General features: G+C 63.7%; 54 protein-coding genes, 1 tRNA gene and 1 other RNA gene (2 of these 56 cut by a window edge). 16 read left to right on the top strand and 40 right to left on the bottom strand.

Going from position 1 to position 56,973, the window contains the following annotated elements:
• The 3 genes from KRZ98_RS03080 to ssrA all read right to left on the bottom strand — a co-directional run.
• A protein-coding gene (locus tag KRZ98_RS03080; RefSeq protein WP_217672176.1) for a hypothetical protein crosses the window boundary here: on the bottom strand, positions 1-1,422 show its 5' portion. 165 nt of this gene lie to the left of the window's left edge; the window shows 1,422 of its 1,587 coding nt (coding positions 1-1,422); the start codon lies at positions 1,420-1,422; its stop codon lies beyond the left edge, outside the window.
• 243 nt (positions 1,423-1,665) lie between these two features.
• Positions 1,666-2,052 (bottom strand): tetratricopeptide repeat protein, encoded by a 387-nt coding sequence (locus KRZ98_RS03075; RefSeq protein WP_217672175.1) that lies wholly within the window; start codon positions 2,050-2,052, stop codon positions 1,666-1,668.
• 368 nt (positions 2,053-2,420) lie between these two features.
• Positions 2,421-2,776, bottom strand: a transfer-messenger RNA (tmRNA) gene (gene ssrA / locus KRZ98_RS03070).
• Between the two features lie 18 nt (positions 2,777-2,794).
• Here ssrA and KRZ98_RS03065 point away from each other — a divergent pair.
• Positions 2,795-3,529 (top strand): NRDE family protein, encoded by a 735-nt coding sequence (locus tag KRZ98_RS03065; protein ID WP_217672174.1) that lies wholly within the window; start codon positions 2,795-2,797, stop codon positions 3,527-3,529.
• On the opposite strand, the gene KRZ98_RS03060 is transcribed toward KRZ98_RS03065, so the two are convergent.
• Positions 3,526-3,762, bottom strand: a complete 237-nt coding sequence (locus KRZ98_RS03060) for a hypothetical protein (RefSeq protein ID WP_217672173.1) — start codon at positions 3,760-3,762, stop codon at positions 3,526-3,528. The genes KRZ98_RS03065 and KRZ98_RS03060 overlap by 4 nt on opposite strands.
• Positions 3,763-3,977: 215 nt before the next feature.
• Between KRZ98_RS03060 and KRZ98_RS03055 the strand changes: the two genes are divergently transcribed.
• The 6 genes from KRZ98_RS03055 to lexA all read left to right on the top strand — a co-directional run bounded on the left by KRZ98_RS03055 (position 3,978) and on the right by lexA (position 8,957).
• Positions 3,978-4,568, top strand: coding sequence for an aminodeoxychorismate/anthranilate synthase component II (locus KRZ98_RS03055; protein ID WP_217672172.1), 591 nt, complete (start codon positions 3,978-3,980; stop codon positions 4,566-4,568).
• A 166-nt stretch (positions 4,569-4,734) separates the two neighbouring features.
• A complete protein-coding gene (gene trpD, locus KRZ98_RS03050) occupies positions 4,735-5,727 on the top strand; it encodes an anthranilate phosphoribosyltransferase (protein WP_217672171.1) in 993 nt (330 codons plus the stop codon).
• On the top strand, positions 5,724-6,515 hold the full coding sequence (gene trpC, locus KRZ98_RS03045) for an indole-3-glycerol phosphate synthase TrpC (protein ID WP_217672170.1): 792 nt from the start codon (positions 5,724-5,726) through the stop codon (positions 6,513-6,515). Before trpD ends, trpC begins: the two co-directional genes overlap by 4 nt.
• Positions 6,512-6,982 (top strand): cyclic pyranopterin monophosphate synthase MoaC, encoded by a 471-nt coding sequence (gene moaC / locus KRZ98_RS03040; protein WP_217672169.1) that lies wholly within the window; start codon positions 6,512-6,514, stop codon positions 6,980-6,982. The genes trpC and moaC overlap by 4 nt, the downstream gene beginning before the upstream one ends.
• Complete coding sequence (locus KRZ98_RS03035; RefSeq protein WP_217672168.1) at positions 6,979-8,163, top strand: molybdopterin molybdotransferase MoeA; 1,185 nt, start codon at positions 6,979-6,981, stop codon at positions 8,161-8,163. The genes moaC and KRZ98_RS03035 overlap by 4 nt, the downstream gene beginning before the upstream one ends.
• A 122-nt stretch (positions 8,164-8,285) precedes the next feature.
• A complete protein-coding gene (gene lexA, locus KRZ98_RS03030; RefSeq protein ID WP_217672167.1) occupies positions 8,286-8,957 on the top strand; it encodes a transcriptional repressor LexA in 672 nt (223 codons plus the stop codon).
• Here the strand turns inward: lexA and KRZ98_RS03025 are convergent.
• Entirely contained in the window at positions 8,948-11,083 is a 2,136-nt protein-coding gene (locus tag KRZ98_RS03025; protein ID WP_254798037.1) for a ComEC/Rec2 family competence protein, read from the bottom strand. The two genes, lexA and KRZ98_RS03025, sit on opposite strands and share 10 nt — an antisense overlap.
• Before the next feature lie 70 nt (positions 11,084-11,153).
• Between KRZ98_RS03025 and gltX the strand changes: the two genes are divergently transcribed.
• Together gltX and KRZ98_RS03015 are read left to right on the top strand one after the other, a co-directional pair.
• Positions 11,154-12,575, top strand: coding sequence for a glutamate--tRNA ligase (gene gltX, locus KRZ98_RS03020; protein WP_217672415.1), 1,422 nt, complete (start codon positions 11,154-11,156; stop codon positions 12,573-12,575).
• Between the two features lie 20 nt (positions 12,576-12,595).
• The gene (locus KRZ98_RS03015) at positions 12,596-13,882 is read left to right on the top strand and encodes a citrate synthase (protein ID WP_217672165.1); all 1,287 of its coding nucleotides are present in this window, start codon (positions 12,596-12,598) and stop codon (positions 13,880-13,882) included.
• Positions 13,883-13,946: 64 nt separating this feature from the next.
• Here the strand turns inward: KRZ98_RS03015 and KRZ98_RS03010 are convergent, their stop codons facing one another.
• The 4 genes from KRZ98_RS03010 to KRZ98_RS02995 all read right to left on the bottom strand — a co-directional run bounded on the left by KRZ98_RS03010 (position 13,947) and on the right by KRZ98_RS02995 (position 18,043).
• Complete coding sequence (locus KRZ98_RS03010; protein ID WP_217672164.1) at positions 13,947-15,326, bottom strand: HAMP domain-containing sensor histidine kinase; 1,380 nt, start codon at positions 15,324-15,326, stop codon at positions 13,947-13,949.
• A complete protein-coding gene (locus KRZ98_RS03005; RefSeq protein ID WP_217672163.1) occupies positions 15,323-16,411 on the bottom strand; it encodes a DUF2336 domain-containing protein in 1,089 nt (362 codons plus the stop codon). Before KRZ98_RS03005 ends, KRZ98_RS03010 begins: the two co-directional genes overlap by 4 nt.
• Positions 16,412-16,468: 57 nt before the next feature.
• Entirely contained in the window at positions 16,469-17,650 is a 1,182-nt protein-coding gene (locus KRZ98_RS03000) for a hypothetical protein (RefSeq protein ID WP_217672162.1), read from the bottom strand.
• Between the two features lie 90 nt (positions 17,651-17,740).
• Entirely contained in the window at positions 17,741-18,043 is a 303-nt protein-coding gene (locus KRZ98_RS02995) for a hypothetical protein (RefSeq protein WP_017184587.1), read from the bottom strand.
• 81 nt (positions 18,044-18,124) lie between these two features.
• Here KRZ98_RS02995 and KRZ98_RS02990 point away from each other — a divergent pair, with 81 nt between their 5' ends.
• Entirely contained in the window at positions 18,125-20,797 is a 2,673-nt protein-coding gene (locus KRZ98_RS02990; protein ID WP_217672161.1) for a hypothetical protein, read from the top strand.
• Between the two features lie 109 nt (positions 20,798-20,906).
• On the opposite strand, the gene KRZ98_RS02985 is transcribed toward KRZ98_RS02990, so the two are convergent.
• The 25 genes from KRZ98_RS02985 to KRZ98_RS02865 form a co-directional block, all read right to left on the bottom strand.
• Positions 20,907-21,170, bottom strand: coding sequence for a DUF1467 family protein (locus KRZ98_RS02985; protein ID WP_217672160.1), 264 nt, complete (start codon positions 21,168-21,170; stop codon positions 20,907-20,909).
• A 9-nt stretch (positions 21,171-21,179) separates the two neighbouring features.
• On the bottom strand, positions 21,180-22,817 hold the full coding sequence (locus KRZ98_RS02980) for a ribonuclease J (protein WP_217672159.1): 1,638 nt from the start codon (positions 22,815-22,817) through the stop codon (positions 21,180-21,182).
• Entirely contained in the window at positions 22,817-23,596 is a 780-nt protein-coding gene (locus tag KRZ98_RS02975; RefSeq protein ID WP_217672158.1) for a type III pantothenate kinase, read from the bottom strand. Before KRZ98_RS02975 ends, KRZ98_RS02980 begins: the two co-directional genes overlap by 1 nt.
• Positions 23,597-23,610: 14 nt before the next feature.
• Entirely contained in the window at positions 23,611-24,315 is a 705-nt protein-coding gene (locus KRZ98_RS02970) for a biotin--[acetyl-CoA-carboxylase] ligase (RefSeq protein ID WP_217672414.1), read from the bottom strand.
• Positions 24,312-25,748 (bottom strand): NADH-quinone oxidoreductase subunit NuoN, encoded by a 1,437-nt coding sequence (gene nuoN, locus KRZ98_RS02965; RefSeq protein ID WP_217672157.1) that lies wholly within the window; start codon positions 25,746-25,748, stop codon positions 24,312-24,314. The genes KRZ98_RS02970 and nuoN overlap by 4 nt, the downstream gene beginning before the upstream one ends.
• Complete coding sequence (locus KRZ98_RS02960) at positions 25,748-27,313, bottom strand: NADH-quinone oxidoreductase subunit M (RefSeq protein WP_217672156.1); 1,566 nt, start codon at positions 27,311-27,313, stop codon at positions 25,748-25,750. Before KRZ98_RS02960 ends, nuoN begins: the two co-directional genes overlap by 1 nt.
• Positions 27,313-29,349, bottom strand: a complete 2,037-nt coding sequence (nuoL, locus tag KRZ98_RS02955) for an NADH-quinone oxidoreductase subunit L (protein WP_217672155.1) — start codon at positions 29,347-29,349, stop codon at positions 27,313-27,315. Before nuoL ends, KRZ98_RS02960 begins: the two co-directional genes overlap by 1 nt.
• A 10-nt stretch (positions 29,350-29,359) precedes the next feature.
• The gene (nuoK, locus tag KRZ98_RS02950) at positions 29,360-29,665 is read right to left on the bottom strand and encodes an NADH-quinone oxidoreductase subunit NuoK (RefSeq protein WP_004211745.1); all 306 of its coding nucleotides are present in this window, start codon (positions 29,663-29,665) and stop codon (positions 29,360-29,362) included.
• A complete protein-coding gene (locus KRZ98_RS02945; protein WP_217672154.1) occupies positions 29,662-30,273 on the bottom strand; it encodes an NADH-quinone oxidoreductase subunit J in 612 nt (203 codons plus the stop codon). Before KRZ98_RS02945 ends, nuoK begins: the two co-directional genes overlap by 4 nt.
• A gap of 124 nt (positions 30,274-30,397) precedes the next feature.
• The gene (gene nuoI, locus KRZ98_RS02940) at positions 30,398-30,883 is read right to left on the bottom strand and encodes an NADH-quinone oxidoreductase subunit NuoI (protein WP_017184597.1); all 486 of its coding nucleotides are present in this window, start codon (positions 30,881-30,883) and stop codon (positions 30,398-30,400) included.
• Positions 30,880-31,929 (bottom strand): NADH-quinone oxidoreductase subunit NuoH, encoded by a 1,050-nt coding sequence (nuoH, locus tag KRZ98_RS02935; protein WP_217672153.1) that lies wholly within the window; start codon positions 31,927-31,929, stop codon positions 30,880-30,882. Before nuoH ends, nuoI begins: the two co-directional genes overlap by 4 nt.
• Positions 31,930-32,047: 118 nt before the next feature.
• Positions 32,048-34,054 (bottom strand): NADH-quinone oxidoreductase subunit NuoG, encoded by a 2,007-nt coding sequence (nuoG, locus tag KRZ98_RS02930; RefSeq protein ID WP_217672152.1) that lies wholly within the window; start codon positions 34,052-34,054, stop codon positions 32,048-32,050.
• 2 nt (positions 34,055-34,056) lie between these two features.
• Positions 34,057-35,403, bottom strand: coding sequence for an NADH-quinone oxidoreductase subunit NuoF (gene nuoF, locus KRZ98_RS02925; protein ID WP_217672151.1), 1,347 nt, complete (start codon positions 35,401-35,403; stop codon positions 34,057-34,059).
• The gene (locus tag KRZ98_RS02920; RefSeq protein ID WP_217672150.1) at positions 35,403-35,552 is read right to left on the bottom strand and encodes a hypothetical protein; all 150 of its coding nucleotides are present in this window, start codon (positions 35,550-35,552) and stop codon (positions 35,403-35,405) included. The genes nuoF and KRZ98_RS02920 overlap by 1 nt, the downstream gene beginning before the upstream one ends.
• A 106-nt stretch (positions 35,553-35,658) precedes the next feature.
• Complete coding sequence (locus KRZ98_RS02915) at positions 35,659-36,327, bottom strand: NAD(P)H-dependent oxidoreductase subunit E (protein WP_217672149.1); 669 nt, start codon at positions 36,325-36,327, stop codon at positions 35,659-35,661.
• Positions 36,320-36,604 (bottom strand): hypothetical protein, encoded by a 285-nt coding sequence (locus KRZ98_RS02910; RefSeq protein ID WP_217672148.1) that lies wholly within the window; start codon positions 36,602-36,604, stop codon positions 36,320-36,322. The genes KRZ98_RS02915 and KRZ98_RS02910 overlap by 8 nt, the downstream gene beginning before the upstream one ends.
• On the bottom strand, positions 36,601-37,836 hold the full coding sequence (locus KRZ98_RS02905; protein WP_217672147.1) for an NADH-quinone oxidoreductase subunit D: 1,236 nt from the start codon (positions 37,834-37,836) through the stop codon (positions 36,601-36,603). Before KRZ98_RS02905 ends, KRZ98_RS02910 begins: the two co-directional genes overlap by 4 nt.
• Positions 37,836-38,639, bottom strand: a complete 804-nt coding sequence (locus KRZ98_RS02900; protein WP_217672413.1) for an NADH-quinone oxidoreductase subunit C — start codon at positions 38,637-38,639, stop codon at positions 37,836-37,838. The genes KRZ98_RS02905 and KRZ98_RS02900 overlap by 1 nt, the downstream gene beginning before the upstream one ends.
• A 1-nt stretch (position 38,640) precedes the next feature.
• Complete coding sequence (locus KRZ98_RS02895; protein WP_217672146.1) at positions 38,641-39,195, bottom strand: NADH-quinone oxidoreductase subunit B family protein; 555 nt, start codon at positions 39,193-39,195, stop codon at positions 38,641-38,643.
• On the bottom strand, positions 39,186-39,560 hold the full coding sequence (locus KRZ98_RS02890; protein ID WP_006959701.1) for an NADH-quinone oxidoreductase subunit A: 375 nt from the start codon (positions 39,558-39,560) through the stop codon (positions 39,186-39,188). Before KRZ98_RS02890 ends, KRZ98_RS02895 begins: the two co-directional genes overlap by 10 nt.
• Positions 39,561-39,688: 128 nt before the next feature.
• Positions 39,689-40,501: an inositol monophosphatase family protein gene (locus KRZ98_RS02885; protein WP_217672145.1), complete on the bottom strand. Its 813-nt coding sequence runs from the start codon at positions 40,499-40,501 to the stop codon at positions 39,689-39,691.
• A gap of 96 nt (positions 40,502-40,597) precedes the next feature.
• Positions 40,598-41,161, bottom strand: coding sequence for an elongation factor P (gene efp, locus KRZ98_RS02880; RefSeq protein ID WP_119743854.1), 564 nt, complete (start codon positions 41,159-41,161; stop codon positions 40,598-40,600).
• A 102-nt stretch (positions 41,162-41,263) separates the two neighbouring features.
• Complete coding sequence (locus tag KRZ98_RS02875) at positions 41,264-41,818, bottom strand: M23 family metallopeptidase (RefSeq protein WP_217672412.1); 555 nt, start codon at positions 41,816-41,818, stop codon at positions 41,264-41,266.
• Between the two features lie 2 nt (positions 41,819-41,820).
• Positions 41,821-42,903: a L,D-transpeptidase family protein gene (locus tag KRZ98_RS02870; RefSeq protein ID WP_217672144.1), complete on the bottom strand. Its 1,083-nt coding sequence runs from the start codon at positions 42,901-42,903 to the stop codon at positions 41,821-41,823.
• Between the two features lie 67 nt (positions 42,904-42,970).
• Entirely contained in the window at positions 42,971-45,085 is a 2,115-nt protein-coding gene (locus KRZ98_RS02865; RefSeq protein ID WP_217672411.1) for a malate synthase G, read from the bottom strand.
• A 95-nt stretch (positions 45,086-45,180) separates the two neighbouring features.
• Here KRZ98_RS02865 and KRZ98_RS02860 point away from each other — a divergent pair, with 95 nt between their 5' ends.
• The 6 genes from KRZ98_RS02860 to KRZ98_RS02835 all read left to right on the top strand — a co-directional run bounded on the left by KRZ98_RS02860 (position 45,181) and on the right by KRZ98_RS02835 (position 52,627).
• Positions 45,181-46,104: a LysR family transcriptional regulator gene (locus KRZ98_RS02860; protein WP_217672143.1), complete on the top strand. Its 924-nt coding sequence runs from the start codon at positions 45,181-45,183 to the stop codon at positions 46,102-46,104.
• 9 nt (positions 46,105-46,113) lie between these two features.
• On the top strand, positions 46,114-48,381 hold the full coding sequence (locus tag KRZ98_RS02855; protein WP_217672142.1) for an NADP-dependent malic enzyme: 2,268 nt from the start codon (positions 46,114-46,116) through the stop codon (positions 48,379-48,381).
• Positions 48,382-48,434: 53 nt separating this feature from the next.
• Positions 48,435-49,118, top strand: coding sequence for a L,D-transpeptidase family protein (locus KRZ98_RS02850; RefSeq protein WP_217672141.1), 684 nt, complete (start codon positions 48,435-48,437; stop codon positions 49,116-49,118).
• A gap of 177 nt (positions 49,119-49,295) precedes the next feature.
• A complete protein-coding gene (locus KRZ98_RS02845) occupies positions 49,296-50,504 on the top strand; it encodes an MFS transporter (protein WP_217672140.1) in 1,209 nt (402 codons plus the stop codon).
• A 40-nt stretch (positions 50,505-50,544) separates the two neighbouring features.
• Entirely contained in the window at positions 50,545-51,684 is a 1,140-nt protein-coding gene (locus tag KRZ98_RS02840) for an aspartyl/asparaginyl beta-hydroxylase domain-containing protein (RefSeq protein ID WP_217672139.1), read from the top strand.
• A gap of 322 nt (positions 51,685-52,006) precedes the next feature.
• Positions 52,007-52,627, top strand: a complete 621-nt coding sequence (locus KRZ98_RS02835) for a YitT family protein (RefSeq protein ID WP_217672138.1) — start codon at positions 52,007-52,009, stop codon at positions 52,625-52,627.
• Here KRZ98_RS02835 and KRZ98_RS02830 read toward each other — a convergent pair.
• The 6 genes from KRZ98_RS02830 to lon form a co-directional block, all read right to left on the bottom strand.
• Positions 52,621-53,151 (bottom strand): hypothetical protein, encoded by a 531-nt coding sequence (locus KRZ98_RS02830; RefSeq protein ID WP_217672137.1) that lies wholly within the window; start codon positions 53,149-53,151, stop codon positions 52,621-52,623. The two genes, KRZ98_RS02835 and KRZ98_RS02830, sit on opposite strands and share 7 nt — an antisense overlap.
• Positions 53,138-53,509, bottom strand: a complete 372-nt coding sequence (gene hisI, locus KRZ98_RS02825; protein ID WP_217672136.1) for a phosphoribosyl-AMP cyclohydrolase — start codon at positions 53,507-53,509, stop codon at positions 53,138-53,140. Before hisI ends, KRZ98_RS02830 begins: the two co-directional genes overlap by 14 nt.
• Positions 53,510-53,599: 90 nt before the next feature.
• Positions 53,600-53,676: transfer RNA gene (locus tag KRZ98_RS02820), tRNA-His, on the bottom strand.
• A 106-nt stretch (positions 53,677-53,782) separates the two neighbouring features.
• Positions 53,783-54,346: a septal ring lytic transglycosylase RlpA family protein gene (locus tag KRZ98_RS02815; protein WP_217672135.1), complete on the bottom strand. Its 564-nt coding sequence runs from the start codon at positions 54,344-54,346 to the stop codon at positions 53,783-53,785.
• 195 nt (positions 54,347-54,541) lie between these two features.
• Entirely contained in the window at positions 54,542-54,814 is a 273-nt protein-coding gene (locus tag KRZ98_RS02810; protein ID WP_006959670.1) for an HU family DNA-binding protein, read from the bottom strand.
• A gap of 182 nt (positions 54,815-54,996) precedes the next feature.
• Positions 54,997-56,973, bottom strand: partial view of an endopeptidase La gene (lon, locus tag KRZ98_RS02805; protein WP_217672134.1) — the 3' portion only. The gene runs 420 nt beyond the window's last position; only the last 1,977 of its 2,397 coding nucleotides appear in the window; its start codon lies beyond the right edge, outside the window; the stop codon is at positions 54,997-54,999.

The raw sequence follows: 56,973 nt of genomic DNA, 5'->3' as shown, positions 1-56,973 counted from the left end.
GCGCGCGGTTTCGGTCGCACCGTTGATGAAGAGGCTGGTCAGCGACGGGGTGTAGCTGATCGTGCTGTTGGCACCCGCTTCGAAGATCGACTGGACGGCTGCGGCGTCGACGCCACGGCTGCCCTTATATGGCGTGCTGTTGCACTGCATCACGACCGAGATATAGCGCGGCTTGCCGGCATCCTGCAGCGCCGTATCGGCGTCGCGGGTCGTGGTCGTGCTGTCGATGCGCAGGCAGCTGTTGGTCGGCGACACGATGATGCCGTTCACCAGCGCCAGGTCCGCACCACCGCGCAGCAGCATGGCCGCGCCATTGCTGCCCGTGGTCGAACGCTGGATATAGGTGAAGTTGGCCATCTTCAGATACTGGCGGGGCAGTGCGTCCTCACCATTATTGGCCGCCGAACCACCGTTGGAGTCGGTTTCGAGGAAACCGTCGCCAATGTCGTTGTTCGCGCGCTGGGCGCTGATGACATATTGCACGGTGCCGCGATAGCCGACGTCGGAGTCGAAATTGTCGTCCTCGTTGCCGGTCAGCACCAGGTAACGATAGTTGGAGCTGCCGCCAAAGGCTTCGATGCCGTCGTCCGAGCTGTTGTGGACCTGGATATGGTCGATCACCGTGCCGGTGCCGACGCCCGACGGGGTCAGGCCCTGCAATTCGCTGCCGCCGGCCAAGGCGAAGCCCGAATAGCGGATCTGGACATAGGACATGCGACCCGAACTGTCGGCATCGTTCGCGCCACCATAAAGCGCGCCGCTGCTGCCTTCGGTATCACGCTCGCACGCGGTGGTGCCGGGCGCTGCGGCCGGGGCCAGACAGTCGGTGATCTTCGCACGGCCAAGCAGCACGACGCCGCCCCACTGGCCCGACGACTGGTCGGTCGCGGTGCCCAGCACATTTTCACGGCTGGTGAAAACGATCGGCTGCGAAGCGGTGCCGACAGCGTTGATCTTGTTGCCACGATTGACCGCCAGATAGGCGTTACCGGTGGCGGCGAAGATGGTGACGCCCGGATCGATCGTCAGCGTAACGTCGGTGTTGGTGCTCGCAGCACCCTGGTCGGTGCCGACATCGACGCGGCCGGGCAGCGAATAGATGACGCCTGCGACCTTGGCGATCGCGGTCGAGCTGGTGAAGCGCGTCGGGAAACCGCAGTTGCGCCACGTATTGCCACCATCGGAAATGGTGCCCAGGTCCGACAGCTGCGCGGAACCGGCGATGGTCGGGCAGTTGGCGGCCGGGGTCACGCCGGTCGGCGTGGGGGTCGGCGTGGGCGTGGGGGTCGGCGTCGGGGTCGGCGCGGGGATGACAATGGTGCCCTCGCCCGGCGAAGCGATGTCGTCAGCGCCGCAGGCGCTCAGGCCTATACAGGCGCAGCTCGCCATCAGGATCGTGTGGATACGGTTAATCTTGGCCATGTCGTCTCCGCTCCGGTGGACACCGGGTTTGTTGCTATGCGGAGCGCAGGGGATATGATTCGGACAACGCCCCCTGTCGCCCTCCGAAGGGGCAGTTAGGGACGTCCGGTGACAGGCTTGTTCTGTTTTGGTGACGAAATGGCGTCACTAAAATTACAATTTAGTGACTTACGTTATGGTTTGATGACAAGGGCGCGGTTAAGCCCCGCGCCCCGTGCAATTGCTTGAAACAGAACGCTTCGATCAGCGCGACGCATAAACCGGCGTCAGGCGGCTCATCGCCCGCCGCGCGACGTCGCGCGACGACTGTTCGCTGCCATCGGCCAGTACCAGGGTCATTTCGGGCGAGAAGCGCGCGGACTTATAGGCCGAATGCGCGTCAGCGACACGACCCATGCCTGCATAGGCGTTGCCAAGGTTGATGAGGCGCGCGGGATCATTGGCGCTGTCTGGCCACACGGCCTTCAGCCGCTTTGCGGCCTTTTCAAACTGACCCGCCGTCAGGTCGCGCGCAGCCAGACCGCCATCGGGAACGCCGACAACGATCACATCCTCCGAAGCGCCTTGCGCCATGGCGGGGGTGACGCACGCCAGAGCGAAACCGGCGATAAGGGCGACCTTCAGCATCATATTTTCTCCAGCAAAACCTTTTCACTATAGCGATGATTATTTCACTATGATGACAGTAGCGCAATAGCGGTTCGGTCGCTGAAAAAGGATTTTGTTTTCTGTTAAAACAGATAGTTATGATTTTTTCTTCATACTGTCATAAAAGTGTAATTGAAAAGACAGTCGGAGTCGATACTGATTCGCACAGCAGGAGTTTGTTCTGAAATGCGCCCTCGGTGCATCAGCACCGGCAATCATCAGGCGCTCTTCCACGCATGTCGAGACAGGTTCGCCGCGCCAGGCGATTGGTCAAGCGACGCCAGCGATGCAGGATAACAAAAATGAAGAAGGTCCGGGAGGTTCTGTTGCCCGGCCCTCCCGGAGGCCGCTGAATTCCCTTCTGTTGCCCGGTGGGTTCAACCGCGCTATTTTAGAGTGAGGTCAGGCCGTTAGGCCCTCATTCACGCTGCAATGGCGAGTGCTTCGTTATCGTTGGCACTTATGAGTTTTGCACAGTTTAACGGCTTACACGGGCCGGGTAAAAATATCGCCTTTGAACACACGTCGATCCTAGTTCGGCCCCGTCAGACATCCCGTCCGGCATGTCTGCCAACCGGGATATGTGGTGGAACCGCCGGGTACTGCCCCCGGGTCCGCTGCGTCTATTATACGACACACTTTATCACCATAGCCGGGCGAACCCGGCCCGACCCATATGGGCGTAAAGTTGCGCCTTTTCAAGCCGCCGCATAAGGGAAAGCCCATGTGTATCGTGACAATGGCATGGGCGGCCCATCCGCGCTGGCATCTGGTGCTGGCGGGCAATCGCGACGAACATCATGTTCGCCCCTCCGCCGCGCTGGCGCAATGGGATGACCGGCCCGGCGTCATCGCGGGGCGTGACCTGCAATCGGGCGGCACATGGGCAGGCGTGTCCGATACCGGCCGCATGGGCGTTGTCACCAACCAGCGCGGCTATGGCCTGGCCCATCCCGACCGCGCCTCGCGCGGCGCGCTGGTGACCGATATGCTGACGGGCGATGGAGCTTATGCCGCGCCGACGCTGGCGGCACTTGACGATTTCAACCCGTTCAGCCTGATCGCGGTGGACCGACACCGCGCCCGGCTGCTGACCAACCGCCCCCAGCCTGACGCGATCGACCTGCGCCCCGGCATTATCGGGCTGTCCAACGGACCGTTCGATACGCCCTGGCCCAAGACTCAGCAACTGAACGCGATACTCGCCGACTGGCTGGCGACGGGGCAGGATGATCCGGCGCTGCTGTTCACAGCGCTACGCACCGAAACCCTGCTCGACGACACAGCGCCGGTCGCCGAGCCATCCCCCATCTTCATCCGCGACGCCATCTACGGCACGCGATGCAGCACGATCATCACGATCGACCATGCAGGACAGGGTATGATCGCCGAACGCCGCTACGACGCGGAAGGGCGGCAGACCGGCGAAACCTGGATAGAGTTCGCCTGGCCGCTCTAGCGCAGCACCGAACGCGGCTGGCGCGCCAGATGCAGCGAGGAGCGCACCACCGGCGAATCGATCAGCTTGGTTTTCATGAGGTCGCGCATCCGGTCCGCCCCGTCGGGGTTCAGCATCACCACGCGGGTGCCGCCCGATGTCAGCGCTTCGATGGTCGATACGGCCAGCGCGTGCTTGGTGCAGAGCGCCTGCACATCGGCCATCGGCGCATTGATATTGATCGCGCGGCTCATGCGACGCGGCTCACGCGAGTGGCTAGGAAAAAATGGTTCAAGAGAAAGCGCCTTGCTGGCAAGCGGGAGCGCTGGGCGTCTCTCGGTCACGCGAATGCTTGCGGGCAGGGTTCGCGTCGATGGGCTGGCCCTAGCAGAGGCTTATGGGCGCGTCGCGACATTTATGCCCTCGCCCGCTTCCCCTTGCCGTCTTGCCCCTCTATAGCCCTGTTCCCATGATCCTCGTCATCGACAATTATGACAGCTTCACCTGGAACCTGGTCCATTATCTGATGGAACTGGGTGCCAAGGTGGAGGTCGTCCGCAACGACGCCATTTCGGCGGGACAGGCGCTATCCAGCGGCGCGAAGGCGTTTCTGCTCTCGCCCGGTCCCTGCACCCCCAATGAAGCGGGCGTTAGCCTCGATCTCGTCGCCGCCTGCGCCGACGCGGGCGCGCCCTTGCTGGGCGTATGCCTTGGCCATCAGGCGATCGGCCAGCATTTCGGCGGCAAGGTGGTGCGCGGCGGCCTGATGCACGGCAAGACATCGCCCGTCACCCATGACGGCACAGGCCTGTTCGCAGGCCTGCCCTCCCCCTTCACCGCGACCCGCTATCACTCGCTGATCGTGGAAGATATTCCGGACAGTCTGGTCGTCAACGCAACCAGCGAGGATGGATCGGTCATGGGCTTCCGCCACGCGACCCTGCCTATCCATTCGGTCCAGTTCCACCCAGAAAGCATCGCCACCGAACATGGCCATGACATGCTGGCCAATTTCATGAAGATTGCGGGCATGAAGGTGAAGGCGCGCGAGGCGGCCTGACCGCCAGCAGATTTGACGTGCTCCCGCGAAGGCGGGAGCCTAGTGCCGACCTATGGACTGGACTCCCGCCTTCGCGGGAGCACTGGTCACTATAATATGAAATCTGCGGGATAAGGCACAACATCCTCTCGACTCATCCGGCCAGCCGCTATTAAGGCCGATCGCCATGACCAGCCTGCCCGATCCTTCCCAACCCCTCGATGCGCAGGCCGCCGCCCGCGCCTTCGACCTGCTGTTCGACGCCGACCTGCCCGAAGCGGACATCGCCGCCTTTCTCGTCACCATGGCCCGGCGGGGCGAAACCGCGATCGAGATTGCGGCTGCCGCCCGCGCCATGCGCGCCCGGATGATCCCGGTCACCGCCCCCGCGGGCGCGATCGACGTGTGCGGCACCGGGGGCGACGGGCACCATACCCTCAACGTCTCGACCGCCGTATCGCTGGTCGTCGCCGCTGCTGGCGTCCCCGTCGCCAAACATGGCAACCGCGCCGCGTCGTCCAAGGCAGGCGCCGCCGACACGCTCGAAGCGCTCGGCCTCAACCTCGACCGCGCAGCCGCCAGCGCTGAAAAGACGCTGGCCGAGATCGGCATCTGTTTCCTGTTCGCGCAAAATTACCATCCCGCGCTCAAGCGACTCGGCCCGATCCGCAAGGCCATTGGCGAACGCACCATCTTCAACCTAATGGGACCGCTGGCCAATCCCGCCGGGGTGCGCCGCCAGCTCGTCGGCATCGCCCGTCCCGCCTATGTGCCTATCTACGCACAGGCGCTCGCTGAACTCGGCGTCGACCGGGCGATGATCGTATCGGGCGACGAAGGACTGGACGAATTGTCGCTGGCGGGCGGCAACGACATCGCGGAAGTCGCTGGCCATAGCGTCGTTGCAATGCGCCGCCTGTCCGCCACTGACCTGGGCCTTGCCACCCACCCGGTTGACGCCATCCGCGGCGGTGACGCGGCCCATAATGCCGCTGCCCTGCGCGCGCTGCTGCAAGGCGAACCGGGTGCCTATCGCGACGCGGTGCTACTGAACGCCGCCGCTGCCCTTGTCGTGGCCGACGCGGTGGCCGATCTTCAGGAAGGCGTGGAGGAAGCGGCCGAGACGATCGACCGTGGCCTTGCCAACGCCCTGCTCAATTGCTGGATTGCCTATCAATGACCAACAAGCTGATCGAAATTTGCGATTTCAAGCGGGAGGATGTCGCCCGGCGCAAGGCCGCGACATCGCTGTCGTCGCTTCACGCACGCGCCAGCGAACAGACGCCCCCGCGCGGCTTTCGAAAGGCGCTGGACGATGCCGCCCGCTCCGGCTTCGGCCTGATTGCAGAGATCAAGAAGGCCAGCCCGTCCAAAGGCCTGATCCGCGCCGATTTCGATCCGCCCGCCCATGCCCAGGCCTATGCGGCGGGCGGCGCGGCCTGCCTGTCGGTGCTGACCGACGAACCCTATTTTCAGGGGCATGACGATTATCTGATGGCCGCCCGCTCAGCCTGCGCCATCCCCGTGCTGCGCAAAGATTTCATCGTCGATCCCTGGCAGATCCTCGAAAGCCGCTCGCTGGGTGCCGACGCCATCCTGATCATCGTCGCCGCACTGGACGACGGGCAGATGGCGGAGATTGAGGACGCAGCGCTTGGCCTTGGCATGGATGCGCTGATCGAGGTGCATGACGAGGCGGAAATGGAGCGCGCGCTCAAATTGCGCTCCCGCCTGATCGGCGTGAACAACCGCGACCTGCGCGACTTCAGCGTCGATTTCGCCCGCACCTATGAACTGGTGGGCAAGGCACCGGCGGGTTACACGTTCGTCGCCGAAAGCGGCCTCACCAGCCATGCCGACCTGACCGCCATGGCCGATCATGGCGTGCGCTGCTTCCTGGTCGGCGAAACGCTGATGCGGCAGGCCGATGTCGAGGCGGCGACGCTCAACCTGCTGACTGGCGCGTGACGGGTCTCACCCATCTCGACGCGGACGGCGCGGCCCGCATGGTCGATGTGTCGGCCAAGGCGGTGACCGCGCGCGAAGCGATTGCCAGTGGCCGGATCGAAATGATTGCGGACGCCGCCGCCGCGATCGAGCAGGGGCTGGTCAAGAAGGGCGATGTGCTGGCGGTTGCGCGGGTCGCGGGCATCATGGCCGCCAAGCGCACCGCCGACCTGATCCCGCTCTGCCACCCGATCGCACTGAGCGCCGTCAACATCGACTTTGATCTGGACGAGGTCGGCGTCACCGTCACCGCCACCGCCCGCACCGCTGGTCAGACCGGGGTGGAGATGGAAGCGCTGACCGCAGCGTCGGTCGCGCTGCTCACCATCTACGACATGGCCAAGGCGATCGATAGGGGCATGATCATCGGCAATGTCCGCCTGATCGCCAAGAGCGGCGGCAAGTCGGGCGACTGGCGCGCGGCATGAGCCTGCTGCCCGTCGCCGAAGCGCAGGCACGCCTGTTTGCGCTTGCCTCGCCACTGGCTGTGGAGGAAGCGCCCATTGCTGCCTGCACCGGGCGCTGGCTGGCGAGCGATGTGCTGGCAATACGCAACCAGCCCTGGGCCGATCTGTCCGCGATGGACGGCTATGCCGTGCGCGCCACCGAGTGGCCCGGACCATGGCGGGTCACCGGCGAAAGCGCAGCGGGCGGCTGTGTCCCTGCCCCGCTAGCACCCGGAGAGGCGTACCGCATCTTTACCGGCGCTCCATTGCCCGCCGGAGCCGACACGATCCTGATCCAGGAAAATGCCACCCGCGATGGCGATCGACTGACGGCCAGCGACGACCCGTTGCCAGTCGGCCGCAATGTCCGCCCAACCGCATCGGACTTCGCCCTGAAGGATCGGTTGCTGGCCGCCGGAACCACCCTCACCCCGGCGCGCATCGCGCTGGCCGTGCTGGGTGGCCATGGCGCGCTTCCCGTGGGGCGGCGTCCTAAAGTCGCGCTGATCTCGACCGGCAATGAACTCGTGCCGCCCGGCGCGCCGACCCCGGCGGGCAGCCTGCCCTCCTCCAATGCAGCAATGCTGGCGGCGATGTTGGCGGCCCTGCCCTGCGACGTCATCGACCTGGGCATCGTCTCCGACGATCTCGACGCGATGACGGCGGCGCTGACGCGGGCGGCATCGGCGGACATCATCGTCTCCACCGGCGGCGCATCGGTCGGCGATCATGACATGGTCCGCCCTGCCTTTGCGCAGGCAGGCGGCACGCTCGATTTCTGGAAGATCAAGATGCGGCCCGGCAAGCCGCTCATGGCCGGAACCTTGGGAGACGCCGTATTTCTGGGCCTGCCCGGCAATCCGGTATCGGCCTTCGTCACAGCGACCCTGTTCCTGCTGCCGCTGGTGCGCCATCGCGCCGGATCGACGGCGCCCCTGCCGCGCATGACGCAGGCGCGCCTTGCCGCGCCGCTGCCCGCCACCGGCGATCGTGACGATTATCTGCGCGCCTATCGGGGAGAGGCTGGCATCGTCTCCGTCACGTCGCAGGACAGCGCCGCCACCGCCGCCATGGCGATGGCCGACTGCCTGATCCTGCGGCCCGCCGACTCACCTTCGGCGGCCATGGGCGACATGGTCAGCATCCTGCCACTGATGGACTGAAGGCTCCTTAGTGCCGCCGGTTAAGCGGTGGATTGGCGACAAGACGACCGCGCGTTGCTCGCTTGACTCGCCCCCTTCCGTTTCCTATGTGTTCCTTATACGTTCCATGGAGGACCGCAGGCATGTTGACCCTCAAGCAGCAGGAATTGCTGAGTTTCATTCAGACCCGGCTGGAGGAAGGCGGTGTGTCCCCTTCTTTCGAGGAGATGAAGGATGCGCTCGACCTGCGATCCAAGTCCGGGATCCACCGGCTGATCAACGCGCTGGAGGAACGCGGCTTCATCCGCCGCCTGCCCAACCGCGCCCGCGCGCTGGAGGTGCTGAAGCTCCCCGACGCCATGCATCGCGCGCCGGCACCGATTGCCCCGGCCAAGCCGCAACTGGCCCCCAGCCTGCCGGTTGCCGCCAATGACGTGATCGAAATCCCGCTGCACGGCCGCATCGCCGCTGGCGTCCCGATCGAGGCGATGGAGGGGCAGAATATGCTGTCCGTCCCCGCCGCCTTGCTCGGCGCAGGCGACCATTATGCGCTGGAAGTATCGGGCGATTCGATGATGGAAGCGGGCATTCTCGATGGCGATTTCGCGCTGATCCAGCGCACCGACACCGCCCGCGAAGGCCAGATTGTCGTAGCCCTGATCGATGACGCAGAAGCCACGCTCAAATATTTCCGCCGCGAAGGGCAGCGCGTCCGGCTCGATCCCGCCAACAGCGCCTATGAACCGCAACTCTATGATTCGCGGCAGGTGCGGATTCAGGGCAAGCTGGCAGGACTGCTGCGTCGCTATAATTGAGGACGACGAGGGTGGCGGCGCGGCGTGACGATCCAGGGATGGGCGTCGCCAGCCGCCCGCACCGTGCTGATGCGCGCATCCTCCAGGTCGATGGCAATGCCGCCGGTTCGCGCCAGGAGCCGTCGGTCGATTTTTAGCCAGCGCGGACGGCACCAATAGGGAAGCCCGCGATCGGCAATCACAATATCGGCGGCGGCACATTCCCGGCTGAACAAGGCCCGTTCGACCAGCATGTCGCTGCGAGTCGTCAGCACATGCCAGCGCCGCCCGCCCACTTGCATCCCGACGGCACATAAATCCTTCGAACAGCGCGCCTGCGGCAGGTCCGCCATCGCGTCCAACGGACCGTCATAGCCCGCACTTTCCGCCAGCGTATCGCGCACATAATCCCCCGCCCCCGCGCGCAATAGCGCCATCCCGCCGCCTGCCGTCCGCACCGCAACATGACGGCCATCGCCGGTCACCAAAATGTCGGGCGGTGACAGCAACAACACGCCCACCACACCGATCGCCACCGGCCCCAGTCCCAGCCAACGCCACCCGCTGCGCCACAACAGGCACCAGAGCAGCCCGCCGATCATCAGTGCGAACAGCCAGGATGGCACCGCCGGCGTCAGCATCGTCGCCATCGGACTGGCCGCCACGCCATGGGCGATCCACAACAGCAGGTTCAGCGCCTGTGCCGTCATCCACCAGAGAGGCGCGCCCAGACCCACAAGATCGAACAGCAACGCCAGTGCCTCCAACGGCATCACGACAAAGGTGGTCAGCGGGATTGCAACCAGATTGGCAAACGCCCCCAGCATCCCCGCTTTATGAAAATGGAACAGCGCGATCGGCATCAGCACCAGTTCAACGGCAATGCCGGTCATCAGCGTCGCGCCCAGCACCCGCCCCGCCTTGCGCGCCATATCCTCGTCCCGCGCGGCAGCAAAGGCACGAAAACGCGGATGCTCCGCCAGCGCAACCAGCGCGGTGACCGCGGCAAAGCTCATCTGGAAACTTGGCCCCGTCACCGCTTCGGGCCAAAAGGCCAGCACGATCAGCGCGCCCACCGCCACCAGCCGCAGCGTGATCGCGTCGCGCCCCAGCGCCAGCCCGCCCAGCACCAGCAGCGCGGCAATACAGGAACGCAGCGTCGGCACCTCCGCCCCGGTCAGCAGCGTATAGCCAATCCCCGCCAGCGCGCCGCCCGCCGCCGCGATCAGCATCAGCGGCCAGTCCAGCGCCGCCCGCTGACTGAGCGCCATCACCCGCATCAGCAGGAAAATCACCGCGCCGATCAGCGCCGTCACATGCAGCCCGCTGATCGACAGCAGATGCGCCAACCCACTGCGCCGCATCGCCTCCGCGTCCGCCTCTGCAATCGCGCCCTGATCCCCCGTCGCCAGCGCGACCGCAACGCCCTGCGCCGGACCATCGACCTGCTCGCGAATATGCGCGAACAGGCGCGCCCGCAGCGGTGGCGGCGCAGTCGATGGGCGCACAACCTCCACCGGAGGCAGCGCCTTGCCGGTGGCGCCAATCCCCTGAAAATAGGCGCGCGCGGCAAAATCATAGCCACCCGGCACGCTGGGCGGCGCGGGCGGCATCAGTCGGGCGCGAAAACGGATCACCGCCCCCTCGCCCAATCCCGCCGGAACGTCCGCATCGGCTATGTTGACCCGGATCACGCCCGGCAGGCCCGGCGCATCCACCGGACGCAGCATCGCCCGCACCATCTTTTGCGCAGGAACCGGCCGAACCGCCATCACCTCGCCCGTCACCTCGGTAAAGACCGCCCGCGCCAGCGGCGGCTGCCCCAGCAGCACCGCCTTCCCCCAGATCAGCGCGCAACCGATGCAGGCCAGCATACCGCCCGCCACGATCATCCGCCGCAACCGTGCGCCATCGGGCAACAACACCCCCGCGCAGGCCAGCGCCAGCGCACCGCAACAAAAGGCCAGCCACCCCATCCGGTCGGGCAACAGGAACCAGGCGGTGATGCCGATCCCCAGCCCGATCGGCGCCCATAATGGCACCTGCTCGCGCTCCACCTCCAGCCAGCTTTCCACCCTGGCAAACGCGCCGCGCGGCCACGCCGCAGCCCCCCGCCAAAGGGAGGTTTGTCGTGGCTCAAAAGCCATGCTAGGGGGCGACGCATTCATGGAACAGGCAGGACGAATGTCAGCGAATATGACGGCAAGTGCAACGGGAATGAGCAAGCCGGTGGTGACCCGTTTCGCGCCATCGCCGACCGGGTTCCTGCATATCGGCGGCGCCCGCACCGCCCTGTTCAACTGGCTGTTCGCCCGGCATCATGGCGGCAAATTCCTGCTACGGATCGAGGATACCGACCGCGCCCGTTCGACCGATGAAGCGGTCGCCGCGATTTTCGACGGGCTGGACTGGCTGGGTCTGGGCGGCGATGAACCGGCGGTGTTCCAGTTCGCCCGGACGCCCCGTCATGCCGAAGTCGCCAATGCGATGCTGGCGAACGGCCATGCCTATAAATGTTACGCGACCCCGGAAGAACTGGCCGAACTGCGCGAACAGCAGCGCGCCGCCAAACAGCCGATGCGTTATGATGGCCGCTGGCGCGACCGCTCGCCCGACGAAGCGCCCGAAGGCGCGCCCTTCGTCATCCGCCTGAAAGCCCCGCGCGAAGGCGAAACGGTGATCGAGGATGCAGTCCAGGGCCGCGTCGTCGTGCAGAATGCCGAGCTGGACGACATGATCCTGCTGCGCTCGGACGGCACGCCCACCTATATGCTGGCGGTTGTGGTCGACGATAATGATATGGGCGTCACCCATGTCATTCGCGGCGACGATCATCTCAACAATGCCTTCCGCCAGCTATGCATCATAAGGGCGATGGAGTGGGAAGAGCCGGTCTATGCCCATATCCCGCTGATCCACGGATCGGATGGCGCGAAATTGTCCAAGCGCCATGGCGCTCTGGGGGTCGATGCTTATCGCGACGATATGGGGATGCTGCCCGAAGCGGTGCTGAACTATCTGTTGCGGCTGGGCTGGGGCCATGGTGATGAGGAGATTATTCCCATCGCCCGCGCCATCGAGCTGTTCGATATCAGCGGCGTCGGCCGATCGCCTTCGCGTTTCGACATCAAGAAGCTGGAAAATCTCAACGGCCATTATCTACGCGAAGCGGATGACGCACACCTCGCCGCGCTGGTCGCACCGCGCGTCGCGGCACGTCTCGACCGCGCTCTGCCCGAAAATGGCCTCACCTTGCTGACGGCCGCCATGCCATCGCTCAAGCCGCGTGCCAAAACGCTTAACGAAATTGCCGAGGGCGCCGAATTTCTGTTCAAAAATTGCCCGCTGGATTTTGACGAAAAGGCATTGGCTCTGCTAGACGACTCGGCGCGCGCGCTGCTGGGCAAGACAGCCGACGCTCTGCGACCAGTTCAAATATGGACGGTCGAGGCGATCGAGGACACAATTCGCCGCGTGGCAGAGGATGCTGGCCTGGGGCTGGGCAAGGTGGCGCAGCCGCTCCGGGCGGCGCTCACCGGGCGCACCGTCTCGCCGGGTATTTTTGATGTCCTCTTCCTGCTGGGGAAAGAGGGGAGCTTGGAACGGTTGACCGATGTTGGGCACGCATCGGTTGGCTGATGGCATACAAGGAGAACAATATGTCGGATAACAAAGCCACTTTGACCGTCGGGGGAGAGACCAAGGACTATGCCGTCATGGACGGTTCGGTCGGTCCGCAGGTCATCGATGTGCGCAAGCTGTACGCCAATACCGGCATGTTCACCTATGATCCGGGTTTTACCTCGACGGCCAGCTGCGAATCCGGCCTGACCTATATCGACGGCGACGAAGGCGTGCTGCTGCATCGCGGCTATCCGATCGGCCAGCTGGCAGAACAATCGAGCTTCATGGAAGTCAGCTACCTGCTGCTGAACGGCGAACTGCCGTCGAGCCAGGAACTGGACGAATTCACCCGCACGATCACCCGCCATACGATGGTCAATGAACAACTCACGACCTTCTATCGCGGCTTCCGTCGTGACGCGCATCCCATGGCGATCATGTGCGGTGTCGTTGGCGCGCTGTCAGCCTTCTATCATGACTCGACCGACATCAACGATCCGGTGCAGCGCAGGATCGCCAGCCACCGCCTGATCGCCAAGATGCCGACGATCGCGGCGATGGCGTATAAATATTCGGTGGGCCAGCCCTTCGTCTATCCGCGCAACGACCTGTCCTACACCGCCAATTTCCTGCGTATGACCTTCTCGGTCCCGGCAGAGGAATATGTCCCCGATCCGGTGATCGTGGACGCCATGGACAAGATCTTCATCCTCCATGCCGACCATGAACAAAATGCGTCGACATCGACCGTGCGTCTGGCCGGTTCGTCGGGGGCCAATCCCTTCGCGTGCATCGCGGCGGGCATCGCCTGCCTGTGGGGTCCGGCCCATGGCGGCGCGAACGAAGCCGCGCTCAACATGCTGCGCGAAATCGGCACGGTCGATCGTATTCCCGAATATATCGCCCGCGCTAAGAATAAGGACGATCCGTTCCGCCTGATGGGCTTTGGCCATCGCGTCTATAAGAATTACGATCCCCGCGCGACCGTCATGCAAAAGACCGCCGAGGACGTGCTCAAGACGATGGGCGTGACCGACCCTGTGTTCGATGTCGCGCGTGAACTGGAAAAGATTGCGCTCAGCGATCCCTATTTCATCGAAAAGAAGCTCTTCCCCAACGTCGACTTCTATTCGGGCGTTATCCTGTCGGCCATCGGCTTCCCGACCGAAATGTTCACCGTTCTCTTCGCCCTTGCCCGCACCGTGGGCTGGGTCGCGCAGTGGAACGAAATGATTTCGGACCCAGCGCAGAAAATCGGTCGCCCGCGCCAGCTCTACACAGGGCCGACACAGCGCGACTATGTGCCGGTCGACAAGCGCTAACACGCCCGACCACACCGAAAATGCAGAACGGCGCTCCCATCAAGGGGCGCCGTTTTTCATGGGATCATAGGCCCGTTGGCAATGACAGTATGAAACGCGCGCCCTCGCCCGGTGCGCCGCCAATGCGAATATCGCCCCCCATCGCGCGGGCAAGACGACGGGAGATATAGAGGCCCAGGCCACTGCCCCCGGTATCGTCGCGGCCCAGCCGCTCGAACTTCTCGAAAATCCGCTCGCGATCCGCGACCGCAACCCCCTGCCCCTGGTCGATCACCATGATCCGGGCCTGGCCATGATCGCTTTCGGTGACGATCCGCACCTCGCTGCCTTCGGGCGAATAGCGCACCGCATTGCCGATCAGGTTCACCAATATTTGCAGCACCCGACGAAACTCGCCGGCGGCGGGCGTGCTGGCGTCCGGGTCCGGTGCAACTATGCGAATCTGCCGGTCGAGCGCCTTGACCGTCAGCAATCCTGCGGCACGACGGGCGAGATCGGTAAGATCGACATCTTCGGCGATCACGCTGAAATCGGGCCGGTCGATCGCCTGCAAATCTGCCAGATCATCGACCAGCGCCATCAGATGCCGTCCTGCCGCCGCGATGTCCGTCGCATAATCGGCATAATCGGGACGCAGCGGCCCTTCCAGCTGCGCGCTGATCGTATCGGCGTTGGCGATGATCCGCCCCAGCGGCTGGCGCAGCGAACGGTCGAGCCGCTTGCCAAACTCGCCGGGATAGAGCGCGACCGCTGCTTCCTGCGCCATCGGCGCAACGACCGTCTGCTCCAGCGGAAAGGCGGTGCCGCGATAGCCGGTCAGTTGTCCGGCCAGATCGAACATGGGAAAGCCCGACAGGCGAAACGACCGCGCCGGATCGCTGACCAGCACTGCCGTCTGATCGCGAAAGGCACGCCTTTGCGCAAAGGCGCGCAGCATCGCCATGTCGCCATCCTCGTCCGGCAAAAGCTGGAAATAGCCGGAAAAACGGCTGCCCGGCACCGGCGGATCAGTCGGCAGCGCGCCATGAGAGTCGCTGCCGGCCAGCACCATCTGGAACCGCAACTGCATGTCGATCTGCCAGCTCCAGCCATCGGCCAGCGCGGCAATATCCGCCTCGCGCCGAGCGGTATCGGCCGGTAGCGCGACCGCAGGCCGCTCATGCCAGTCGATGATCGAGAGGGTCACGCCATCGCCATCGGGCCGCGCCCGCACCCACATATCGATGTCACCATGCTCGGTTGCGGCGATGATCGGCCGCGATACGGTGATGCCCAGCCGGGCCGAAAGCCGCGCGATCGCGGCCAGTTGCGGCACCGCGACCGGCGCGCCCAGATCGCCCCCCGCCTCGCGCTGGAGTGTCAACAGGCGCAGGTCCGCGCTCAGCAACAGGCCGTCGGTGGAGATAGAGGCCCGGATGATCGCAGGATGCGACGGCATGTTCACGCGCCCGTCAACCGACGCAGATGATCGAGCCGGGAGCGGAAGGCGGGCGGCGTGCGCAGCGCGCTGACAGCCGCATCGGCCTGCATGTCTGTCAGCCCCGGATAGCGCTCAGCCTCCGCCACGATCGCAGCGTCGGACAGGGCCGGGCGCACGGGACGCAAAGCCAGCAGCAAATGGCGATAATCAGCGTCCGATCCGCCCAGTGCCCGGCACAGCATCGCCACCTGCGCCAGCGGTCCCATCACCAATATATCTGTCGCCTGCACCGTCGCGATGCGCAGCCGCCGCGCCGCCAGCGCCGCAAATAGCAGGAAGCGCCGCTGTCCCAGCACGACACCCATGAGTTCCGGCGAATCAGCCAGCTCGCCCATCCGTCGCACCAGCCGGTCGGCCTCGGCAATCGGACTGACGCTTTCATCATGATCGGCGAGCAAGGCCCAGCCCGACCGCTCGAACGCCGCCAGCACGGCGTCGCCCAGATCAGGCGCGCTCCGCTGGACCACCGCCGCCAGACAGGCGGCTGCCGTCCACACCAGTTCGGCAAAATATTCAGCTGGCAGGTCCGGCCGCATCGGCCGATCCTCACCTCCCGTGGCGATCCAGCGTCCCTCCGCCAGCGCCAGCGCGGACAGCGCGTCGCTGACCAGCGGGTCATCGCCCAGCGCCAACGCGCCGCCATCGCTATCATCCATACGCTCGATGTCGGGCTGGCCGAACTGCCGCAGCATCAGGCTGACCCCGGCACGCATCTGCATATGCGCCAGCAGCGCCGGTCCGATCAGCGTCGGTTGCGCCCGAACGGTCGGCCAGCACAGCGGTTCTGGCGAACGCGACAATATGTGCGCGACATCAGGCGCATGGTCGAGCGACAGCCGCAGCGCCATCTCGATTGCATTGAGGCATCCGCCCAGATGCCGCCGCGTTTCCGCGATCAGCGCATCATGGCGCGCCCGTTCCTCGACCGGGAAGAAGAAAGCCAGATCGATGGCATGGCCAACCGGCACGGCGGACATGCCCGCCATGACTTGCGCCATCGGCCAGCTGTCCGCCATGGCCGCACCGGTAAGGGACGAATAGGCGTTCATACCGGGACCATAGCCCGACGTCCTTAAAATGCACTAAACCCTGGCGGCGAAATATGCTCATTCGCGCGGGCGCAATATGATCGCCCCGGCTGATGCGATCAGCGCCAGCATCGCGACTCTGATGCCCTGCGCCAGCATCCCGACCAGCCCGGCGACGATCAACAGCAACAGGACGGTTCCAGGGGTTACGATCATCCATGGCCGGGCATTGCCGGTCCGCCGCCAGCGATCCGCCACCAGCATGATGCCCAGCAGCAGAGCCAGATCAGCGGCCAATGTGCTGCTGCCCGCCAGCACGATGCCGATCAGCGCCAGCAACGGCGTCACGAACGCCAGCAAGCCCATGGGTGGCGGTCGCAGCGCCAGTTCGTCCAGCCGATCGGCAATTTCCGTCAGCAACAACGCGCCCAGCAACAGGGCAAATCCGGTGAGTGTCCACAGCAGTTCGACCGGCACCAGCGCGATCGCTCCCAGCGCGATGGCGGCGATCCGCACCTGCATAGCGGGCACCTGCATCCGCATCAGCGCCGGACTGATCATCCGGGCGAGGGGCGAGAGAAGATAATGTTCAACGCCCCCGCGCGCCCGCGCCGATGAAGCGCCCGCCGCCGTCACCGCCTGCGCCACCAGATCGGCCTGCTGCTGGGTTTCGATCAGCGCAACCCGCCCTTCGAGCAGATCATCCTGTGACACGGTGACGCGGCGCGCGCCTTTCTGCACCGCCGCGCGCACCAGCGTCAGCGACAAATCCCAGTCGCCGATCATGTCGAGCGTGCCGAACAATAATGTCGGGCTGATCCGCGCCAGCCCTGCCCAGCGCTGTCCTGCATCGATCCGCTCGAACGGAGTGCTGGCGCGGCTGTCATCCGTGACCAGCAACGCATTGCCCTCCGCGCTGCCCATCGCTTCGAAATGCGCTTGCGACACGATCGCCCCGTCGGCGACCAGCAGCACGTCGGCGTCGCGAGGCGCATCCCGCACCATCGACACCATGTCCCGCACCAGCGCGACCGCGATCCCGTCGGCGCTCAGCCGGTCGACGGCCTGCGACAAAGCGGGCGTAATGACGCTCACCAAGATCATGATGCGATCCGCGCCCGCCTGCGCCGCCTGCCGCGCCTGATATTCCACCAGGGTCTGTCCGGCAAAATACAGACTCGCGCGCTGACCCCCGGTGGACTGGCCCCCGGACGAATCGCCCGAAGCTCGGCTGGCGCTGAGAATAGCCGCGAAACTCATATCGTTATGGTATCGACCCGATTGTTGTGCAGCGGGTCTTGTCGCAAGGCTTAGGGCTTCGCGCAAGCGCAGCCGTGCCAGGCCCGCGATTCAGGTCTGTTGCAGCCCCGCCAGCGCCGCGCGCAAACGGCGCAGCACTCGCGGATCGCCCGGTGCCGCTTCCGCCGCTTCGTCGGCCAGCGCCATCAGCGCGGTCAGCCCGAAACTTGCCGCCAGCCCTTTCAGCCGCCACGCCGCCAGTTCCCAATTAGCGTCGCATCGCGCCCGCCCCAGCAAGTCTATCTGCCGCTCCGCGCTTTCCATGAAGGCGACGCGCAAGTCCGCAATCAGGGCGCTGTCGTCGCCGACGGCTGCGGATAAAGCTGCATGGAGGGCGCCAGGATCATAGGACATAGAGACAGACGCTATCTGGCTTGCGTTAAGTTTTGGTAACAGGGCATTTGCGCGGGCGGAAAAGCTGCTAGGATGCTGGCCATGACAGGGGGCAGCACAATCGTCGAGTTTTGGCGCGACGAACCACGCACGACCGGCGATGAATCGCAGGCGGATGATATTTTGCTTTTGAAACAGGCGGCTCTCAACATCGACGAAGATGATTCGGATGATGGCGCAGGCGATGCCTGGGTCAGGCGCGTGCGCGTCGGATTGACCTTGCTTGGCGTCGGCTGGGTCGGCTTTGCCGGCTGGGCGATGGCGGCGTCGGGCGATCTGGCCGGTGGTCCCTTATTCTGGGCCAATGCCATCGCCACTCTGGTTGTGCCGCTCATCCTGCTTGGCCTCGCTTACCTGCTGCTGATGCGGAACAGCCGCACCGAATCGCGCCGCTATCTCGACACCGCCCGCGCCCTGCGGACGGAAGCCGATCTGCTCGAACTGCGCCTTGGCCGGATCGCGACCCAGTTGGAAACCGCCCGCCAGTCGATGCAGGATCAGGCCGAATTGCTCGACAGCTATGGCGCAGCGGCCAGTAGCAATATGGAAGCGTCCGCCGAACTGATCGCCAGCCGGTCGCAAGCGACCGCCGACCGCGCCGAATCGGCCGAACGGGCCAGCACGGCGCTCCTTGCCAAGATGGACTCGCTGATTGCGTCGATCCCCGAACTGGAGGACCGCACCGGTCGCATGGCCGCGCAGATCATGGACAATGGCCATGCGCTGGCCGAACGGATCGACACGCTCGAAGCGCGGCTTCATGCGCTGGCCGAATTGTCCGACGACGCCCGCGCCCGCACTTTGTCTGCGACCAAGAGCCTGTCGAGCCAGCTTACCCAGTTGCAGGAATCCACCCGCGCCGCCAATGAAGAAGTGACCGGCATGGCGGAGATCGCCGCCGGACGGATCGACGCCACCGCCCAAAGCGCGCGACAGGCGATGGATCGCACCCGTCAGGATATCGAATTGCAGGCAGCGGCCCTGGCAACGCTGGTCGAAACCGCCGGAACCGGCATCGCCAGCACCAGCGAAAGCGTGCGCACGGCGTTGATCCATGATCTCGACACGGCGCAGGCAGATTTGACCGGCCGTCTCGACAACGCTTTGCGCAGCGTACGCGCCACCATGGCGACGACCGACGAAGGGCTGTCTCGCCGTGCCGAACATCTCGAAGCGCTCGTCGCTGCGGCGCAGGCGGGAATCGGCAATGTCAGCGAGACCACGCTGTCGACGCTGACGCGGGACATGGATGCCATCGAAGCCGACTTGCGCGAACGGCTCGACGCCGCGCTGGCCCGCGCGCAGGAAACGCTGGCGCTGACCGACGGCAATCTGTCGGCCCAGTCCGCCGCGCTCGAATCGCTGGTTGCCCGGTCGCGTGACAGCCTTGACGCCATCGGCAGCGAGACAGTCACGGGTCTGGCGAACACGATCGGCGATGTCGAAAACCGGCTGCACCAGATCAATGACGTCATGGCGGGGCAGCATAGCCTGATGGCCGGTATCCAGGCCGGGCTGGACGAAACGATCACCACAACGCAGACCCGCTTCGCAACGCTCGAAGAAGTGGCCCTTGCCCGCAGCGAACGGCTGACCGAAGCGCTTGCCCGCCTGACCAGCGAAACGCAGCGGATCGACGGCGCGCTGGCCAATGGTGGGCTGACAGCCGAAAAGCTGATCAGCTGCGCTGAAACGCTGCTCGTCGCGCTCGATTCGAGCGTGCGCGAACTGGACGAGACCTATCCCGCCGCACTGGAGCGTTTCGACGCCCGGCTGGAACAGAGCCGCGCCCTGCTGGGCAACACGACACCGGAAATGGAGCGGCTGGAGGCGATTTCGCAGGCGCTGGTCGGTCGGGCGGAAGAGGCCGAATCGATGCTGCGCGGTCAGGGCAGTCGCCTGACCGAATGGCTGGAAAGCACGCAGGGTGGGCTGGAGGCCAATCGCAATCTGGTCGAACGGCTGCGCGTGGCGCTGGACGGCGCGCATCAGGACGCGACCCGCATCACCGAGGGGGCCGGGCCATTGCTCGTCACCGCCCTGCTGCGCGTCAAGGACACGGCCGATCAGGCCGCCGAACGCGCGCGCCAGGCGCTGGGTCGCGCCATTCCCGAAGCCGCGCAGGCATTGGCCGACGCAAGCGAACAGGCGATGCAGACCGCCATCGGTGACAAGGTGACGGCGCAGATCGAACAGGTCGCGCGGGTTGCCGAGGACGCAGTCAAGGCCGCGCATCAGGCTTCCGAGCGACTGACCCGCCAGTTGCTGACCATCGCCGACACCAGCGCCAACGTCGAGCAGCGGATCGAGGAAGCCGAACGCGCGTCCGAAAATCGCGACCGCGACCATTTCGCCCGCCGCTCCGCGCTGCTGATCGAATCGCTCAACAGCACGGCTATCGACGTCGCCAAGATACTGTCCAACGACGTCACCGATTCAAGCTGGTCGGCCTATCTGAAGGGCGATCGCGGCGTGTTCACCCGCCGCGCGGTCAGGCTGCTGGATGCCGGGGAATCGCGCGAAATTGCGCTCCACTACGACAATGACCCGGAATTCCGCGATCATGTGAACCGCTATATCCATGATTTCGAAGGCATGCTGCGGATCATCCTGTCGGCGCGCGACGGCAACGCGTTGGGCGTCGCCATCCTCTCGTCCGACATGGGCAAACTCTATGTCGCGCTGGCGCAGGCGATCGAGCGGCTGCGCCAGTAAGGCTGCGTGCGTTAGGGAGCGACAAGCCCAATCCCGTTCGCTTCCAGCGAAGTCTAGAAGCCAAGAGCAGGTTTCTCGACTTCGCTCTAAACAAATGGGTAGCGGTGAATTAGCGCGAATAACCCGGCAGCATATCCAGCGTGATCCACCCCTGCACATAATTGGCGTAATAGAGGCCGAACAGCAAAGCTGACAGCAGCGTCGCCCGAAGCGCCACCACGCCCGGCCGAAAATTGCTGGGTGCGCTGTCCGCCTGCCCCTTCACCATCCGCTCGCCCGTTTCGTCGGGCGTGCGGATGCCGAAAGGCAGGATGATGAAAGCGCTGATCACCCAGAACAGCACATAGATGGCGAATATGGCGTAGAGGTTCATGGCGGCGATTTACGCCCGAATGAGCAGGACGTCCACAATCGGTTTTTTCCCCGTCCAGCGCGTCGCGGCGCGGCGCACGGCCAGGCGGATCCGTTCGCGCACTGCCTCTTCCTCATGCGATCCCTTGGCAATCACATCAGCCGCATCGTCGGCCGCTTCGGCCAGGAAGTCCGCCTTATCCTCTTCCACCGGAACGCCCTGCGTCCGCAGCGTCGGTCGGCCAAGCAGCCGTCCCTTGGCATCGAGCGCCACGGCAACGCTGATCTGGCCATGCAGCCCGAGCTTGCGCCGCTCGTTCATCGTCGCCCCCTCGGCAGGCAGGATGACGTCGCCATCCAGCACCAGCCGCCCGACTTCCTGACGCCCGATGATCGTCGGCTTGCCCGGTGCCAATCGCAGCAAATCGCCATTGGACTGCACCACAGCGTTCGGGATGCCAGTCGCCAGCCCCAGCCGCGCCTGTTCGGCCATATGCCGCCGTTCGCCATGGACCGGCAGCAATATTTCCGGCCGGATCCAGCGATACATGGCTTCCAGTTCAGGACGCCCCGGATGGCCGGACACATGGACCTCGGCCTGCCGATCCGTGACCATCACGACATTCTTCGCCGCCAGCGCATTCTGGATGCGGCCGATGGCGATTTCATTGCCGGGAATCTGCTTGGACGAAAAGACGACGAGATCGCCCTCGGTCAGTTTGATCGGATGGCTGTCGAAGGCGATGCGCGCCAGCGCGGCGCGCGCCTCCCCTTGCCCGCCGGTGGCGATGATCATCACCTCGTCACGGGGTAGCTTCATCGCCTCGTCCCAGTCGACCGTCGGCGGGAAGCCCTTGAGATAGCCGCTAGCCTTGGCCATGCCGATGATGCGGTCGAGCGAACGGCCCGCGACGCACACCTTGCGCCCCATCGCCGCTGCCACTTCGCCGAGCGTCTGGACGCGCGCGGCATTGGACGCAAAGGTGGTGACCAGCACCCGACCCGTGGCCCCTTCGATCGTTTGCATCAGCCCTTCGCGGACATCGCCTTCGGACCCGCTGGCCTTGTCATTGAACACATTGGTGCTGTCGCACACCAGTGCCAGCACGCCCTGATCGCCCACTGCGGTCAGTTCCGCCGGGGTCGATGGCACGCCGAGCAATGGCTGATCGTCGAGCTTCCAGTCACCGGTATGGAAAATGCGGCCATGCGGTGTGTCGATCACCAGCGCATTGCCCTCAGGGATCGAGTGGGCCAGCGGCATGTAGCGGAAACCGAACGGGCCAAGCTCAAAGCTGCCCTCGTTAGGAATGACGTGGAGCTTGACCTCCTTGGTCAGCCCCTCCTCCTCCAGCTTCAGGCGGATGAGGCCCGCGGTAAAGGGCGTGGCGTAAAGCGGCACGCCAAGGTCCGCGGCCAGATAGGGGATCGCGCCGATATGATCCTCATGCCCGTGGGTCAGCACGATGCCGAGCAGATCCTTGCGCCGTTCCTCGATAAAGCTCAGGTCCGGCAGAACCAGTTCGATGCCCGGATAATTGGGATCGCCAAAGGTCATGCCGAGATCGACCATCACCCATTTGCCCTGGCAACCGTATAAATTGACGTTCATGCCAATCTCGCCCGACCCGCCTAGGGCCAGGAAGAGCAGCTCATCCTTGGGTTTCATTACGCTTGTAAACTCCGTTCGTGCATCAGCGCGAGGCCCTGAACCGTCAGGTCCGGCGCGATCGCATCGAAAATATCGCTGTTATCATTGAAGAGGACCGCTAGGCCCCCCGTCGAAATCACTCTAGTCGGGCGGCCAATTTCGGCCCTCATCCGGGCGACCAGCCCCTCCATCATGGCTACATAGCCCCAAAAGACGCCGATGTGCATCTGCGCTTCGGTCGTCCGGCCAATGACCGATCGATTTTCCGGCGGGGCGATGGCGATCTTGGGGAGTTTCGCCGCCGCCGCAACCAGCGCATCGAGCGACAGGTTGATGCCCGGCGCGATGATCCCGCCCTTATAAGCACCGCTATAATCCACCACGTCAAACGTCGTCGCGGTGCCGAAATCGATGACGATCAGGTCGCCTGCATAAAGATGGTGCGCGGCGATGGCGTTTACAACCCGGTCAGCCCCCACCGATCCTGGCTCCGCCACGTCCAGTTCTATGCCCCAGTCGACCGGTGCCTGCCCGGCGATCAACGCCGTCGTCCCGAAATATTTTTCGGCCAGCACCTGCAGATTGTGCAACGCGCGCGGCACCACGGTCGCGATGATGACTGCACCAACGTCGGCGATCTTATAGCCTTCCAGCATCAGCAACTGGTTGAGCCACACCGCATATTCGTCCGCCGTGCGGCGCGGATCAGTCGCAATCCGCCAGCGCGCGCGGATGGTCCGCCCTTCGAGCAGCGCGAAAACCACATTGGTGTTGCCCGCGTCGATCGCGAGAAGCATGGCCGGTCCTTGGTTCAGGTGAGAAATATGTCACCGGCGTGAATGGCACGGCTCTGCCCGTTCGCCAAGCGCAGGATCAACATGCCCTGCCGATCGAGCGTATCGAACAGGCCGTCAACTGTCTCGCCATCGGGTTGCGCCACCCGCATCGGCGCCCCGGTCGGGTGGGCGTTGAGCAGCCAGTGGGTCCGCACCGGGTCCAGCCCCTGAGCCCGCCAGATCGAAAGCCAATGCGCAAAAAGCTGCGCCAGCCGTTCCAGCAGCGCCCCCGCCTGCGCATCGGTGGCGCCCTGCGCTAGCAGGCTGGTTACCGGACGGTCGAGATTGCGGGGATGATCGGCGACATTGATGCCGATACCGACAACGATCGCATCGCCCGCGCGCTCCAGCAGGATGCCCGCAATCTTCGCGCCATCGAGCAGAACGTCGTTGGGCCATTTGATCTGCGCCTGCCCCTTGCAAAGCGGCGCGACCAGCGCATGAACCGCATTGGCGGCGACCAGCGCCAGCGTGTGCGGCAGGGGATCACCGGCCCGCAGCCGGATCAACGTAGAACAATGGAGATTGCCAACCGGGCTTTCCCAACTGCGGCCCATCCGCCCCTTGCCGCCCGTCTGACGCCCGGCGCGTAGCCAGCTGCCATCGGGCGCGCCCTGCTCCGCCAATGCCAGCATGTCGGCATTGGTGGACCCGGTCTCGGCAACGAAGCGAATGGTCAGAACAGGGACGCCGCAGCGGCGGCGCTCGCCTGATCCAGCACAGGATTGAGCAGATAGCCCAGCACGATGACGACGGCGCAAGCAGTCAGGATGACATTTTCCACTGCCCCGCCCTTCGCCTCATAGGCGCCGGTCGGCTCGTCGAAATAGATCGTCTTGATGATCTTGAGATAATAGAAAGCGCCAATCACCGACGCCGCGATGCCGAACGCCGCCAGCGCGGTCAGGCCGGACGCAACGGCAGCATCGAACACCAGGAACTTGGCCCAGAAGCCAAAGAGCGGCGGAATACCAGCCATCGAGAACATGAATACCGCGAACCCTGCGGCCAGACCTTTACGAGATTGCGACAGGCCCGCCAGGCTGGCGATCGTCTCGACCGGCTTGCCATCCGCATCGCGCATCTGGAGAATACAGGCGAAGGCACCAATCGTCATGACGACATAGATCGCCATATAGCTCATCGTTGCGGCGACACCGGCAGGCGTGCCTGCGGCAAGGCCGATCAGCGCGAAGCCGACATTGTTGATCGACGAATAGGCCATCAGCCGCTTGATATTGGTCTGGCCGATCGCCGCGACCGCGCCGAACAGGATGGAGGCAAGCGCAACGAAGATCACGATCTGCTGCCAGTCCAGCCCCGCAGGACCCAGCGCCTCGATAGCGACGCGAACCGTCAGGCCCATCGCCGCAACCTTGGGCGCACTGGCGAAGAAGGTGGTGACCGGCGTCGGCGCGCCTTCATAGACGTCGGGCGTCCACATATGAAACGGCACGGCGCTGATCTTGAAGGCAAGGCCCGCCAGCACGAACACCAGCCCGAACAATTCGCCCTTGCCCACGCCATCGCCCAGCGCGACGGCGATGCCGTCAAAGGCGGTGCTGCCGGTGAAGCCGTAAAGCAGCGAGATGCCGTAAAGCAGGATGCCGCTGGCCAGCGATCCCAGCACGAAATATTTAAGGCCGGCTTCGGACGAACGCCCGTCCTGCCGCATGAAGCTGGCGAGAACATAGGAGGCGAGGCTGTTCATTTCTAAGCCGACATAGAGCGTCAGCATGTCGCCCGCCGACACCATCATGCCCATGCCGATGGCGGCGAACAGGATCAGGATCGGATATTCGGGCCGCAGCGCGCTGTCGGTCGAAAAGAAGCGTGGTGCGAGCAGGATCGCTGCCGCAGCCGCCGCGTAGATCAACGCCTTGGCATAGACGGAGAAGGCATCGGCGCGAACCAGACCGTCGAATGCGTCAGGGCCGTGCGCCAGCGAGCAGGACAAAGCCACGCCCGCGACGATCAGTGTCAGCACCGACAGCGTATTGACCAGCCGTACGGTGCCGTCGCCGCCAAAAGCAGCCACTAACATCAGGATCAGGCCACCAGCCGTCAATATGAGTTCCGGCAGAACGGCCAGAAGGGAAGCGGAGTCGATCATCAGTGCGCCTCCCCGTGCGCAGGGGCTTCTTCGTGATGGGCTTCTTCATGCGCTTCACCCGCAGGCTTGGGCGCACCCATCTTGATCTTGGAGTCTCCCGCCGGAGCGGCAGGCGCGAGGCGGGCTTCGAGAGCGAGAATATCCGGGCGCATCGGCTTGAGGAAGCTTTCGGGATAGACCCCCATCCACAGCACAACAGCGGCAATCGGTGCCAGCAGCCAGATTTCGCGCCCCGACAGGTCGGGCATCGCGGCGGCATCGGCATTGACCTGCTCACCATAGCAGATGCGGCGATAGAGGTAGAGCATGTAGGCCGCGCCCAGGATGATGCCCGTGGTGCAGACCAGCGCCACCCAGGTGGATGCCTGATAAATACCCATCAGCGCCAGAAATTCGCCGACGAAGTTGGACGTGCCGGGCAGGCCGACCGACGCCATGGTGAAGAACAGGAACAGCATGGCATAGCGCGGCATGTTGATCGACAGGCCACCATAGCGCGCAATCTCGCGGGTATGCAGGCGATCATAGATCACGCCGACACACAGGAACAGCGCGCCCGCGACCAGACCATGGCCCAGCATCACCATCATCGCGCCTTCGATGCCCGCCTGGTTGAAGGCGAACAGGCCGACCGTGACGATCGCCATATGCGCGACCGACGAATAGGCGATCAGCTTCTTCATGTCCGACTGCACGAGCGCGACCAGCGAGGTGTAGACCACCGCGACCATCGACAGGCCCCAGACCAGAGGCGCGAGTTGCGCCGAGGCTTCGGGGAACATCGGCAGGGAGAAGCGGATGAAGCCATAGCCACCCATCTTCAGCAGCACGCCCGCCAGGATGACAGACCCCGCGGTCGGTGCCTGAACGTGCGCGTCAGGCAACCATGTGTGGACCGGCCACATCGGCATCTTGACCGCGAAGCTGGCGAAGAAGGCCAGGAACAACCAGGTCTGGACATGGGGATCGAAATTATAGGCCATCAGCACGGGGATTTCGGTCGTCCCGGCCTCATGCACCATCCACATCATCGCGATCAGCATCAGGACCGATCCGAACAATGTGTAGAGGAAGAATTTATAGCTGGCGTAGATACGGTCCGCGCCACCCCAGATGCCGATGATCAGATACATCGGGATCAGGCCGGCTTCGAACATGATGTAGAAAAGGTAGAGATCCTGCGCCGTAAAGACGCCGATCATCAGCACCTCCATGAACAGGAAGGCCGCCATATATTCGCCGACGCGCTTTTCGATCGCGTTCCAGCTCGCGCCGATGCAGATCGGCATCAGGAACACGGTCAGCGCGATCAGCATCAGCGCGATGCCGTCGATACCCAGCGCCCAGGCGAATTTGCCGAAGATCGGCGCATATTCCTGAAACTGCCACTGTGCGCCGCCGCCCGACTGGTCGAAATTCGCCCACAGGGCCATGCCCAGCACGAAATCGACCAGAGTGGCGATCAGGGCGATCCAGCGCGCGCTGTTCGCGCCCACGAACAGACAGGCGATGGCCCCCGCCATCGGCACTGCCATCATCAGGGAAAGGATGGGGAAGCCGTCCATTATCGTGTCATCGCCCAGGTTGCGGCAGCGGCGAGGCCAATCAGCATCACCAGCGCGTAGGTGTAGAGGTAGCCGGACTGGAGCCGACGGGTCACTTTATTGCCCTGCACGACCAAAGCCGCCAGACCATTGGGTCCGAACCGGTCGATGAAACCGACGTCACCGAACTTCCAGAAGAAGCGGCCGATGGCGAAGGCTGGCTTGACGAACAGCACGTTATACAGCTCGTCAAAATACCATTTGTTGAGCAGGAACGTGTATAGACCAGTGAAGGTCGCGACGAAGCGCTGCGGCCAGTCGGTATTCTTGATATAGGCGAGCCAGGCGATCAGCAGCCCGGTCAGCATCACCGTGAACGGCGCGAACTTGACCCATGTTGGCACTTCATGCGCGGCGTGCATCAAATGGCTGTCGAATGACAATGCGCCCTTCCAGAATTCGATACCGCCTTCGGCACCGATAAACTGGTCGTGGAACAGGAAACCGGCAAACACCGCGCCAAGGCTCAGCACGATCAGCGGCACCAGCATGACCCACGGGCTTTCATGCGGATGATAACCGCCGGTCCCGGTGACGGGCGCGTGATGATGGTCGTCATGCGCATGATCGTCATGATGATCATCATGACCATGCGCATCATGCAGCGCGTGCTGGATATGCTCCGACGCGGCCCAGCGAGCTTTGCCGAAGAAGGTCAGGAACACCAGCCGCCACGAATAGAAGCTGGTGAGCAAAGCGGCAAAGATACCGACCAGAAACGCGCCGGTCCCCGCCCCGCCAGCGGCATAGGCCGCTTCGAGGATACCGTCCTTGGAATAGAAGCCCGCAAAGCCGACGCCGACCAGCGGCAGGCCAACGCCCGTGATGGCCAGCGTCCCCAGCGTCATCGTCCAGAAGGTGATCGGGATTTCTTTCCGCAGCGCGCCATAACAGCGCATATCCTGCTCATGGTGCATCGCATGGATGACCGAACCGGCCCCCAGGAACAGCAAAGCCTTGAAAAAGGCGTGGGTGAACAGGTGGAACATCGCCGCGCCATAGGCGCCGACCCCCGCGGCGAAGAACATATAGCCCAGCTGCGAGCAGGTTGAATAAGCGATGACGCGCTTGATGTCGGTCTGCACCGTGCCAACGGTCGCCGCGAACAGGCAGGTCGCAGCGCCGACATAGGTCACCACGGTCAGCGCCGTTGCCGACGTTTCGAACATCGGCGACAGGCGGCACACCATGAACACGCCCGCCGTGACCATGGTCGCGGCGTGGATCAGCGCCGACACAGGCGTCGGCCCTTCCATCGCGTCCGGCAACCAGGTGTGGAGGCCAAGCTGCGCCGACTTGCCCATGGCACCCACGAACAGCAGCAAACACAGCACCGTCATCGTATCGAAGCGATGGCCCAGGAATCCAATGGTCGATCCCGTCATCGACGGGGCCATTTCCAATATTTCGGGGATGGAGATGGTATTGAACACCAGATAGGTGCCGAAAATCCCCATCATGAAGCCAAGGTCGCCCACGCGATTGACAACGAACGCCTTGATCGCAGCGGCATTGGCCGATGGCTTGCGGAACCAGAAACCGATGAGCAGGTAAGAGGCAAGGCCCACCCCTTCCCAACCGAAGAACATCTGGAGCAGATTGTTCGCGGTCACGAGCATCAGCATCGCAAAGGTGAAGAGCGAGAGATAGGCGAAGAAGCGCGGCTGATCTGGCTCCTCATCCATATAGCCCCAGCTATAGAGGTGGACGAGGCTGGACACGCTGGTGATGACCACCAGCATGACCGCCGTCATCGCATCGACCCGCAGCGCCCATTGCGCGTCGAAGCTGCCCGACTGGATCCAGGTAAACAGCGGCGTGACATGCGCTTCCGCGCTGCCCGTCAGGAAGCTGATGAAGATCGGCCAGCTCAGCGCGCAGGAAATGAACAGCGCGCCGGTGGTGAGGATCTTGGCGGGCAGCTTGCCCAGCGCCTTGTTGCCAAGGCCCGCAATGGCAGCGGCCAGCAGCGGAAGAAGAACGATAAGCTGGATCATGAGTTCAGGCTCAGCCCTTCATCCGGTTGACATCGTCGACGGCGATGGTGCCGCGACCACGGAAGTAAATGACGAGGATGGCAAGCCCGATGGCCGCCTCACCCGCCGCGACGGTCAGCACGAACATGCTGAACACCTGCCCCACCAGATCGCCCAGAAAGGCGCTGAAGGCGACAAGGTTGATGTTCACGCTGAGCAAAATCAGCTCGATCGCCATCAGAATGATGATGACATTCTTGCGGTTGATGAAGATGCCCAGCACCCCCATCACGAACAGGATGGCGCTGACCACCATATAATGTTGAAGGCCGATCACAGCTCCACCCCCTGCCCGACGGGCTGATTGATATTGCGGACCGCATCCTGCGGACGGCGGCGATTCTGCTTGGCGATAGTCTGGCCCTTCACCCCGCCCCGCGCCCGATGGGTCAGGACGATCGCACCGATCATCGCGACCAGCAGGACGATGCCCGCCGCCTCGAACAGGAAGATGTAGCGGGTATAAAGCAGCGTACCGATCGCCTTGATGTTCGACACCTCCGGCGCAGTCGGCGCGGCGCGCTGCGCCAGTTCGATGGGGCCAGCGCTCCACAGGCCGATGCCCAGTACGATCTCGGCCAACAGCACAAAAGCGATCAGCAGGCCAAAAGGCAGGTAGCTGACGAAACCCGCGCGCAATTCGGCAAAGTCGATGTCGAGCATCATGACGACGAACAGGAACAGCACCGCGACCGCGCCGACATAGACGATGACGAGCAGCATCGCGATGAACTCAGCGCCCAGCAGGATCATCAGACCCGCCGCGTTGAAGAAGGCCAGGATCAGCCACAACACCGAATGGACCGGGTTGCGCGACAGGATCGTCAGCGCACCGCTGGACACCACCAGGATCGCGAACAGGTAAAAGGCGAGAACATGGATCATTGGTCCCAAAGACCCCCCAGCATCCGTTCGCCCTGAGCTTGTCGAAGGGCCGCTCTTCTTGAACAGAAGGACAAGGCTTCGACAGGCTCAGCCCGAACGGGGTATGTGTAAATCACGGCGCGCATTACCGATAAGGCGCATCGGCGGCAAGGTTCGCGGCGATCGCGCGTTCCCACTTGTCACCATTTTCAAGAAGCTTTGCCTTGTCGTAGATCAGCTCCTCGCGGGTTTCGGTCGCAAACTCGAAATTCGGGCCTTCCACCACCGCGTCCACCGGGCAGGCTTCCTGGCAGAAACCGCAATAGATGCACTTGGTCATGTCGATGTCGTAGCGCGTCGTGCGGCGGCTGCCATCCTCGCGCGGCTGCGCCTCGATGGTGATCGCCTGCGCCGGACATACGGCCTCGCACAACTTGCACGCGATGCAGCGCTCTTCCCCGTTGGGATAGCGGCGCAGCGCATGTTCGCCCCGGAACCGCGGCGAAATCGGGTTCTTCTCGTAAGGGTAGTTGATCGTCGCCTTGGGCTTGAAAAAATATTTCAAGGTCAGCCAGTGCGCCTTCACAAACTCCCAGAGGGTGAAGCTTTTGACGTAATATCCGAGGCTCATTGTGCGCCTCCATAGCGCGTCAGCATGAGGAAGCCCGACACCAGAAAGACGAAGAAGAGCGAGGTGGGCAGAAAAATCTTCCAGCCCAGCCGCATCAGCTGGTCATATCGGTAGCGGGGCACCGTCGCCTTTACCCAGGAAAAGACGAAGAAGAAGAAGAGGATCTTGGCGAACAGCCAGAGGATGCCCGGCACATAATAGAGCGGCGCCCAGTCGACCGGGGGCAGATAGCCGCCCCAGAACAGGATCGCATTCAATGCGCACATCAGGATGACGTTGGCATATTCGCCCAGCCAGTAGAGCGCGAAGGCCATGGACGAATATTCGGTCTGGTAGCCCGCGACCAGTTCGCTTTCCGCTTCGGTCAGATCGAACGGCGCGCGCGCGGTTTCGGCCATGGCGGAGATCAGGAACATGATCGCCATCGGGAAGAGCAGCGGATTAAAGCCATTGCCGTTCAGAAAGCCATAATAACCCTTCTGGCTTTCCACGATCGCGGTCAGGTTGAAGCTGCCTGCCCACAGCACGACGCAGATCAGGATGAAGCCGATCGAGACTTCATAGCTGATCATCTGCGCGGATGCGCGGATCGCGGAATAGAATGGATATTTGGAATTGGACGCCCAGCCCGCCAGCACGATGCCGTACACGCCCAGCGACGAGATGGCGAGAATGTAGAGCAGCCCGACATTGATGTCCGCCAGCACCACGCCGACGTCGAATGGCACCACCGCCCAGGCCAGCAGCGCCACCGTGAAGGTGATGATCGGCGCGATGATGAACAGCGCCTTGTTCGCCGCCGACGGGATGATCGTTTCCTGCAGGAACACCTTGGCCCCGTCCGCAAAGGACTGGAGCAGGCCGAAGGGACCAACCACGTTCGGCCCGCGCCGCAGCGCCATCGCGGCCCAGATCTTGCGATCGGCATAGATGATCATCGCGACGGCCAGCATAAGCGGCAGGGCGATCACGAGGATGCCGATGATGGTCGAGAGGAACCAGGCACCTGCAAAGGGCAGGCCCAGATTTTGGAAGAAAGCGGTCACTTGCTAAATTCCCCAACCGTCATGCCAGCGAAGGCTGGCATCCCACTTTTCTTGGCAGCGTGGGAAGGAAGAGATATCCCAGCCTTCACTGGGATGACGAAAGTTGCGATGACCCGACTCATTCCGCCGCCTCCGCAAATTCAACCCCATGGACTAGTTCGGCCGAGCATTGCTGCATCGTCGGGCTGGCGCGGCAGACGGCGTTGGTCAGGTAGAAATCCTTGATCGGCGAAGCCAGTTCGCCGGTCGCGCCGGTGGGCAAGGATGGGATCGACCAGCCATAATCGGCCAGACCCTCGACACCCAATGCAGGCACCGCCTTGATCATTTCAGCGCGCAGTTGCTCGAAATTGTCGAACGGCAGCGTCGCGCCCATCACTTCGGACAGAGCGCGCAGGATCGACCAGTCCTCACGGGCATCGCCCGGCGCGAACACGGCTTTTTCGCCCCGCTGCACCCGGCCTTCCAGATTGACATAGGTGCCAGCCTTTTCGGCATAGCTGGCCCCCGGCAGGATCACGTCCGCCGCGTGCGCGCCCTTGTCGCCATGATGGCCGACATAGACTTTGAAGCTGTCAGAGAAGGCGGCATAATCGACCTCATCCGCGCCCAGCGCAAACAGCAGCTTTGGCTTGACCGCCGCCACAGCCTTGATCCCGCCAGCCGTGGCATAGCCGAGCATCAACCCGCCCATCCGCGCCGCCGCAAAATGCAGAACGTTGTAACCGTTCCAGCCGTCCTTGATCAGGCCCAGCGTCTCGACCAGCGCCAGCGTGTCGCCATGCGCGCCGTCCTTGGCCAGCACACCGCCACCCACGATCATCGCGGGCCGCGCGGCCTTGCCAAACGCCTCGATCACTGCGTCGGGCAGCTTGCCCAGCAGCGACGCATCATTGCCCAGCCACTCGACCTTGTAGGTCAGGTCAAACTCAGGCCCGATGCCAAAAACCTTGGCACCCTTCTTGATCGCCTTGCGCAGCCGCGTGTTCACCAGCGGCGCTTCCCAGCGCAAATTGGTGCCGACTAGCAAGATGACGTCGGCGGTTTCCAGATCGGCGAGCGGCGTGTTGAACACCACCGACGACAGGCTCGACACGTCATAGGCAAGGCCGGTCTGACGCCCTTCGAGCATCGTCCCGCCCAGTTTCTCGACCAGCGCCTTGCCGGCAAACATCGTCTCGCAATCGAGCAGGTCGCCCGCGATAGCGGCAACGCTGCCGCCATGCTGAACCGCCGCGATGGCTGCAAAAGCCTCCGCCCAGGTCGCCGGGACCAGCTTGCCGTCCCGCCGCACATAAGGCTTGTCGAGCCGCTTGCGCACCAGACCATCGACATTGTGCCGGGTCTTGTCTGACGCCCATTCCTCGTTCACGTCATCATTGATGCGCGGCACCGCGCGCAGCACCTGACGGCCCCGGCTGTCGAGACGGATGTTGGTGCCAACGGCATCCATCACGTCGATCGCATGGGTCTTTTTCAGCTCCCAGGGTCGCGCTTCGAACGCATAAGGCTTGGCGGTCAGCGCACCGACCGGGCAAAGATCGACCACATTGCCCGACAGCTCGCTCTTGGCGGCATGTTCCAGATAGGTGGTGATCTGCATATTTTCGCCGCGATAGATGGCGCCGATTTCCGGCACACCCGCGACTTCCTCGGCAAAGCGCACGCAACGGGTGCATTGAATGCAGCGGGTCATGACCGTCTTGACGATCGGACCCATATTCTTCTCGGTCACCGCGCGCTTATTTTCGTCATAGCGCGACGCGCCGCGGCCGTAGGCGACCGACTGGTCCTGCAAATCGCATTCGCCACCCTGGTCGCAAATCGGGCAATCGAGCGGATGGTTGATGAGGAGAAACTCCATCACCCCTTCGCGCGCCTTCTTGACCATTTCGCTGTCGGTGCGGATCTCCTGCCCCTCGGCAGCGGGCAGCGCGCACGACGCCTGCGGCTTGGGCGGTCCGGGCTTCACCTCGACCAGGCACATGCGGCAATTGCCCGCAATGGACAGCCGCTCATGATAACAAAAGCGCGGAATTTCCTTCCCCGCCAGCTCACACGCCTGCAGGACGGTGGCGCCCGCCGGAACGTCCAATTCTACGCCGTCAACTTTGACCTTGGGCATGATTACTCCGCTGCCTCCATCACCGGCGCGCCGCGCTCGTTGATCCGCCGCTCGATTTCAGGCCGGAAATGTTTGATCAGCCCCTGGATCGGCCAGGCCGCTGCGTCGCCCAGCGCGCAGATGGTGTGGCCTTCGACCTGCTTGGTCACCTGATGCAGCATGTCGATTTCGGAGAGGTCCGCGTCGCCAGTGCGCAACCGTTCCATCACCCGCCACATCCAGCCCGTGCCTTCGCGGCATGGCGTGCATTGGCCGCAGCTTTCATGCTTGTAGAAATAGGACAGGCGCGAAATGGCGCGGACGATGTCGGTGGACTTGTCCATGACGATGACGGCGGCAGTGCCAAGGCCGGAGCCGAGCGCCTTCAGCCCGTCAAAGTCCATCGGCGCGTCCATGATTTCGCGCGCGGGGACCAAGGGCACCGACGATCCGCCGGGGATCACCGCCAGCAGATTGTCCCATCCGCCACGAATGCCGCCGCAATGACGGTCGATCAGTTCGCGGAACGGGATCGACATCGATTCCTCGACCACGCAGGGCTTGTTCACATGACCGCTGATCTGGAACAGCTTGGTGCCGCGATTACCCTCCCGCCCGAAGCGGTTGAACCAGGCCGCGCCGCGCCGCAGGATCGTCGGCGACACCGCGATGCTCTCGACATTGTTGACCGTGGTGGGGCAGCCATAGAGACCCGCGCCCGCCGGGAAAGGCGGTTTCAGGCGTGGCTGACCCTTCTTGCCTTCCAGGCTCTCGATCTGCGCGGTTTCCTCGCCGCAGATGTAAGCGCCCGCGCCGCGATGCACGAACACGTCGAAATCATAGCCCGACCCGCAGGCATTTTTGCCGATGAAGCCTTTGGCATAAGCCTGCTCGACCGCCGCGAACAACACCTTGGCTTCGTAGATGAACTCGCCGCGAATATAGATATAGGCCGCCCGCGCGCGCATCGCGAAGCCCGCGACCAGCGCCCCTTCGATCAGCTTGTGCGGATCGTGGCGGATGATCTCGCGGTCCTTGCAAGACCCCGGTTCGGATTCGTCGGCGTTGATCACCAGGAAGCTGGGACGGCCATCCTTGCTTTCCTTGGGCATGAAGCTCCACTTCATGCCCGTCGGGAAGCCCGCGCCGCCACGGCCGCGCAGGTTCGACGCCTTCATGATGTCGATGATCGCGTCCTGGCCCAGCGCCAGCAGCGCCCTGGTATTATCCCAGTCGCCACGCATGATCGCCGCGTCGATCCCCCAGTCCTGAAAGCCATGGACATTGGTGAAGATGCGGTCCCGGTCCTCCAGCGGGCCGACGAACGGCGGTGGAGGCGGCGGCGCAACAGGGGCGGTTTCGTCGGCCATCAGCGGCCCTTTCCGATCAGTTTTTCAGCCACGAAATAGATGATGACGGCCAGCCCCAGCCCGATGACCAGACCCAGCACCGCCCCGATAATCTTGAGCGCGATCACGAAGATGATCAGACCAAGGATGATGGCGATCAGGGCGCTCATGCGACGGCACCATTCACCGTCACCCCAGCGAAGGCTGGGGTCTCAGGCGGCAGCGCGCCAACGCACGAGATCCCAGCCTTCGCTGGGATGACGGAGGTGAAATGCGTCACGCCCACGCCCCCCGATAATCATGATTGCCCTCGACCATCTCTTTGAGCGTCGTCGGGCCACCCTCCGGGCAACTCGTCTGACGCTCGATCTGCGGGCCGATCTTGGGCTGACCACCAGCGGCCAGCGTTTCCAGCACCGCGCTCATGCTGTCATAGGTCAGATCTTCGTAATTATCGTCGTTGATCTGGACCATCGGCGCATTGGCGCACGCGCCCAGACACTCGACTTCGGTCAGCGTGAACAGGCCGTCGGGCGTCGTCGCGCCCTTGACCAAGCCCTTGTTCTTGCAGGCCGCGAATACATCGTCGGAGCCGCGCAACATGCAGGGCGTCGTGCCGCACACCTGTACATGATAGCGGCCCACGGGCGCCAAATTGTACATGGTGTAGAAGGTCGCGACTTCGTAGACGCGCATATAGGGCATATCGAGCTGATCGCCGATATATTCCATCACCGGCACGGGCAGCCAGCCTTGCGTCTGCGTCTCCGCCCCCACCTGCCGCTGGGCAAGGTCGAGCAGCGGCATGACCGCCGACTGCTGGCGACCGGCGGGATAGCGGGCGATGATGGTTTTTACCTGCTCGGCATTCTCCGCCGTCCACGCAAACGCGCCCCAGCGCGCGCGGGTCTCGGCTTCGTCGGGGATATGGGGTGCGTCAGCCATGCCGCTTCCTCAATTCTTCTTTTTCAATGGCACCCAAGTTCCTCAGATATTTGAACTCCCAAACTTGGAAGCGAATATATCGCCAAAAAACAAAGGTCGTCCAAACAGCAGCAAGTCCGATCGCCAGAGCTAACGCCCATACCGGCCCATCAGCCGGCCGTTCACCCGTAACAAGCGCCATAACTGCAATGGGAGACGCGCCAAAAAGCAACGACAGTACCGGACCACGCATGAAAGCGATCTCCCGGTCAATCAATCGCGTTAAAGCCGCAATCACCGGTCACACTCCCCGAACACGATGTCCATCGAGCCAAGCACCGCCGTGACGTCGGCCAGCATATGGCCCTTCATCATGAAGTCCATCGCCTGCAAATGGCTGAACGCGGTCGGGCGGATCTTGCAGCGATAGGGTTTGTTGCTGCCATCCGCGACCAGATAGACGCCGAATTCGCCCTTGGGGCTTTCGGTCGCGACATAGACTTCGCCTGCGGGCACATGGAAGCCCTCGGTATAGAGTTTGAAGTGGTGGATCAGCGCTTCCATCGACCGCTTCATCTCGCCCCGCTTGGGCGGCGATACTTTGCGGTCGAAGCTGGCGATCGCGCCTTCGGGCATGTCGTTCAGGCACTGTTTCATGATCCGCACCGACTGACGGACCTCCTCCACGCGCACCATGAAGCGATCATAGCAGTCATATTGGGTGCCGACCGGCACGTCGAAATCGACCCGGTCATAGACGTCGTAGGGCTGTGCCTTGCGAATATCCCACGCAATGCCCGACCCGCGCAGCATCGGGCCGGAAAAGCCCCACTTCAGGGCATCTTCCTTGGACACGATCGCGATATCGACATTGCGCTGCTTGAAGATGCGATTGTCTGCGACAAGGCTGATCGCATCCTCGAACAGGCGCGGCAGACGGCCGTCGAGCCAGTCGGCAATGTCGGTCAGCAGCTTGAGCGGCACATCCTGATGCACGCCGCCCGGACGGAAATAGGCGCTATGCATCCGCGCGCCCGACGCGCGCTCGAAGAAGTTGAGGCAATCCTCGCGAATCTCGAACAGCCACAGGTTGGGCGTCATCGCGCCCACGTCCATGACGTGCGACCCAAGGTTCAGCATATGATTGCAGATGCGCGTCAGTTCCGCGAAGAACACGCGCAAATATTGCGCGCGCAGCGGCACTTCCAGGTTCAGCAGCTTTTCGATCGCCAGCACATAGCTATGCTCCATGCCGAGCGGCGAGCAATAATCGAGCCGGTCGAAATAGGGCAAAGCCTGCAAATAGGTCTTATATTCTATCAGCTTTTCGGTGCCGCGATGCAGCAGCCCGACATGCGGGTCGCAGCGTTCGACAATCTCGCCTTCCAGCTCCATGACGAGGCGCAACACGCCGTGCGCCGCAGGATGCTGCGGGCCGAAATTGATCGTATAATTCTGGATTTCCGTGTCGCCATAGGTCGGATCGGCGGCATCGGTATGATGATCCAGCTTTTCGAGATAATCGGACATTATGCCTTGTCCTCCGGCTTGGCGGCGCCCTTGCCTTCATCCGTCGCGGACGCAGGCTTGGCGGGCGCATCGGCCGACTTGACCTGCGACGCCTTGTTTGCCGCTTCGCCAGCGCCGGTGTCGGCCTTCTTCTCGGTCGTCTTGGGCGTGGAGGCAGCCGGAGCCGAAGGCGTCGGCGCGCCGGGCGCTTCGCCCTTGGCCTTCTCGTCACCCGGCAGGATATATTCCGCGCCTTCCCATGGCGACATGAAGTCGAAGCTGCGGAAGTCCTGCGCCAGCTTCACCGGCTCATAAACGACGCGCTTATCCTCTTCGGAATAGCGCAGCTCGACATAGCCGGTCAGCGGGAAATCCTTGCGCTGCGGATGCCCCTTGAACCCATAGTCGGTCAGAATGCGGCGCAGGTCGGTATTGCCCTCGAACACCACGCCATACATGTCGAACACTTCGCGCTCCAGCCAGCCCGCCACGGGCCAGATGTGCGTGACGGTCGGCACCGGCAAATCCTCATCGGTGGACACTTTCACGCGGATTCGGTGGTTCCGCGTCACGCTCAGCAGATGATAGGCAACCTCGAACCGTTCGGGACGGTCGGGATAATCGACCCCGGCAATCTCCATCAGCTGCTGATACTGCGCGCGGTCACGCAGCAGCGTCATCGCCTGCGGCAGCGCATCGCGCAGCACGGTGAAGCTCAGTTCATCGGCATGATCGACCGTCTCGACCAGCATCGAACCGAGGATCGCCTCGATTTCCTGCGTGATCCCCTCGATGGTCGCGATTTTCGGTGCGGAATGGCCCATCTTAACGCTCAATCGTCCCGATCCGGCGGATCTTCCGCTGCAACTGCATCACGCCATAGAGCAAGGCTTCGGCAGTCGGCGGGCAACCCGGCACATAGATGTCGACCGGCACGATCCGGTCACAGCCCCGCACTACCGAATAGCTATAATGATAATAGCCACCACCGTTCGCGCACGACCCCATGGAAATCACATATTTCGGTTCCGACATCTGGTCGTAAACCTTGCGCAACGCGGGAGCCATCTTGTTGCACAGCGTGCCCGCGACGATCATCACGTCGCTCTGGCGCGGGGATGCGCGCGGGGCAGCGCCGAAACGCTCCATGTCATAACGCGGCATGTTGACGTGGATCATCTCGACCGCGCAGCAGGCCAGGCCGAACGTCATCCACCACAGCGAACCAGTGCGCGCCCAGGTGAACAGATCCTCGGTCGATGTGACCAGGAAACCCTTGTCATTCACTTCGCTGTTGAGCGAATTGAAAAAATCCTGATCGGGCTGCGTCCCTTGCGCGGGCAAAGTGCCGGGCGCCGGGGTATAGAGTTCTACTCCCAATCGAGCGCTCCCTTCTTCCACGCATAGACGAGGCCAAGCACCAGCTCCGCTATGAAAATCATCATCGTCGCCCAGCCGGCCCAGCCGATCTGGTCGAGGCTCACCGCCCAGGGAAACAGGAACGCCGCTTCAAGATCGAAGATGATGAAGAGGATCGCCACCAGATAGAAGCGGACGTCGAACTGGCTGCGCGGCTCCTCGAACGCGGGAAAGCCGCATTCATATTCGCTGAGCTTGGCCGGGTCCGGCTTGTGCGCGCCGGTCAGGCGGCCCACCAGCATCGGCAGAAAGACGAACGCGCTGGAGAGCAGCAGCGCGACCCCAAGAAAGATCAGGATCGGCAGATATTGGGCAAGATCGACCAACGTTATCCCCTGGGCGAAAAGGTTGTGGGGGCGCTTTAGGCCTGCTGCATATGCGAAGCAAGGGGCCTAAAGGCTGAGAATGAATCGCAAAAAGGCCAAGCCCCTGAAGCGCTTGGCCTAGATGGACCTTAGCGCAGGGCGTTGGCGACCAGCTTGTGCAATTTGCTGTGGATCGCGTCATTGCCCGCGATGATTTCCTTGCGCTCGATCGCCTGATCGCCGCCGCGGAAATCGGACACGAAACCGCCCGCTTCGCGCACCAGCAACATGCCGGCCGCAACATCCCAAGGCTGGAGACCGCTTTCCCAGAAACCATCGTAACGACCCGACGCCACATGGGCGAGGTCGAGCGAGGCCGCGCCAAAACGGCGAATCCCTGCGACCGACGGGGCGACCGCGCCGAAAATGCGGGTCCATTGCGCAAAATCGCCATGGCCCATGAAGGGAATACCGGTCGCGATCAGGCATTCGCCCATGTCGCGCCGCGCCGACACGCGCAACCGCTGGTCATGCCGCCACGCGCCGCGGCTCTTTTCCGCCCAATAGCTTTCGTCGGAAAAGGGCTGATAGACCAGACCCGTCGTGATCTCGCGCTTGCCGCCATAAAGCGGCTCCTCGACCGCGATAGAGATGGCGAAATGCGGGATGCCGTGCAGGAAATTGGTGGTGCCATCCAGCGGATCGATGATCCAGCGCGGCTTGGAGGGATCACCCTCGATCACCCCGCCCTCTTCCAGCAGGAAACCCCAGTCGGGCCGCGCCTTCTGCAATTCCTCTACCAGCGTCTTTTCCGACTGCTGGTCGGCCTTGGACACGAAATCGGCCGGGCCCTTGCGCGACACCTGAAGATGCTCGACCTCGCCAAAGTCGCGGCGCAACTTGGAGCCGGCCTTGCGCGCGGCGCGTTCCATGACGGTGAGAAGGCCTGAGTGGCTGACCATTTTTATGTCTTTCTCCCCTCCCGCTGGCGGGAGGGGTCGGGAGAGGGCATGTGACGGAGAGGGCGCGACACGCCCTCCCCTGAAATTGAAGTCGCGTCAGTCCGCGCGCTTCACATATTCGCGGGCATAGACATCGACGACGATGCGCGTGCCGCTGACGATGTGCGGCGGCACCATGACGCGCACGCCATTGTCCAGGATCGCGGGCTTGTAGCTGGCAGAGGCGGTCTGCCCCTTCACCACGGCGTCGGCTTCCACCACGGTCGCTTCGATCGTGTCGGGCAACTGCACCGAAATCGGCCGCTCCTCATACATTTCCAGCGTCACTTCCATGCCGTCCTGCAGGAAGTCAGCCGCATCACCCAACAATTCCTGCGGCAGATTGATCTGCTCATAGGTTTCCTGGTCCATGAAAACGAGCATGTCGCCTTCAGCGTAGAGATACTGGAAATCCTTGGTGTCGAGCCGGATACGCTCGACGCTCTCGGCGGAGCGGAAGCGGACGTTATTCTTGCGGCCGTCGATCAGGTTTTTCAGCTCCACCTGCATATAGGCGCCGCCCTTGCCGGGCTGGGTGTGCTGAATCTTGACAGCGCGCCACAGGCCGCCCTCATATTCGATATTGTTGCCGGGACGAATGTCCACGCCGCTGATCTTCATGGGAAGAGCCTGCCTGTATGTCTGTGGTGAAAAGAGCCGCGCCTTCGCTAAAAAGGCTGGGCGGGCCAATACAGACAGACGGGCCGCAGGGCAAGAGGGGCGTCAATGCGTTCCGGTCAGCAGCGGATAGGGGTTGACCGGACGCCCGCCATGCCATGGCTCACCCGGTGCGATGGCGTGGACCGCAAAGTGAAGATGCGGCCCTGCCGGATCGGCATTGCCGCTGCTCCCCACGCGCGCGATCCGCTGCCCTCGCCGCACCGCCAGCCCTTCGCGCACGCCCGGCGCATAGCCGTCCAGATGCGCGTAATAATAGAGGGTCCGCCGATCCGGCGAACGCAGATACAGCGTCCGCCCGCCTGCCTCACTCCAGAACAGCTTTTCGATCCGCCCGTCCGTCGCCGCGATCACCGCGCTGCCGCGTGGCGCCATGATGTCGATCGCGTCATGGGGTCGTGCGCCGGAGTCCCTCGCCTGGGTGAAGGTGTCAGTTAACGCAGCGGGTGGCACATCCTCGACAGGAATAACCAGGGTCCCGCCGCCACGCTTAACGGAAGGCTCTGGTCCATCCGCAGGGACGATCCGCACGCAAAAATGCGCGAATGCAATGCACGTCAGCAGCGCCAACGCCGCCCCGCCCCACCTCCGCGCACGCAGCCTCACGGCTGGAACACCGCCTTCATGCCGCCCTGCACCATCTGCGCCAGCCGCGCCGCGTCCCAATTGGTCAGGCGGATGCAGCCATGGCTTTGCGTCCGGCCGATATTCTGCGGCTCCGGCGTGCCATGGATGCCATAATGATCCTTCGACAGGTCGATCCACACCACGCCCACGGGGCCGTTGGGGCCGGGTTTGAGAACCGCTTTCTCATCCTTGGCCGCGGCGTCCCAGAACAGGTCGGGATTATAGTGGAAGTCGGGATTGCGGCTGACGCCCTTCACCGTCCAGTTGCCGATCGGCAGCGGATCATGTTGCGACCCGGTCGTCGCGGGGAATTGCGCGATCAACTTGTCATCGGCGTCATAGACTTTGAGCAGCCCTTCGGACTTGTCGACCACGATATGATCCGCCTTGGGCTGGTCCTTCGCTACCGCCAGACTGGCCAGCGTTTCACCCCAGCCACGTTCATCGCCCTCGATGGTCGCAACCGGCTGGTTGGCGACCGCTGGCACGCGGACGCTCGTCCCGGCACCAACCTTCGTGCCGGGTTGGTTCAGCGCAACCAGCACTTCCGGCGTCGTATGAAACCGCTCCGCCAGCTTCTCCAGCAGGTTGCGATAGGACAGCGCAGGCAGTTTCGCCTGCTCGTTCAACCCCTTGGGCAGCGCCGCAAACGGCCCGCGCGCAAAACCATCCGGCACCTGCACCAGCCAGGTCGCGGGCGGCGGCGCATCGCCCAGCAAAGCCTTGGCCGTCGCCTCATCATATTGCCCATTGGGCGTCAGCCCCCGCGCCTGCTGGAACCCGGTCAGCGCCTTGGTGAAGGACATGCCCTCCTTGCCATCCAGCACGCCAGGCGAAAAACCTGCCCGGTCGAGCGCGACCTGCGCTTGCAGGATCGAATCCACACGCGGCGGAGCGCCCGCCGGTTCGGGCTGCACGACAAAGGCATAGGGGTCAGCCGCGGGCTGCGACGCGGCCTGCTCCTCGCCTTGGCGGTCGGCGGCGCTGTCATTCGCCTCCGTCACCGACATGTTGCAAGCCGAACAGCATAGAGCCGCCACAAGCAGAGACTGTTTCAAGACGATACTCTCCCATCAAATATAGGAGAGAACGCCCCGACCCATCAAAAAGCTGCTTCGCCCCCGCTTATGCCGGTTCGAGCGCCGCCTGCGCCTTGGCGCGCGCGCGCCAGGCGTGCAGCAGCGGCTCGGTATAGCCATTGGGCTGCGCCACGCCTTCAAACACCAGCGCCCGCGCCGCCTGAAAAGCCAGACTCTCCGTCTCCCGTCCGCTCATCGGCTGATAGAGCGGATCGCCCGCATTTTGCGCATCGACCTTCGCTGCCATCCGCGTCAGCGCCACATCGACCTGCGCCTCCGTGCAGACGCCATGCAACAGCCAGTTGGCCATATGCTGCGATGAAATGCGCAACGTCGCGCGATCCTCCATCAGGCCGATGTCGTGAATGTCGGGAACCTTGGAACAGCCGACCCCCTGGTCGATCCAGCGGACGACATAGCCCAACATGCCCTGCGCATTATTGTCCAGTTCCTGCGCAATCTCTTCCTCCGACCAGTTACGTCCGGTCGCGACCGGAATCGCGAGCAGCCGGTCGAGCGAGGCGATCCCCTCCGCCTTGCGCTCTTCCTGCCGGGCAAAAACGTCGATCCGGTGATAATGGGTCGCGTGCAGCGTCGCGGCCGTGGGCGAAGGCACCCAGGCCGTATTCGCCCCCGTCCGGGGATGCCCGGCCTTCTGCTCCAGCATGTCGGCCATGCGATCAGGCGCAGCCCACATCCCCTTGCCGATCTGCGCCCGGCCCGACAGCCCGCAGGCAAGGCCGATCTGGACATTGCGATCCTCATAGGCAGCGATCCAGTCGCTGCTCTTCATCTCGCCCTTGCGGATCATCGGCCCAGCCTGCATCGACGTGTGCATCTCGTCCCCGGTGCGATCGAGGAAGCCGGTGTTGATGAAAACGATCCGGTCGCGGACGGCATGGATGCACGCGGCCAGGTTCGCCGACGTGCGCCGTTCCTCGTCCATGACGCCGACTTTCAGCGTATGACGCGTCATGCCCAGCATGTCCTCGATCGCGTCGAACAGGGCGTTGGTGAACGCCGCCTCCTCCGGCCCGTGCATCTTGGGCTTGACGATATAGACGCTGCCCGCGCGGCTGTTACCGCCCTCCCGCGCCAGATCATGCATAGCGATCAGGCTGGTGACGATGCCGTCCAATACGCCTTCGGGCGCCTCGCTGCCATTGGGCAGGCGGATCGCGGGCGTCGTCATCAGATGGCCGACATTGCGGACGAACAACAGGCTGCGGCCCGGCAGGGTGAAGCCGCTGCCGTCCGGCGCAGTATAGGCGCGGTCGGGGTTGAGTGCACGGGTCATCATCGCCCCGCCCTTCTCGAATGTCTCGGTCAGGTCGCCCTTCATCAGCCCCAGCCAATTGGCATAGGCGGCAACCTTGTCCTCCGCATCGACCGCCGCGATCGAATCCTCCAGATCGCAGATCGCGGTCAGCGCCGATTCCAGGATGACATCGGAAATGCCCGCCGGATCTGTCGCGCCGATCGGGTGCGCGCTGTCGAAAACAACGTCGATATGCAGGCCATTATGGCGGAACAGGCGCCCCTTGGCGCTCCGCCCCAGATATTGCGCGGGGTCGGCTAGAATGATTTCGTCGCTCGCCAGATCAGCCCAACTACCATTGGCCAGCGGGATCGCCTCGTCCAGAAACGCCTTGGCCCATGCAATGACCTGCGCCCCGCGCGCGGCATCATAACCCTTGCCCGCAGCCGCGCCTGGAATTGCATCGGTGCCATAGAGCGCATCATAGAGGCTGCCCCAGCGAGCATTGGCCGCGTTCAGCAGGAAGCGGGCGTTCAGAATGGGAACGACCAGCTGCGGCCCGGCCAGTCGCGCAACCTCATCATCGACATTCTCGCTGCCGATCGTGAAAGGCGCCGGTTCGGCGACCAGATAGCCAATATCCCGCAAAAAGGCCTGATAAGCGGCGGCATCATGCGGCTGCCCGGCGCGCTGCTCATGCCAGCTGTCGATCTGCGCTTGCATCGTGTCGCGCTTGCGCAGCAAGGCGATATTGTCGGGCGTGAAACGCGCGAAAATATCCGCCGTCCCGGCCCAGAAAGCGTCGGATGCGATACCCGTGCCGGGCAGCGCCTGACTGTCGATGAAATCGGCGAGCGATGCTGCGACCTGAAGGCCGGCCCTGTCGATCATGCGTTCGGTCATCATTCCACTCCTTGATTGCCGACACGCATAAACCTTTTCCATTATGTCGTATATTCACTATTATTCGAACATAGTATTTCCCATGGTGAACGAATATGATGGACCCGGACCATGAGCTGTTCACGACCATAGTGGATGAAGGCGGCCTCGCCGCCGCGGGCCGCCGCCTGCATATTTCACCCGCCATGATGTCCAAGCGCCTCGCCCGGCTGGAGGAGCGGCTGGGCGCGCGGCTGATCCACCGCACCACCCGCCGCCTTGCCCTCACCCCGGCTGGCGAGCGGCTCCATGCCGATCTGCGCACCATATTGGCCGCGCTCGACGAAGCGGAACGGCGCGTTTCGGGCGTATCGGCGGTCGCCGCCGGGCCGCTGCGCATCACCGCCCCCACATCCTTTGGCCGCCTCCATCTCGCCCCTTGGCTCCCCCGCTTCCTCGACGATCATCCCCGTGTCGACCTGACGCTCAACCTGTCCGATGATTTTGCCGACCTGATCGAGGCGCGCGCGGACCTCGCCATCCGCATCACGGCCGATCCCGGCCCGACGCTCACCGCCCGCCGCCTCGCGACTAACTGCCGCATCCTGTGTGCCGCCCCCGCCTATCTCGACCGCTTCGGCACACCCCGCCGCATCGCCGACCTCAAATCCCACCGCCTGCTCGCCGCCGACGGCCAGATGCCTTGGCGGCTGGTCGGGCCAAAGGGCCCGGTCATGGTGGAAGGCCGCAGCCATGTTCGCACCAACAGCAGCGAAGTCGTCCGCGAAATCGCGCTGGCCGGCGGCGGGATTGCGCTGCGTTCGCTCTGGGATATCAGCGACGCCCTGGCACGCGGCGAAGTTCGGCAGATTTTGCCGGATTTTGAAGGCTCAGCAGACGTCGGCCTGTTCGCGGTCCAATTGCCACAGCATAATTCCCCGCTCGCCATCACCGCCTTCGTCGATTTTCTTGTCCAACTCTATGCGCCTATCCCGCCCTGGGAGCGCACGGCCATTGCCCCCGGCGCGCCACGCCTCTAAGGGCATCGCATGGACGATAATACCCGCCGCGCCGCCCTCGACTATCACCGCTTTCCCCGGCCCGGAAAGCTGCGCATCGAACCGACCAAGCGAATGGTCAACCAGCGCGATCTGGCGCTGGCCTATTCTCCCGGTGTCGCCGCGCCCTGCATGGAAATCGCTGCCGATCCCGACAAGGCACTCGACTATACCGCGCGCGGTAATCTGGTCGCGGTCATCAGCAACGGCACCGCCGTCCTTGGCCTTGGCGCGATCGGCGCACTGGCGTCCAAGCCGGTGATGGAGGGCAAGGCCGTCCTCTTCAAGAAATTCGCCGACATCGACGTATTCGACATTGAAATCGACACGACCGACGCCGACAAATTTGTCGAGGCCGTCGCGCTGATGGAGCCGACCTTCGGCGGCATCAATCTTGAGGATATCAAGGCACCGGAATGTTTCGCGATCGAGGCGCGGTTGAAGGAACGGATGAATATTCCGGTCTTTCATGACGATCAGCATGGCACCGCCATCGTCGTCGCCGCCGCCGTGCGCAACGCGCTGGTGTTGCAGGGCAAGACGCTGGCGGACGCGAAACTGGTAACGTCGGGCGCTGGTGCCGCAGCGCTCGCCTGCGTCGACCTGCTCGTGTCGATGGGCCTGCCGCTCGATAATGTCACGATGACCGACAAGGATGGCGTCATCCATTCGGGGCGCGAAGGGATGCTGCCCAATATGGCACGCTACGCCCGCGTCACCAACGCCCGCACCCTGCCCGACGTGCTGCCCGGCGCCAACCTGTTCCTCGGCCTCTCTGCGCCTGGCGTCCTGAAGCCGGAATGGCTGCCGCTGATGGCCCCCAACCCGCTGATCTTCGCGCTCGCCAACCCCGAACCCGAAATCCGCCCCGAAGCCGCGCGCGAGGTCCGCCCCGACGCGATCATCGCCACTGGTCGCTCGGACTATCCCAATCAGGTCAATAACGTCCTGTGCTTCCCCTATATCTTCCGCGGCGCGCTGGACGTGGGCGCGACCCAGATCAACGAAGCGATGAAGGCCGCCGCCGCCGAAGCCATCGCCGGTCTCGCCCGTCTGCCCGCGCATGACAGCGTCGCACAGGCCTATGGCGGCCAGAAGCTCGTGTTCGGCCCGGACTATATCATCCCCACCCCGTTCGATCCGCGCCTGATCGCGGAAATCGCCCCCGCCGTGGCGAAGGCAGCGATGGACAGCGGCGTCGCCCGCCGCCCGATCGACCTGGAGGACTATAGGCGCAGCCTGTCGCGCCAGAGCGCCCGGTCGGGCCAATTGATGATGCCGGTGTTCGAGGCCGCCCGCGGCGGCAACCGTCGCATTGCATACGGGGAAGGCGAGGATGAGCGCGTGTTGCGCGCCATTCAGGACGCGCTGGACGAAGGCATTGTCCGCCCCGTCATCGTCGCACGCCGCCGCATCCTCAATCAAAAGCTGCCTGACCTTGGCCTGCGTTTCCAGCTGGACCGCGATGTCGAGGTGATCGACCCTGAAACCGATCATCTGGTCATGGGCGAACTGGTCGAAGCCTATCGCGCCGTCGCCTCGCGCCGGGGCGTCCCCGCCGCCGAAGTCATCCGCCATGTCTATCGCCGCCCGACCGTGACCGCCGCCTTGCTGCTGCGCACGGGGCGGGTCGATGCCGCGCTGGTTGGCGGCAACAGCGAATATTGGGGCCAGGTCGAACATGTGATGCGTATCATCGACCGGGTGCCGGGGCAGAGCCGCGTCTATGCGCTGTCGGGCCTGATCCTCGACGCAGGTGCGCTGTTCATCACCGACACCCATATGGTGCCTGATCCGACGCCCGAACAGATTGCCGAAATGACCCTGCTGGCGGCGACCGAATTGCTCAATTTCGGTCTGACCCCGCGCGCGGCCCTGCTGTCCCACTCCAATTTCGGCGCATCGCACAGCAACAGCGCGCGCAAGATGCGATCGGCGCTCAAGCTGGTGCGCGAAGCCGCACCCGAACTGATGGTCGATGGCGAAATGCACGCCGATGCGGCGCTCAGCCAGTCGTTGCGCGAGCGCCTCATCCCCGACTCGCGCTTTGAAGGTCCGGCCAATCTGCTGGTCATGCCCAACTTGGACGCGGCCAACATCACCCTGACCGCGCTCTCCGCCTCCTCCAGCTCGCCCACGGTTGGGCCGATGCTGATGGGCCTGAAACAGCCGATCCATGTACTGACGCCCGGCGTCACGTCGCGCGGCATCCTAAACCTCACCGCCATCGCGGCGGCTGAAGTCGCGCGCGAAGGCTGAACTTAACCTTTTGGCGCTACGATCGCGCCGACTGGACATAAGCGAGGACGGACATGGCGGGATTGCTCAAGGCGCTGGCGAAAAGCGCCGGACCCAAGCTGGCGATCGGCGCAGCGCTGGCGGGCGTCGGCCTGCTGGTCACCAATTGGATCGACCGGCCCGCCGCCGAGGAAACGGCGCCCGTTGCCCAGCCGGTCGCCGCGCCTACCCCTGCGCCTGCCAAACCGGTCGAACGTAGCAGTGATCAGGGCATGGCGGTCGATCCCGCCGCGCTGCGCGTCAAGCGCGTGCTCAAGATCGACGGCCCCTTCCGCCATGGCGACTTTGCCTGGGACGAAAATGGCGCGCCCGCGACCGGCCCGGTCATCATCACCGTGGACCTGCGCGCGCAAACCCTCTCCGTATTCCGCTCCGGTTACGAGATTGGGGCTGCCGTCATACTCTATGGCGCAACCGACAAGCCCAGCCCGCTGGGTGCCTTCCCGATCATGGCCAAACATGCCGACTATTATTCACGCACCTACGACAATGCCCCCATGCCCTTCGCGCAGCGCCTGACCAACGATGGCGTATTCATCCACGGCAGCGACGTGCAATGGGGCCGCGGCACCCATGGCTGTATCGGCGTGCCAAAGGAATTTGCCCAAAAACTGTTCGGTGTTACCAAATTGGGAGACTTGGTTGTCATCACCAACGGCAAGATGCTGGACGTCAGCAAGGCGCAGGTTGGCGCGTGACGCCGCGTTAAAATCGATTCTGCCCTGCAAGGGGCGGATGAGAAACGTCGCCAGCCTCCGCCCATACCAGCATTGCGCGCGGTAACGACGCACTTGCAATAAAGTCACCCACCCCGACCCTTGACCAGCGTTGTCACCGGGTCCATTTGCCACGCTCACCCTTTATTGCATTGCAGCATGGAGCTGGCCATGGGCAGTCCCCGCCCCACCGCGCATCCCGCGCTCGTCCTTTTCGCATTGTCGGTCGGTGCCTTCGCTATCGGCACGACCGAGTTTGCGGCGATGAGCCTGCTGCCTTTCTTCGCCCGCGACCTCGGCATCGATGCGCCGACCGCGGGCCATGCGATCAGCGCCTATGCGCTCGGCGTCGTAGCCGGCGCACCGGTCATCGCGGCTTTCGGCGCGCGCCTGCCGCGCCGCACCCTTCTGATCGGCCTGATGGCGATGTTTGCAGCCGGCAACGGCCTCTCCGCCCTCTCGCCCAGCTATGGCTGGATGCTGGCCTTCCGTTTCCTCAGCGGTGTGCCGCACGGCGCCTATTTCGGCGTTGCTGCGCTGGTGGCGGCCAGTCTGGTGCCGATCGAAAAGCGCGCGCAAGCGATCGCGCGGGTCATGTCCGGCCTGACCATCGCTACCGTCATCGGCGTGCCGGTCGCCAACTGGATGGGACAGGCGATGGGCTGGCGTTCGGGCTTCTTCGTCGTGACCGCGCTCGCCATCGCCACCATGACGCTGGTGGCCCTCTACGCCCCGCGCGACGCGGGTGATCCCAAGGCAAGTCCCGCGCGGGAACTGGGCGCGCTGGCCAAACCGCAGGTCTGGCTGACGCTGCTGACCGGCGCGATCGGCTTTGGCGGCCTGTTCGCGGTCTATACCTATGTCGCTTCCACGATGATGGAGATCACCCACGTCTCTCCAGCCTGGGTGCCGGTGGTGCTGGCCATTTTCGGCATTGGCCTGACGATCGGCAATCTCGTCTCGGCCTGGCTGGCGGACCGCTCGCTCAACCGCACCGTCATCGGCGTCACCCTGTGGAGCGCGGCTGCGCTCGCGCTCTTCCCGTTCATGGCAGGCAACATCTGGACGCTTTGCCTCAGCATCTTCCTGATCGGCGCAGGTGGTGGCCTTGGCACGCCGTTGCAGGCGCGGCTGATGGACGTGTCGGGCGACGCACAGACGCTGGCGGCGGCGCTACACCATAGCGCCTTCAACATCGCCAATGCGCTTGGCCCATGGCTGGGCGGCCTGTCGATCGCAGCGGGCTATGGCCTGACCTCGACCGGCTGGATCGGCGCGGCGCTGGCTCTGGGCGGCCTTGGCATCTTCCTGCTGTCGATCATGCTGGAACGGCGCACGACGCGCCTTGTCGCCATTCCCTGCGAATAAGCCGCTTCCGCCCCGACCCGTCGCCGTTTAAGGCGGGACCATGACCGATCAGGCAAGAGAGAGTGCGCTGCAAGATGCGGCCATCGCAGCGTTACGGCGCGGAGAAGCCGCCGTTGCGCGCGCCGCATTGAACGACATGGCCGCCCCGCCCCCCATGCTGCTGGCGCAGGCGTGCAACCGCACCGGCGACTGGGACGGCGAAGCCGCCGCGCTTCAGCACATATTGCGCGAACAACCCCGCGATCTGCCCGCCTTGCTGGCGATGGGGCAGAATGCCCTGCGGCGCGGCAATGAGCGGGAGGCAAGCCGCTGGTGCCGCGCCGCCGTGGCGCAGGCCGCCGCCACCGGCGCACCGCCCCAACTCCAGCCGATGCTGCTCCAGGCGCAGGCCATCCTGAACAACGCCAGCGCCCGGTTCGAGGATCATCTGAGCGCCGCCATCAGCGACCTGCCTGTCCTGCCCCGCATCGCCCAGGCGACCGACCTGCTACTGGGCAAGAGCCAACTCTACCTCCAACAACCCAGCATGTTCTATTTTCCCGGCCTGCCCCAACGCGCCTTTTACGAGCGTGCCGAATTCGACTGGGTGGCGCCGATCGAAGCGATGACCGATGACATCGTGGCGGAACTGAACTCCGTGCGCGCGGGCGCGCCCGACTTTGCCCCCTATGTCGAAACCCCGTCCAACGGCCCCGCCCCCAACAACCCGCTGCGCGACGATCCCAGCTGGGGCGCCTATTATTTCTGGCAGGGCGGCAAACCCGTCACAGGCCATGCCGCCCGCTGCCCCGCCGTCATGGCCGCGCTGGCCCTTGCCCCCATGCCGATCATCACTGGCCGATCGCCGATGGCGCTCTGGTCGCTGCTCAAGCCCGGCACCCATATCCAGCCGCACCATGGCCTGCTCAACACCCGGCTGATCTGCCACCTGCCACTGCTCGTCCCCGAAGGCTGCGCGCTGCGTGTCGGCGCGGAAACGCGCATATGGCGGCCCGGCGAAATGCTGATCTTCGACGACAGCGTGGAACATGAAGCCTGGAACCGCGGCACCGACACCCGCGTCGTCCTGTTGTTCGAAGTCTGGCGTCCCGAAATCAGCCCCGAAGAACGCGAAGCACTCACCCGGCTTTTCGAGGCGATCGACCAGTTCGGCCCGGCCCAGATCGACACAAGCGGTTAAGCAAGGCACGATGATTGCAAACTATTACCCCCTCATTGAGGATAGGCCATCCTATATCGACCACGCCTCATTTTAGTCCGTCATGCTGAACTTGTTTCAGCATCCATCGCGCCCCAAACGCCGCCGCTCATGGCGAGAAATGGATGCTGAAATAAATTCAGCATGACGTTGTGAGATAATGGAAAATCCTTTGCCATCGCCCCGCCGGGAAAAGGAGATGAGGCACAATTTATAAGCCAGGGCTTTGCAGCACCCTGCGGCGCGACTATCAAAAATCCAAAGGGAGAGGATGACCGGGGCATAACCCTTTAACGGACATGCCATGCCCCCTGCCTCTGCGACCCTCGCGCCCCGCCCGCACAATCTGGCCGAAGACGGCTATGCCATCGCCATTGGCTGCGCCTTCATCGCGATGGGGCTGATGCTGCTCAAGGCCGCCAATCTGGTGACCGGCGGCATGGCGGGAATCGCGCTGCTGCTCTCCTATCTTGTATCCTATCCGCCCGCGACCCTGTTCTTGCTGATCAACATCCCCTTCTTCCTCTTTGCCGGACGCGCGATGGGGGTGGCCTTCGGTCTCAAGACTTTGTTCGCCAATCTGGCGATCATGGCGATGGGGCTGATGATGCCATCGGCGCTGCATCTTGCGCAGGTCAGCCCGCTTTTCGCCGCGCTGTTCGGCGGGTCGATCATCGGCTTTGGCATCCTCGCCATCGCCCGCCATGGCGCAGGCGTCGGCGGTCTGGGCGTCATCGCCCTGCTGCTCCAGAAACGGCGGGGATGGAACGCCGGACGAACGCAAATGCTGGGCGACGCGCTGATCCTGTTCGCCTCGCTCCCCTTGCTCAGCCTCGACCGCTTCGCCCTCTCGATTCTCTCCGCCGCCGCCATCAACGCGGTCTTGATCGTGAACCACCGACCGGGCCGCTATATCGGCTATTGAGGCTCACACAGCGAATCACCGCCCCGATCACGCGCACGTAACGCGCTGGCCGCATCATTGGCGATGCGCGGAAAGCTGACCCCCTCCAGCGTGCCGCGCCCTTCGCACAGGTCCGCGCAGGCCATATCAACCACGCCGGGCAGCGCCACCTGATCGCCATCATATTGCGCCACAACGATGCAGCGATCGCCCCCGGAAAAGCTCAGGATCAGCTTGTCGCCCGTGCGGCGCGCCTGGCCCTGCCCCCGGCAGCTTTGCTCCTCGCCGAAATTGGCCTCCAGCCCGAACCGCAGCGCGCCGCTTTTGCCGGGAATGACGCACAGCGCGTCGCGCCCCGCCTCATGATTGCGCTGGAACAGCCCGACCGGGGAAATCGCCGCCGCGTCCGCAATCGCCCCGCTGGCGATCGCCGCCTGCTCCAGGCCCGACGCCGCGACGCCGCCCGTCACCGGTCCCGCATCGCTGGCCGGTTCACGCTGACACGCCGCCAGCAACAATAGCAGGACAGCGCTAGTCCGCCGCATCGACCGCCATAAGCCCGTCCGCCCCGACCCGGCGGAAGAAACAGGATCGTGCGCCTGTATGGCATGTCGGCCCCGCCGGCGCGGCCTTCACCCACACGGCATCCTGATCGCAATCGATCCGAATATCGCGGACCTCCAGCATATGCCCGGACGTCTCGCCCTTCTTCCACAACGCCTTGCGGCTGCGCGACCAGAAATGGGCAAGCCCCGTCTCGACCGTCAGCGCCAGCGCCTGCGCATTCATATGCGCCACCATCAGCACGTCGCCGCTGGCCACGTCAGTGACCACCGCGGTGATCAGGCCATGGTCGTCATATTTGGGATTAAGGGTCAGCCCCGTGTCGCGCGCATCAGTCATGCCGGGGCTATAGAGCGCAATCGCGATGCTGCGAAGCCCCTTCCCACCTGTCCGACGAATATGCCCGGATCAGGCCAGGAATAGCGCAAATGGGGCGATCGAGGGGTCTTGAACCCCCGACCTCCGGTACCACAAACCGGCGCTCTAACCAACTGAGCTACGATCGCCACAACACTTGCCGTGGGGCGCTTGGCCCCGCGAGAAGTGGGCACATATGCGGCGGATAACCGGGCGTCAAGCAGGCAATTGCACCCGCGCCATCTTTCGCCGGGGTTACAGCCCCGCCGCCTTCATCTGCGCGCGCAGCCTGACCAGTGTCCGTTCCGGCACGCGCGGCCGTTCCTCCGCCGCCTTGCCCTTGCGCAGCCTCTCGCGCGCCTTTTCCGGCGGATTGACCACCCGCACCCGCACCGCGACCTGCCCCTGCGCGCGCATCCCCAATTGCTCGGCCGCCCCGCGCGACAGGTCGATCACCCGCCCCTTGCCCGCAAACGGCCCACGATCATTGACCCGCACGATGATGGTGCGTCCGCTGTCCAGTGCCGTCACCTCGACATAGCTGGGCAGCGGCAGGCTGGTATGCGCCGCCGTCACCCAGTCAGGCCGGAAACGCTCGCCATTGGCGGTGCGGTTGCCCGATTCCGATCCGTACCAGCTGGCATAGCCCAGCATGTCATAAGCCGGATCGGCAGCCGGCACATAAGTGACGCCGCGCACCGTATAGGGCGGACCGATCCTGACCGGCACATCGCGCACCGGACGGTAATCGCCGCCTGCGCACGCCGACAGGGCCAGTGCCAGACCCAGCGCGCTGGCGGCCCCCACTCTATCTTTCATGCCACCCCCGACACACCACATCGCCCTACCAAAAGAAAAGGGGCGAAAGCTGCATCAGCCTTCACCCCCTTGCCCAGACATACATGCGCGCCGGGGTTGTCCCCTGTGGCAACGCTACTCTCCTAAATGCTTTCCGGCCGCGACACCGTTTGTAGTCAGACGTGAGCGCTCACCCAATGGCAAGCGCCCGGACCGTCAGTTGACCGAATCCTTGAGGCCCTTGCCGGCCTTGAACTTGGGCTGGGCCGAAGCCTTGATCGTCATCGTCTCGCCGGTGCGCGGGTTGCGACCGGTCGAAGCCTTGCGCTGCGAAACGGAAAAAGTACCAAAACCAACCAGGCGCACTTCGTCGCCCTTCTTCAACGCGCCAGTGATAGCGTCGAATACACCTTCGACGGCCTTGCTGGCGTCGCTTTTGCTGAGACCGCTGCTGTCGGCGACAGCGCTGATAAGATCCTGCTTGTTCATGCCTTGGGAACCCCCTTGTGCTATTTGGTTGTTTAGGAATCGCGGCGTAGGCGGCGCAATAAGGCGCAGCTTCCAGCGCCTGTCAAAGGGAAAGCGACGAAGCCACCAGCTTCGATGCAATTTTGCGCCTTCAGGCGCAAAATGCCCTAAAACTGGCTGTTATCAGCCGCTTTCCCCTTCAATCAATGCCGCAGTGCAGCATCCCCGTCCCGCGTCGGCCCGTTGCTCGGCTGCGCGGCGAGGTCATCCTCCTCCGTCCAGGCGATCGCTTCGGGCAGCGACACCAGCGCGCGGGCCAGCACCTCATCGACATGCGACACCGGCACGATCTCCAGCCCGTCGCGGATGTTGGCCGGAATTTCCGCTAGGTCTTTCTCGTTTTCCTGCGGGATCAGCACCGTCTTGATGCCGCCGCGCAAAGCCGCCAACAGCTTCTCCTTCAGGCCACCGATCGGCAGCACCCGGCCACGCAAAGTCACCTCGCCGGTCATCGCCACATCCTTGTGGACCGGGATACCGGTCAGGGTCGAAACGATGCAGGTGACCATGCCGATGCCCGCCGACGGACCATCTTTGGGCACCGCGCCTTCGGGCAGATGGATATGGATGTCCTTGCGATTGAACAGGCTGGGCTTGATGCCATAGCCCGGCGATCGCGCGCGGACGTAGGAAAACGCCGCCTGGATCGATTCGTTCATGACTTCGCCGAGCTTGCCGGTGGTCTTGATCATGCCCTTGCCAGGCACGGTCACCGCCTCGATCGTCAGCAATTCGCCGCCAACTTCGGTCCAGGCCAGACCAGTCACCGCGCCGATCTGATGCTCATCCTCACCCACGCCATGGCGGAATTTGCGCACCCCGGCATAGTCGGCCAGATTGTCCGGCGTGATGACCACCTTGTCATATTCGCCCTCCAATATCTTGCGCAGCGCCTTGCGCGCCAGCCGGGCGACTTCGCGTTCCAGCGTACGGACACCGGCTTCCCGAGTATAGTAACGGATCAGGTCGCGCACCGCGTCCTCCGTCACTTCAAACTCGCCGTCCTTCAATCCGTGTGCATCGATCTGCTTGGCGATCAGATGGCGCTGGGCGATCTCGACCTTCTCATCCTCGGTATAGCCCTCCAGCCGGATGATCTCCATCCGGTCGAGCAAGGCCTGCGGCAAATTCAGCGAGTTGGCGGTCGTCACGAACATGATGTCTGAAAGATCGACGTCGATCTCCAGATAATGGTCCTGAAACTTGTTATTCTGTTCCGGGTCCAGCACCTCCAGCAAAGCCGACGCCGGATCGCCGCGGAAATCCTGGCCCAGCTTGTCTATCTCGTCGAGCAGGAAAAGCGGGTTCATCGTGCCGGCCTTTTTCAGGTTGGTCACGATCTTGCCCGGCAGCGACCCGATATAGGTGCGCCTATGGCCGCGAATCTCCGCTTCGTCGCGAACGCCGCCCAGCGACTGGCGCACGAATTCGCGCCCCGTCGCCTTGGCGATCGAACGGCCGAGAGACGTCTTGCCGACGCCCGGAGGACCAACCAGGCACAGGATCGGGCCTTTGAGCTTATTGGTGCGCGCCTGCACGGCCAGATATTCGATAATCCGGTCCTTGACCTTATCGAGCGCAAAATGATCCTCGTCCAGCACGTCCTGCGCGCGTTTGAGGTCATTCTTGACCTTGCCCTTCTTGCCCCAAGGCAGGCCCAGCAGCACGTCCAGATAGTTGCGCACGACCGTCGCTTCAGCCGACATGGGCTGCATACCTTTGAGCTTCTTCAGCTCGGCGGTCGCCTTGGCGCGCGCTTCCTTGCTCAGCTTGGTCTTGGCGATCTTCTCGGTCAGTTCGGCAAGCTCGTCGCCTTCCTCACCCTCGCCATTGCCCAACTCGCGCTGGATCGCCTTCAACTGCTCATTCAGATAATATTCGCGCTGGGTCTTTTCCATCTGGCGCTTCACGCGGCCACGGATCTTCTTTTCGACCTGGAGCACGCCCAGTTCGCCCTCCATGAAGGCGAATACCATCTCCAGCCGCTTGACCGGATCGGCCTCGACCAGCAGCGACTGCTTGTCGGATACCTTGACATTGATGTTGGCGGAAATCGCGTCGGCCAGCCGCCCGGCATCCTCAATCTCGCGCAGCTGCACGGGCGTTTCGGCGGGCAGCTT

Origin of the sequence: Sphingobium sp. AS12, assembly GCF_019097845.1 — a bacterium.
GTDB lineage: Bacteria > Pseudomonadota > Alphaproteobacteria > Sphingomonadales > Sphingomonadaceae > Sphingobium.
This window is presented reverse-complemented; position numbering and strand designations above follow the sequence as displayed.

Bases quoted from the DNA above. Each gene is read 5' to 3' on its own strand.
- KRZ98_RS03075 (WP_217672175.1), bottom strand. From the start codon at position 2,052: ATGATGCTGAAGGTCGCCCTTATCGCCGGTTTCGCTCTGGCGTGCGTC.
- KRZ98_RS03065 (WP_217672174.1), top strand. From the start codon at position 2,795: ATGTGTATCGTGACAATGGCATGGGCGGCCCATCCGCGCTGGCATCTG.
- KRZ98_RS03060 (WP_217672173.1), bottom strand. From the start codon at position 3,762: ATGAGCCGCGCGATCAATATCAATGCGCCGATGGCCGATGTGCAGGCG.
- KRZ98_RS03055 (WP_217672172.1), top strand. From the start codon at position 3,978: ATGATCCTCGTCATCGACAATTATGACAGCTTCACCTGGAACCTGGTC.
- trpD (WP_217672171.1), top strand. From the start codon at position 4,735: ATGACCAGCCTGCCCGATCCTTCCCAACCCCTCGATGCGCAGGCCGCC.
- trpC (WP_217672170.1), top strand. From the start codon at position 5,724: ATGACCAACAAGCTGATCGAAATTTGCGATTTCAAGCGGGAGGATGTC.
- KRZ98_RS03035 (WP_217672168.1), top strand. From the start codon at position 6,979: ATGAGCCTGCTGCCCGTCGCCGAAGCGCAGGCACGCCTGTTTGCGCTT.
- lexA (WP_217672167.1), top strand. From the start codon at position 8,286: ATGTTGACCCTCAAGCAGCAGGAATTGCTGAGTTTCATTCAGACCCGG.
- KRZ98_RS03025 (WP_254798037.1), bottom strand. From the start codon at position 11,083: ATGGCTTTTGAGCCACGACAAACCTCCCTTTGGCGGGGGGCTGCGGCG.
- gltX (WP_217672415.1), top strand. From the start codon at position 11,154: ATGAGCAAGCCGGTGGTGACCCGTTTCGCGCCATCGCCGACCGGGTTC.
- KRZ98_RS03015 (WP_217672165.1), top strand. From the start codon at position 12,596: ATGTCGGATAACAAAGCCACTTTGACCGTCGGGGGAGAGACCAAGGAC.
- KRZ98_RS03005 (WP_217672163.1), bottom strand. From the start codon at position 16,411: ATGAACGCCTATTCGTCCCTTACCGGTGCGGCCATGGCGGACAGCTGG.
- KRZ98_RS03000 (WP_217672162.1), bottom strand. From the start codon at position 17,650: ATGAGTTTCGCGGCTATTCTCAGCGCCAGCCGAGCTTCGGGCGATTCG.
- KRZ98_RS02995 (WP_017184587.1), bottom strand. From the start codon at position 18,043: ATGTCCTATGATCCTGGCGCCCTCCATGCAGCTTTATCCGCAGCCGTC.
- KRZ98_RS02990 (WP_217672161.1), top strand. From the start codon at position 18,125: ATGACAGGGGGCAGCACAATCGTCGAGTTTTGGCGCGACGAACCACGC.
- KRZ98_RS02985 (WP_217672160.1), bottom strand. From the start codon at position 21,170: ATGAACCTCTACGCCATATTCGCCATCTATGTGCTGTTCTGGGTGATC.
- KRZ98_RS02980 (WP_217672159.1), bottom strand. From the start codon at position 22,817: ATGAAACCCAAGGATGAGCTGCTCTTCCTGGCCCTAGGCGGGTCGGGC.
- KRZ98_RS02975 (WP_217672158.1), bottom strand. From the start codon at position 23,596: ATGCTTCTCGCGATCGACGCGGGCAACACCAATGTGGTTTTCGCGCTG.
- nuoN (WP_217672157.1), bottom strand. From the start codon at position 25,748: ATGATCGACTCCGCTTCCCTTCTGGCCGTTCTGCCGGAACTCATATTG.
- KRZ98_RS02960 (WP_217672156.1), bottom strand. From the start codon at position 27,313: ATGGACGGCTTCCCCATCCTTTCCCTGATGATGGCAGTGCCGATGGCG.
- nuoL (WP_217672155.1), bottom strand. From the start codon at position 29,349: ATGATCCAGCTTATCGTTCTTCTTCCGCTGCTGGCCGCTGCCATTGCG.
- KRZ98_RS02945 (WP_217672154.1), bottom strand. From the start codon at position 30,273: ATGATCCATGTTCTCGCCTTTTACCTGTTCGCGATCCTGGTGGTGTCC.
- nuoI (WP_017184597.1), bottom strand. From the start codon at position 30,883: ATGAGCCTCGGATATTACGTCAAAAGCTTCACCCTCTGGGAGTTTGTG.
- nuoG (WP_217672152.1), bottom strand. From the start codon at position 34,054: ATGCCCAAGGTCAAAGTTGACGGCGTAGAATTGGACGTTCCGGCGGGC.
- nuoF (WP_217672151.1), bottom strand. From the start codon at position 35,403: ATGGCCGACGAAACCGCCCCTGTTGCGCCGCCGCCTCCACCGCCGTTC.
- KRZ98_RS02920 (WP_217672150.1), bottom strand. From the start codon at position 35,552: ATGAGCGCCCTGATCGCCATCATCCTTGGTCTGATCATCTTCGTGATC.
- KRZ98_RS02915 (WP_217672149.1), bottom strand. From the start codon at position 36,327: ATGGCTGACGCACCCCATATCCCCGACGAAGCCGAGACCCGCGCGCGC.
- KRZ98_RS02905 (WP_217672147.1), bottom strand. From the start codon at position 37,836: ATGTCCGATTATCTCGAAAAGCTGGATCATCATACCGATGCCGCCGAT.
- KRZ98_RS02900 (WP_217672413.1), bottom strand. From the start codon at position 38,639: ATGGGCCATTCCGCACCGAAAATCGCGACCATCGAGGGGATCACGCAG.
- KRZ98_RS02885 (WP_217672145.1), bottom strand. From the start codon at position 40,501: ATGGTCAGCCACTCAGGCCTTCTCACCGTCATGGAACGCGCCGCGCGC.
- efp (WP_119743854.1), bottom strand. From the start codon at position 41,161: ATGAAGATCAGCGGCGTGGACATTCGTCCCGGCAACAATATCGAATAT.
- KRZ98_RS02865 (WP_217672411.1), bottom strand. From the start codon at position 45,085: ATGACCGAACGCATGATCGACAGGGCCGGCCTTCAGGTCGCAGCATCG.
- KRZ98_RS02860 (WP_217672143.1), top strand. From the start codon at position 45,181: ATGATGGACCCGGACCATGAGCTGTTCACGACCATAGTGGATGAAGGC.
- KRZ98_RS02855 (WP_217672142.1), top strand. From the start codon at position 46,114: ATGGACGATAATACCCGCCGCGCCGCCCTCGACTATCACCGCTTTCCC.
- KRZ98_RS02850 (WP_217672141.1), top strand. From the start codon at position 48,435: ATGGCGGGATTGCTCAAGGCGCTGGCGAAAAGCGCCGGACCCAAGCTG.
- KRZ98_RS02845 (WP_217672140.1), top strand. From the start codon at position 49,296: ATGGAGCTGGCCATGGGCAGTCCCCGCCCCACCGCGCATCCCGCGCTC.
- KRZ98_RS02840 (WP_217672139.1), top strand. From the start codon at position 50,545: ATGACCGATCAGGCAAGAGAGAGTGCGCTGCAAGATGCGGCCATCGCA.
- KRZ98_RS02835 (WP_217672138.1), top strand. From the start codon at position 52,007: ATGCCCCCTGCCTCTGCGACCCTCGCGCCCCGCCCGCACAATCTGGCC.
- KRZ98_RS02830 (WP_217672137.1), bottom strand. From the start codon at position 53,151: ATGCGGCGGACTAGCGCTGTCCTGCTATTGTTGCTGGCGGCGTGTCAG.
- hisI (WP_217672136.1), bottom strand. From the start codon at position 53,509: ATGACTGATGCGCGCGACACGGGGCTGACCCTTAATCCCAAATATGAC.
- KRZ98_RS02815 (WP_217672135.1), bottom strand. From the start codon at position 54,346: ATGAAAGATAGAGTGGGGGCCGCCAGCGCGCTGGGTCTGGCACTGGCC.
- KRZ98_RS02810 (WP_006959670.1), bottom strand. From the start codon at position 54,814: ATGAACAAGCAGGATCTTATCAGCGCTGTCGCCGACAGCAGCGGTCTC.